At 69.5% G+C, this 56,504-nt stretch carries 56 protein-coding genes and 1 riboswitch (1 of these 57 running past the window's edge); of the genes, 34 read left to right on the top strand and 22 right to left on the bottom strand.

Features of this window, described 5'->3' with window-relative positions:
- On the bottom strand, positions 1-493 hold the 5' portion of the coding sequence (gene coaA, locus AB0O93_RS10540; protein WP_310890270.1) for a type I pantothenate kinase. It extends 479 nt beyond the left edge of the window; 493 of the gene's 972 nt are visible here — the first part of the coding sequence; it begins with the start codon at positions 491-493; the stop codon falls past the left edge of the window.
- Positions 494-604: 111 nt separating this feature from the next.
- On the opposite strand from coaA, the gene AB0O93_RS10535 reads away from it, so the two are divergent.
- From AB0O93_RS10535 to AB0O93_RS10520, 4 genes are all read left to right on the top strand, one after another.
- Positions 605-1,546 carry a Ppx/GppA phosphatase family protein gene (locus tag AB0O93_RS10535; RefSeq protein ID WP_363343086.1) on the top strand — a complete coding sequence of 314 codons (942 nt, stop codon included), beginning with the start codon at positions 605-607 and terminating at the stop codon, positions 1,544-1,546.
- A 196-nt stretch (positions 1,547-1,742) separates the two neighbouring features.
- Positions 1,743-2,516: a hypothetical protein gene (locus tag AB0O93_RS10530; RefSeq protein ID WP_363343084.1), complete on the top strand. Its 774-nt coding sequence runs from the start codon at positions 1,743-1,745 to the stop codon at positions 2,514-2,516.
- 328 nt (positions 2,517-2,844) lie between these two features.
- Positions 2,845-3,369 carry a hypothetical protein gene (locus tag AB0O93_RS10525; protein WP_363343082.1) on the top strand — a complete coding sequence of 175 codons (525 nt, stop codon included), beginning with the start codon at positions 2,845-2,847 and terminating at the stop codon, positions 3,367-3,369.
- Between the two features lie 310 nt (positions 3,370-3,679).
- Positions 3,680-4,558, top strand: a complete 879-nt coding sequence (locus AB0O93_RS10520) for a hypothetical protein (RefSeq protein ID WP_363343080.1) — start codon at positions 3,680-3,682, stop codon at positions 4,556-4,558.
- 105 nt (positions 4,559-4,663) lie between these two features.
- Here AB0O93_RS10520 and glmM read toward each other — a convergent pair whose 3' ends face one another.
- The 4 genes from glmM to AB0O93_RS10500 all read right to left on the bottom strand — a co-directional run bounded on the left by glmM (position 4,664) and on the right by AB0O93_RS10500 (position 11,502).
- Positions 4,664-6,025 carry a phosphoglucosamine mutase gene (gene glmM, locus AB0O93_RS10515; protein WP_363343078.1) on the bottom strand — a complete coding sequence of 454 codons (1,362 nt, stop codon included), beginning with the start codon at positions 6,023-6,025 and terminating at the stop codon, positions 4,664-4,666.
- A 14-nt stretch (positions 6,026-6,039) separates the two neighbouring features.
- Positions 6,040-6,513 (bottom strand): 30S ribosomal protein S9, encoded by a 474-nt coding sequence (gene rpsI, locus AB0O93_RS10510; RefSeq protein WP_363343076.1) that lies wholly within the window; start codon positions 6,511-6,513, stop codon positions 6,040-6,042.
- A gap of 25 nt (positions 6,514-6,538) precedes the next feature.
- Positions 6,539-6,985 carry a 50S ribosomal protein L13 gene (gene rplM, locus AB0O93_RS10505; protein ID WP_353999512.1) on the bottom strand — a complete coding sequence of 149 codons (447 nt, stop codon included), beginning with the start codon at positions 6,983-6,985 and terminating at the stop codon, positions 6,539-6,541.
- Positions 6,986-7,293: 308 nt separating this feature from the next.
- Positions 7,294-11,502, bottom strand: coding sequence for a DUF5979 domain-containing protein (locus AB0O93_RS10500; RefSeq protein WP_363343073.1), 4,209 nt, complete (start codon positions 11,500-11,502; stop codon positions 7,294-7,296).
- Positions 11,503-12,130: 628 nt separating this feature from the next.
- On the opposite strand from AB0O93_RS10500, the gene AB0O93_RS10495 reads away from it, so the two are divergent.
- A complete protein-coding gene (locus tag AB0O93_RS10495; protein ID WP_363343071.1) occupies positions 12,131-13,150 on the top strand; it encodes a serine hydrolase domain-containing protein in 1,020 nt (339 codons plus the stop codon).
- On the opposite strand, the gene AB0O93_RS10490 is transcribed toward AB0O93_RS10495, so the two are convergent.
- From AB0O93_RS10490 to thiM, 7 genes are all read right to left on the bottom strand, one after another.
- Positions 13,129-14,319: a hypothetical protein gene (locus AB0O93_RS10490; RefSeq protein WP_363343069.1), complete on the bottom strand. Its 1,191-nt coding sequence runs from the start codon at positions 14,317-14,319 to the stop codon at positions 13,129-13,131. The genes AB0O93_RS10495 and AB0O93_RS10490 overlap by 22 nt on opposite strands.
- 359 nt (positions 14,320-14,678) lie before the next feature.
- Positions 14,679-16,070 carry a DUF2254 domain-containing protein gene (locus AB0O93_RS10485; protein WP_363343067.1) on the bottom strand — a complete coding sequence of 464 codons (1,392 nt, stop codon included), beginning with the start codon at positions 16,068-16,070 and terminating at the stop codon, positions 14,679-14,681.
- Positions 16,071-16,957: 887 nt separating this feature from the next.
- Positions 16,958-17,662: a CPBP family glutamic-type intramembrane protease gene (locus AB0O93_RS10480; protein WP_363343065.1), complete on the bottom strand. Its 705-nt coding sequence runs from the start codon at positions 17,660-17,662 to the stop codon at positions 16,958-16,960.
- Positions 17,663-17,714: 52 nt separating this feature from the next.
- Entirely contained in the window at positions 17,715-18,269 is a 555-nt protein-coding gene (locus AB0O93_RS10475) for a hypothetical protein (RefSeq protein ID WP_363343063.1), read from the bottom strand.
- Positions 18,270-18,373: 104 nt separating this feature from the next.
- Positions 18,374-19,924 carry a bifunctional hydroxymethylpyrimidine kinase/phosphomethylpyrimidine kinase gene (locus tag AB0O93_RS10470; protein WP_363343061.1) on the bottom strand — a complete coding sequence of 517 codons (1,551 nt, stop codon included), beginning with the start codon at positions 19,922-19,924 and terminating at the stop codon, positions 18,374-18,376.
- Complete coding sequence (thiE, locus tag AB0O93_RS10465; protein ID WP_363343059.1) at positions 19,921-20,592, bottom strand: thiamine phosphate synthase; 672 nt, start codon at positions 20,590-20,592, stop codon at positions 19,921-19,923. Before thiE ends, AB0O93_RS10470 begins: the two co-directional genes overlap by 4 nt.
- Entirely contained in the window at positions 20,589-21,425 is an 837-nt protein-coding gene (gene thiM, locus AB0O93_RS10460; RefSeq protein WP_363343057.1) for a hydroxyethylthiazole kinase, read from the bottom strand. Before thiM ends, thiE begins: the two co-directional genes overlap by 4 nt.
- Positions 21,417-21,508, bottom strand: a riboswitch (TPP riboswitch). It overlaps the preceding gene by 9 nt.
- 368 nt (positions 21,509-21,876) lie before the next feature.
- Here thiM and AB0O93_RS10455 point away from each other — a divergent pair.
- Positions 21,877-22,047: a hypothetical protein gene (locus AB0O93_RS10455; protein WP_363343055.1), complete on the top strand. Its 171-nt coding sequence runs from the start codon at positions 21,877-21,879 to the stop codon at positions 22,045-22,047.
- A 127-nt stretch (positions 22,048-22,174) separates the two neighbouring features.
- On the opposite strand, the gene AB0O93_RS10450 is transcribed toward AB0O93_RS10455, so the two are convergent.
- The 6 genes from AB0O93_RS10450 to AB0O93_RS10425 form a co-directional block, all read right to left on the bottom strand.
- Complete coding sequence (locus AB0O93_RS10450) at positions 22,175-22,984, bottom strand: FAD:protein FMN transferase (RefSeq protein WP_363343053.1); 810 nt, start codon at positions 22,982-22,984, stop codon at positions 22,175-22,177.
- Positions 22,981-23,529: an FMN-binding protein gene (locus AB0O93_RS10445; protein WP_363343051.1), complete on the bottom strand. Its 549-nt coding sequence runs from the start codon at positions 23,527-23,529 to the stop codon at positions 22,981-22,983. Before AB0O93_RS10445 ends, AB0O93_RS10450 begins: the two co-directional genes overlap by 4 nt.
- 32 nt (positions 23,530-23,561) lie before the next feature.
- Positions 23,562-25,013, bottom strand: a complete 1,452-nt coding sequence (locus AB0O93_RS10440; RefSeq protein ID WP_363343049.1) for a ferredoxin reductase family protein — start codon at positions 25,011-25,013, stop codon at positions 23,562-23,564.
- Positions 25,014-25,029: 16 nt separating this feature from the next.
- Positions 25,030-25,443, bottom strand: a complete 414-nt coding sequence (locus tag AB0O93_RS10435; RefSeq protein ID WP_363343047.1) for a hypothetical protein — start codon at positions 25,441-25,443, stop codon at positions 25,030-25,032.
- A 148-nt stretch (positions 25,444-25,591) separates the two neighbouring features.
- Entirely contained in the window at positions 25,592-26,599 is a 1,008-nt protein-coding gene (locus AB0O93_RS10430) for a HAMP domain-containing sensor histidine kinase (protein WP_363343045.1), read from the bottom strand.
- On the bottom strand, positions 26,596-27,276 hold the full coding sequence (locus AB0O93_RS10425) for a response regulator transcription factor (RefSeq protein ID WP_363343043.1): 681 nt from the start codon (positions 27,274-27,276) through the stop codon (positions 26,596-26,598). The genes AB0O93_RS10430 and AB0O93_RS10425 overlap by 4 nt, the downstream gene beginning before the upstream one ends.
- 219 nt (positions 27,277-27,495) lie before the next feature.
- Here AB0O93_RS10425 and AB0O93_RS10420 point away from each other — a divergent pair, with 219 nt between their 5' ends.
- Entirely contained in the window at positions 27,496-28,203 is a 708-nt protein-coding gene (locus tag AB0O93_RS10420; RefSeq protein WP_363343041.1) for a VIT family protein, read from the top strand.
- Between the two features lie 97 nt (positions 28,204-28,300).
- Here AB0O93_RS10420 and AB0O93_RS10415 read toward each other — a convergent pair whose 3' ends face one another.
- From AB0O93_RS10415 to AB0O93_RS10405, 3 genes are all read right to left on the bottom strand, one after another.
- Positions 28,301-28,807, bottom strand: coding sequence for a DUF6328 family protein (locus AB0O93_RS10415; RefSeq protein WP_363343039.1), 507 nt, complete (start codon positions 28,805-28,807; stop codon positions 28,301-28,303).
- A gap of 313 nt (positions 28,808-29,120) precedes the next feature.
- On the bottom strand, positions 29,121-29,672 hold the full coding sequence (locus AB0O93_RS10410; protein ID WP_363343037.1) for a hypothetical protein: 552 nt from the start codon (positions 29,670-29,672) through the stop codon (positions 29,121-29,123).
- A 175-nt stretch (positions 29,673-29,847) separates the two neighbouring features.
- Entirely contained in the window at positions 29,848-30,681 is an 834-nt protein-coding gene (locus AB0O93_RS10405) for a CPBP family intramembrane glutamic endopeptidase (RefSeq protein ID WP_363343035.1), read from the bottom strand.
- 33 nt (positions 30,682-30,714) lie between these two features.
- Here AB0O93_RS10405 and AB0O93_RS10400 point away from each other — a divergent pair, with 33 nt between their 5' ends.
- From AB0O93_RS10400 to AB0O93_RS10340, 13 genes are all read left to right on the top strand, one after another.
- Positions 30,715-31,314, top strand: coding sequence for a low molecular weight phosphatase family protein (locus AB0O93_RS10400; protein WP_363343033.1), 600 nt, complete (start codon positions 30,715-30,717; stop codon positions 31,312-31,314).
- 194 nt (positions 31,315-31,508) lie between these two features.
- A complete protein-coding gene (locus AB0O93_RS10395; protein WP_363343031.1) occupies positions 31,509-32,009 on the top strand; it encodes an Asp23/Gls24 family envelope stress response protein in 501 nt (166 codons plus the stop codon).
- Positions 32,006-32,194: a DUF2273 domain-containing protein gene (locus AB0O93_RS10390; RefSeq protein ID WP_363343029.1), complete on the top strand. Its 189-nt coding sequence runs from the start codon at positions 32,006-32,008 to the stop codon at positions 32,192-32,194. The genes AB0O93_RS10395 and AB0O93_RS10390 overlap by 4 nt, the downstream gene beginning before the upstream one ends.
- Complete coding sequence (locus tag AB0O93_RS10385; RefSeq protein ID WP_363343027.1) at positions 32,191-32,532, top strand: hypothetical protein; 342 nt, start codon at positions 32,191-32,193, stop codon at positions 32,530-32,532. The genes AB0O93_RS10390 and AB0O93_RS10385 overlap by 4 nt, the downstream gene beginning before the upstream one ends.
- A complete protein-coding gene (locus AB0O93_RS10380) occupies positions 32,529-33,125 on the top strand; it encodes a DUF6286 domain-containing protein (RefSeq protein WP_363343025.1) in 597 nt (198 codons plus the stop codon). The genes AB0O93_RS10385 and AB0O93_RS10380 overlap by 4 nt, the downstream gene beginning before the upstream one ends.
- A complete protein-coding gene (locus AB0O93_RS10375) occupies positions 33,122-33,736 on the top strand; it encodes a hypothetical protein (protein ID WP_363343023.1) in 615 nt (204 codons plus the stop codon). Before AB0O93_RS10380 ends, AB0O93_RS10375 begins: the two co-directional genes overlap by 4 nt.
- Before the next feature lie 34 nt (positions 33,737-33,770).
- The gene (locus AB0O93_RS10370) at positions 33,771-33,953 is read left to right on the top strand and encodes a hypothetical protein (protein WP_363343021.1); all 183 of its coding nucleotides are present in this window, start codon (positions 33,771-33,773) and stop codon (positions 33,951-33,953) included.
- An 8-nt stretch (positions 33,954-33,961) separates the two neighbouring features.
- A complete protein-coding gene (locus tag AB0O93_RS10365) occupies positions 33,962-34,255 on the top strand; it encodes a hypothetical protein (protein WP_363343019.1) in 294 nt (97 codons plus the stop codon).
- Positions 34,256-34,313: 58 nt separating this feature from the next.
- The gene (locus tag AB0O93_RS10360; RefSeq protein WP_301134916.1) at positions 34,314-34,577 is read left to right on the top strand and encodes a GlsB/YeaQ/YmgE family stress response membrane protein; all 264 of its coding nucleotides are present in this window, start codon (positions 34,314-34,316) and stop codon (positions 34,575-34,577) included.
- A gap of 224 nt (positions 34,578-34,801) precedes the next feature.
- Positions 34,802-35,551, top strand: a complete 750-nt coding sequence (locus AB0O93_RS10355; RefSeq protein WP_363343017.1) for an EAL domain-containing protein — start codon at positions 34,802-34,804, stop codon at positions 35,549-35,551.
- Between the two features lie 95 nt (positions 35,552-35,646).
- Positions 35,647-36,483 (top strand): alpha/beta hydrolase, encoded by an 837-nt coding sequence (locus AB0O93_RS10350; RefSeq protein WP_363343015.1) that lies wholly within the window; start codon positions 35,647-35,649, stop codon positions 36,481-36,483.
- Complete coding sequence (locus AB0O93_RS10345) at positions 36,480-37,844, top strand: diguanylate cyclase (protein WP_363343013.1); 1,365 nt, start codon at positions 36,480-36,482, stop codon at positions 37,842-37,844. The genes AB0O93_RS10350 and AB0O93_RS10345 overlap by 4 nt, the downstream gene beginning before the upstream one ends.
- A 65-nt stretch (positions 37,845-37,909) precedes the next feature.
- Entirely contained in the window at positions 37,910-39,124 is a 1,215-nt protein-coding gene (locus AB0O93_RS10340; RefSeq protein WP_363343011.1) for a Fic family protein, read from the top strand.
- A gap of 31 nt (positions 39,125-39,155) precedes the next feature.
- Here the strand turns inward: AB0O93_RS10340 and AB0O93_RS10335 are convergent, their stop codons facing one another.
- Entirely contained in the window at positions 39,156-39,458 is a 303-nt protein-coding gene (locus tag AB0O93_RS10335; RefSeq protein ID WP_363343009.1) for a winged helix-turn-helix domain-containing protein, read from the bottom strand.
- 106 nt (positions 39,459-39,564) lie between these two features.
- Between AB0O93_RS10335 and AB0O93_RS10330 the strand changes: the two genes are divergently transcribed.
- From AB0O93_RS10330 to rfbA, 14 genes are all read left to right on the top strand, one after another.
- Entirely contained in the window at positions 39,565-41,088 is a 1,524-nt protein-coding gene (locus AB0O93_RS10330) for a proton-conducting transporter membrane subunit (protein WP_363343007.1), read from the top strand.
- The gene (locus AB0O93_RS10325; RefSeq protein ID WP_363343005.1) at positions 41,085-43,583 is read left to right on the top strand and encodes a DUF2309 domain-containing protein; all 2,499 of its coding nucleotides are present in this window, start codon (positions 41,085-41,087) and stop codon (positions 43,581-43,583) included. Before AB0O93_RS10330 ends, AB0O93_RS10325 begins: the two co-directional genes overlap by 4 nt.
- The gene (locus AB0O93_RS10320; protein WP_053548601.1) at positions 43,583-43,900 is read left to right on the top strand and encodes a hypothetical protein; all 318 of its coding nucleotides are present in this window, start codon (positions 43,583-43,585) and stop codon (positions 43,898-43,900) included. The genes AB0O93_RS10325 and AB0O93_RS10320 overlap by 1 nt, the downstream gene beginning before the upstream one ends.
- A gap of 143 nt (positions 43,901-44,043) precedes the next feature.
- Entirely contained in the window at positions 44,044-45,603 is a 1,560-nt protein-coding gene (locus AB0O93_RS10315) for a polysaccharide biosynthesis tyrosine autokinase (protein ID WP_363343415.1), read from the top strand.
- 9 nt (positions 45,604-45,612) lie between these two features.
- Positions 45,613-46,512: a hypothetical protein gene (locus tag AB0O93_RS10310; RefSeq protein ID WP_363343003.1), complete on the top strand. Its 900-nt coding sequence runs from the start codon at positions 45,613-45,615 to the stop codon at positions 46,510-46,512.
- A gap of 23 nt (positions 46,513-46,535) precedes the next feature.
- Positions 46,536-48,218 carry a sugar transferase gene (locus AB0O93_RS10305; RefSeq protein ID WP_363343001.1) on the top strand — a complete coding sequence of 561 codons (1,683 nt, stop codon included), beginning with the start codon at positions 46,536-46,538 and terminating at the stop codon, positions 48,216-48,218.
- Positions 48,219-48,239: 21 nt separating this feature from the next.
- Positions 48,240-49,373, top strand: coding sequence for a glycosyltransferase (locus tag AB0O93_RS10300; protein ID WP_363342999.1), 1,134 nt, complete (start codon positions 48,240-48,242; stop codon positions 49,371-49,373).
- 7 nt (positions 49,374-49,380) lie between these two features.
- Complete coding sequence (locus AB0O93_RS10295; RefSeq protein WP_363342997.1) at positions 49,381-50,496, top strand: glycosyltransferase family 4 protein; 1,116 nt, start codon at positions 49,381-49,383, stop codon at positions 50,494-50,496.
- Positions 50,493-51,389: a glycosyltransferase gene (locus tag AB0O93_RS10290; protein ID WP_363342995.1), complete on the top strand. Its 897-nt coding sequence runs from the start codon at positions 50,493-50,495 to the stop codon at positions 51,387-51,389. Before AB0O93_RS10295 ends, AB0O93_RS10290 begins: the two co-directional genes overlap by 4 nt.
- Entirely contained in the window at positions 51,382-52,089 is a 708-nt protein-coding gene (locus tag AB0O93_RS10285; protein WP_363342993.1) for a hypothetical protein, read from the top strand. Before AB0O93_RS10290 ends, AB0O93_RS10285 begins: the two co-directional genes overlap by 8 nt.
- On the top strand, positions 52,086-53,276 hold the full coding sequence (locus AB0O93_RS10280) for an oligosaccharide flippase family protein (RefSeq protein ID WP_363342991.1): 1,191 nt from the start codon (positions 52,086-52,088) through the stop codon (positions 53,274-53,276). Before AB0O93_RS10285 ends, AB0O93_RS10280 begins: the two co-directional genes overlap by 4 nt.
- Positions 53,273-54,571, top strand: coding sequence for an O-antigen ligase family protein (locus tag AB0O93_RS10275; protein WP_363342988.1), 1,299 nt, complete (start codon positions 53,273-53,275; stop codon positions 54,569-54,571). The genes AB0O93_RS10280 and AB0O93_RS10275 overlap by 4 nt, the downstream gene beginning before the upstream one ends.
- A gap of 38 nt (positions 54,572-54,609) precedes the next feature.
- Positions 54,610-55,596, top strand: coding sequence for an acyltransferase family protein (locus AB0O93_RS10270; protein ID WP_363342986.1), 987 nt, complete (start codon positions 54,610-54,612; stop codon positions 55,594-55,596).
- 42 nt (positions 55,597-55,638) lie between these two features.
- Positions 55,639-56,504 (top strand): glucose-1-phosphate thymidylyltransferase RfbA (gene rfbA, locus AB0O93_RS10265; protein WP_363342984.1); only part of this gene is annotated, 866 nt, incomplete at its 3' end.

Here is a 56,504-nt window from a genome sequence, read left to right as displayed (position 1 = left end):
CGCGCCGGTCGTACGACTCGGGGAAGCCCTTGCGCGACATCAGCCCGCGGCGCTCGAGCTCTTCGTTCGGATAGAGGAACCCGTCGGTGGTGACGAGGGCCACCCGCGGCGTTCCCGGCCACCGGCTCATGAGCTCGCGCAGCAGGCGCGCGATCGTGGACTTCCCGACGGCCACCGACCCGGCGACGCCCACGACGAACGGCGTGGTGGTGTCGGGCTCGCGCAGGAACTCGGACGTGTCGGCCCCGAGACGTTTCGTCGTCTCGGCGTAGAGCGAGAGCAGGCGACTGAGCGGCAGGTAGACGTGCTTGACCTCGTCGAGGTCGAGGCGGTCGCCGAGGCCCCGGATCTGGAGGAGCTCGGTCTCGGACAGCGGCTGCGCCATCCCCGCCGCCAGCCGCGCCCAGTCGTCCCGGGCGATTTCGCGGTACAGCGACAGCGCCGTGGGCGCGGGGGCGCTCGCGAGCGCGTCTTCGGTCGACATCGCGCCCATCGTAGTCGCGCGGCGGGCGCGCTCCCGTCCGGGCCCGAGGCGCGCCGCGCGGCATCCGTCTCCACTCCTTCGCCACCGGCGACGGATGCCGCGCCCACTACGCTGAAGCGCGTGCGCCTGGGAGTCCTCGACATCGGCTCGAACACCGTCCATCTGCTCGTCGCCGACGTCCGGCCGGGCGGGCGGCCGCTCGCCACGACCAGTCAGCGGACGGTCCTGCGCCTGATGCGGTACCTCGGTCCGGACGGCGAGATCGTCGAGGAGGGTGTCGTCGCCCTCGAGCGCGCGGTCGCCGAGGCCCGCGCCACCGCGACGAAAGAGGGGGTGGACGAGCTCCTCGCCACCGCCACGAGCGCGGTGCGGGAAGCGGCGAACGGCGTCGAGGTCATCGCGCGCATCGAGGCCGCCCTGGACCAGCCTCTCCAGGTGCTCGGCGGCGAGACCGAGGCGCGGTACACGTTCCTCGCCGTCCGCCGCTGGTTCGGCTGGTCGGCGGGGCAGATCCTCCTGTTCGACATCGGCGGCGGGTCGCTGGAGATCGCCGCGGGGGCGGATGAACTCCCGGATGCCGCCGTGTCGGTCCCTCTCGGGGCGGGGCGCATGACCGTGCAGTTCCTGCCGTCCGACCCGCCCGGCATGGACGACATCCAGCGCTTGCGCGAGCACGCTGCGGCCACGCTCGCGCCGGTGGTCGACGAGCTCGGCGACCACCCGCGTCCGGATCACGTCGTGGGGTCGTCGAAGGCGATCCGCTCGCTCGCGAAGCTCGCCGGATTCCCCATGCCCGGTTGGTCGGGTATCGAGCGCATGGTGCTGCCGCGTAAAGAACTGAAGGCATGGATTCCACGCCTCGCGCGCATCCCCGCCGAGGCGCGGCAGGAACTCCCCGGAATCACGGCGGACCGCACCTTCCAGATCGTCGCGGGCGCCGTGGTGCTGCATCAGGCCATGAAGGCACTCGACATCGACGAGCTCGAGACCTCGCCGTGGGCCCTGCGCGAAGGGGTGCTGCTGCGGTACATCGAGTCGCTGTCGTGGCATCCGACATCCTGATGCGCGACCTCAACACCTGAACGCACGGCTGTCCGGACCTCCCGCCCTGACAGGCCACCGCTTCAGGAGTCCTCTGCCGCCCACCGACGGATCGGCCTAGGATGGGTCATCCGCGTGACGACTCCGCCCACGGTTCCACCGCCAGACTTTCCGCCAGAGGACCGCATGCCCACTTCTTCTTCGTCCCGCCCCGCCCATGGCTGACTCGACGCCGGCCGCGGCCGGCCGTCCCCGCGCGCCGCGCATCTCGCAGGAGGAGCTGCGCGAGCGGCTCCTCGCCGAAGCCGAGCGGATGCTCGACGGCCGCGGTCTCGGCGTCAACGCCTACCCGTTGAACATGGAGGACCTCATCCGCCAGGTGGGGGTGCCGCGCAGCTCCGCGTTCCACGCGTTCGGCAGCAAGGAGAACCTGTTCTTCCAGCTCGCCCTGCGCCTCCTCTCCCCCTCGAGCCCTCTGGCCATGCGGTTCGCGACCCTGCTGACCGAGAGCGCCGACGCCGTCGTCGCCGAGCACGAGACGCTGGTGACGGATGCCGCCGGCCGACGTGCCCTGCTGCAGGAGAGTGTGCGACGCGCGCTCCCGCAGATGCACGAGACCCTCGTGCGCGCTCCGCGGTGGCGGACCTTCCGCGCGCTGTCGATGTCGCTGGACAGCTTCCCCGATCACGAGCGGGACGAGCTCCGGTCGCGCCTCGGGACGATCCAGGAGATCTTCCTCGACACGATGTCGCGCGCCTACGAGGCGACCTTCGAGCGCTTCGGCGTGCGGATGCGCACCGGCCTGTCGATCGCGCACTTCGTCACCGCGGCATCCTCCACTCTGGAGGGTGTGGCGACGGGTCCGGCGTTCGGGCAGCCGCTCGCCGCGGAGTGGGTCGCCCTGCCGGGTGTCGACGGCGTCGATGTGCAGTGGCACCTCTCGGCGATCGCGCTGATGGCGTTGGTCGACGGGATGACCGAAGCGGTCTGAGCGAAGCGGCACGTGCCGGGACGGGGGCTGGTCCGATGTCCACTCCCCAGAGAACACCGGACCAGCCGCACATGAGCCTTACTCCCCAGCAACGGCTCGACGCTCGAAGGCGTCGGGCGCGACTCACGGCTTGTCGAGAGTAGGTGACACGAACCGCCACGGGCAATGGTGCGGTGCCGACCTGAGGGAAATCCTGGGGTGGCATTCAGGTTCCGCGTGCCGAAGGGCCTCCCGCGAGGTATCAGGCCGGTGCCACAATGCTCCTCAACGGCAGGTGCCCCCTTCGCGGGGACACTCGCCGACCACCTCGCCGACATCAGGAGCCCCCATGCGATCACCCACCCCGCGCACCCGTTCCCGCATCCTCTCCCACCCCCGCCCGCGCCTGATCGTCGCCGCGACGGCGGTGGCGGCATCCGCTCTCGTACTCGCCGGATGCACCAACCCCATCGACCAGCTCGTGCAGGGCGGGGTCCAGGAGGGTGTGGAGCGCATCATCGAGGAGCAGACCGGGTCCGACATCGAGATCAACACCGGCGGGGGCGCGTCGCTCCCCGAGGGGTGGCCCGCCGAGATTCCGGTTCCGGGCGGCAGTCCGATGTTCTCGATGGCCGCCGAGGGCGGGTACCAAGCGACCTTCGAGGTGGCCGATGCCGCGGAGGGGGAGCGGATCAAGGATCAGCTCGTCGCCGACGGTTACGTCGTGGAGGGCGAGACCGACATGGGACAGATGAAGATCTGGATCCTCGCGGGGTCCGAGTGGCGCGTGTCGCTGTCGGCGATCCTGCCCGACGAGGGCGACACGAGCACGCCGCCGAGCCTGACCTACCTGGTCTCCCCGGTCACGAGCTGACCCGCCGGCCTGCAGCCCGGTCGCGTTCGCACAGAGAAGAGCTGACCCGGCGCGATGGCCCCCCGGTCATCACGCCGGGTCAGCAACGCGGCCGAATACTCACCCCCAGGCCTACGCGTCGAATTCGACCGCGTAGACAGCAAACATCGGCAGAGACGAGACTAGACGAAGAACCACCCCGATTCAAGACTTTGGATTCACAGTCCATAGATTCGTGACGTCGGGTTACGGTTCTCGTACCTCGGGCGACCCGAAACGCCTGCGGTACGCCCTCGCCCGCACGTTCCACGCACCCGAATCGAAGACCCGAATGGACACTTCCGCGTCCCCCCGCGCGCCCCGTACCCCCACCCCCGATCGCCCCGCGCGTCCCGACCGGCCCGCGCGCATGAGCCGCGAGGAGCTGCGCACCCGCGTCCTCGCGGCCGCCCACGACATGCTCGGCGACGACGGCCTCACCGTGGGGCTGCACCACCTCAACATGGAGGAGCTCATCCGCCGCGTGGGGGTACCGCGCAGTTCCGCGTTCGCCGCGTTCGGCGGCAAGGAGCAGCTGATGACCGACCTGATGGTCGACAGTCTTCGCCCCCGCCTCGTCGACGGCGGAGCGCTGTCGATCGTGTCGGACGGGTCCGTCGCCGAAGTGCGGCGCGTCATCACCGAGAACGCCCATCGGGTGACGGATGCCGAGGGCCGGCCCGATCCCGCCGGCGGCACCGTCGTGCTCCGCGAGGCGGTGCGGGTGGCTCTCGTACGGAACTTCCACGACACGATGGCGTCGCCCGAGTGGAAGAGCTACATGGCCCTGTCGGTCTCGGTGAACAGTCTCCCCGAGGAGCGGCGGCAAGTGGTCCGCGAAACGCTGCAGCAGACCGACACCGTCTTCCTCGAGCGGATGGCGCGGTTCTACGAGCAGACCTTCGCCGTCGTGCACCGTCGCCCGCGCCCGGGCGTGACGTATCGGCAACTGGTCACGGCCGGGGCATCCGTCGTCGAAGGGCTCGTCAGCCGCGCCCTGATCGGCTCGGAGTCGTTCTCGGACGACCTGCGCGGCCCGGGCCTCGACGGCGAGGAGGTGCCGTGGTCGCTCGTCGCGACGGCGTTCTGGGCGCTCGTCGAGGGCCTCAGCGAGGAGATCCCGGGTCCCGTCGGCGGCGCCCCCGAGCACGAGGGTGTGCTGAGCCGCTGACCCGGGTTCTCCGCGCCGGTCGGTGGCGCCGGTCGGTGGCGCCTTCGTGCGGGTTGCATGGCGCGACATCCGCACGAAGGCGCCACCGAAGAGCCGGTTCGCTCGTCAGAGGGCGAGGCGCTCGCGCACGACGGCGGCGAGGGTCTCCGCGTGCCGTTTCGCGTCGTCCTCCGACGCCGCCTCGACCATCACCCGCACGAGCGGTTCGGTTCCGGACGGACGCAGCAGCACGCGCCCCGCATCGCCGAGCTCGGCGGTGGCGGCGGCGACGGCATCCGTCACTCCCGGGTCGTCCGCGACGCGCGTCCGATCGACGCCGGAGACGTTGATGAGCACCTGCGGGTACACCGTCATGACCGAGGCGAGCTCGGCGAGGGTCTTCCCCTGCCGCACCATCTCGGCCGCCAGGTGGAGCCCCGTGAGCAGCCCGTCGCCGGTCGTCGCGAAGTCGCTCATGATGACGTGACCCGACTGCTCGCCGCCGAGGGAGAATCCGCCCTCGTTCATGCGCTCGAGGACGTACCTGTCACCGACGGCCGTCGTCTCGACACGGATGCCGTGCTCGGCCATCGCGCGATGGAGACCCAGGTTGCTCATGACCGTGGTCACCAGCGTGTCGTCGAGGAGACGTCCGCGGTCTTTCAGGGCCACCGCGAGGATCGCCATGATCTGGTCGCCGTCGACGATGCGCCCCTGGGCGTCCACCGCGAGGCAGCGGTCGGCGTCGCCGTCGTGGGCGATGCCGAGGTCGGCACCGGCCTCGACGACCGCGCGGGCGATCTGGTCGAGGTGGGTGGACCCGACGCCGTCGTTGATGTTCAGACCGTCGGGGTCGGCGCCGATGACGGTGACCTCGGCGCCGGCGTCGCGGAACGTCTCCGGCGATACCCCGGATGCCGCGCCGTGCGCGCAGTCGAGCACGACGCGCAGTCCGTCGAGGGTGTTCGGGAGCGAGCCGAGCAGGTGCACGACGTAGCGGTCCTCGGCATCCGCGAAACGACGGATGCGGCCGACGGCGGCACCCGTCGGCTGCAGCTTCGGCTGCGTCAGCGCCTCTTCGATGCGCTTCTCCACGACATCCGGGAGCTTCACTCCCCCGCTCGCGAAGATCTTGATGCCGTTGTCGGCGGCGGGATTGTGGGAGGCGGAGATCATCACGCCGAAATCGGCGTCGACGTCACCGACGAGGAACGCCGCGGCCGGGGTCGGGAGGGTCCCCGCGTCGAGGACGTCCACCCCGGACGAGGCGAGGCCCGCTTCGACGGCGGCGCTCAGGAAGTGCCCCGAGATGCGCGGGTCGCGCGCGACCACGGCCGTGAGGCGCTTGCCGGCGGCCCGACGCGCCTCGGCCGTGCGGCCCTGGCCCAGGACGACAGCGGTCGCCTGGGCCAGGGTGAGTGCGAGTTCGGCGGTGAGGACCTCGCCGTTGGCGAGGCCGCGCACACCGTCCGTGCCGAAAAGAGGCATCGGAACCCGCGTGATCAGCGCTTCGAGTACTGAGGCGCCTTACGGGCCTTCTTGAGACCGGCCTTCTTGCGCTCCTTGACGCGCGCGTCGCGCGAAAGGAAGCCGGCCTTCTTCAGCGTCGGGCGGTTGTTCTCGACGTCGATCTCGTTGAGCGCACGGGCGATGCCGAGGCGCAGCGCGCCGGCCTGGCCGGAGGGGCCGCCGCCGTGGATGCGCGCGATGACGTCGTACGCGCCCGTGAGGTTCAGGACCGTGAAGGGGTCGGTCACGAGCTGCTGGTGGAGCTTGTTCGGGAAGTAGTCCTCGAACGAGCGGCCGTTGATGGTGATGGTTCCGGTGCCGGGGACCAGGCGCACGCGCGCGATGGCCTGCTTACGGCGACCGACGGCCGCACCGGGGACCGAGAGCACGGGGCGCTCGGTCGCGACGGCGGTCTCATCGGCCGGGGTCTCGGTCGAGAAGTTGGTGGATTCTTCGATGTTCGCCACGAGTATGTCCTTGTCTGTGCGGCGCTTACTGGGCGACCTGGTCGAGGGTGTACGTCTTGGGCTGCTGAGCCGCGTGCGGGTGCTCGGCACCGACGTAGACCTTGAGCTTCGACAGCTGCTGGCGACCCAGGCTGTTCTTGGGGAGCATGCCGCGGACGGCCTTCTCCACGGCGCGGACGGGGTTCTTCTCGAGGAGCTCGGAGTAGGTGACCGACTTCAGGCCGCCCGGGTAGCCCGAGTGGCGGTAGGCCTTCTTCTGCTCGAGCTTCTGGCCGGTCAGGGCCACCTTGTCGGCGTTGATGATGACGACGAAGTCGCCGGTGTCGACGTGGGGCGCGAAGGTCGGCTTGTGCTTCCCGCGGAGGAGGGCGGCCGCGTGCGAGGCGAGGCGTCCGAGGACGACGTCGTTCGCGTCGATGACCAGCCACTCGCGCTGGATTTCACCAGTCTTCGGGGTGTAGGTGCGCGTCACAATAGTGCTGCTTTCTTGATCGAACGGAGAGGTTCGTGAATCCCACTCCGGGGTCCTTCCGGTGAGGGAAGAAAACCAGTGGAGGGCTCACGTTCGTGGAGCCGGGTCAGCTGAGCCGGACGCCAAAGGTCAACCTTACGGCATCCCGGGGTGCGGGCCAAAACGGCCGGGGTGGCCGCGCGCCCGGCCGGGCGGGGGCGGGCGGCCGTGTGCGGGTCGGGCGGCGTACCTAACTCCTCACATATGCGGCGATCCGGGCCGGGAGGGCACCCTGCGGCACCTCCCGACCCGGATCTGAGGAGTTACGTTCAGCCTTCGCCGGTGACGCGCGGGCGACGCACCCGGAGGATCACCAGCGCGGCACCCGCGGCGAGCAGCAGCGCACCGAGGACGGCGATCGTGCTCCACACGAAGGGCGCACCGGTCACGGCGAGCGCCGGAGCCTCGTCGATCGTGTTCGTCAGCGTGACCGCCGCGGCAACGCCCACCACTCCGGCCTCGCGCGCGGCGAGTACGGCGGTCGCCGTCGCCCCGTCGGACGCGAGGGTCACGGCCTCATCAGCGGTGGCCCACGACGCCCCGTCCCAGCGGACGGAGTCCGGCAGGGTCGCCGCCCCCTCCACGAGGGTCAGCTCGACGCCGATCGGCAGGTCGGAGACCACCGTCTCCGCTCCGGCGCGCACCTCGACGGCGCGCTCCTGCGCCTCACCGGAGAGGTCCACCCACGACACGGTCACCGGGAACACCGTGCCCGTGAGCACCTCCCCCGCGCCCGCGCCGTCGAGTTCCTTCACCAGTGCGAGCTCGCCGAGCACCGGCTCGGCGGTGTTGACGAGGCCGATCTCGGCATCCGTCGCCGCCTGGATCGTCACCAGAGCCGAGCCGTCCTCGAGCACACGGATGCCCTCGCCCGACCACTCCGGCACACCCCAGGTGAAGCTCGCGCCGTGCCCGGGGTCGAGCTCGGTGAGGGTCACCTCCGTGAGGTGCGGCAGGTCCTGACCGAGCGCCACGGGAGTACCGTCGGTGGGGACGGTCAGTTCGACCGACCGCGGGGTCTCGCCGGCATCCGTCCACTCCGTCCAGGACGCCACGACCGTGACGGTCTCGGGCAGGTCGGGGTGGTCGGCGCGGATCCCCTCGACGGTCTTCGCGACCGTCAGGGTGCCCGGGGCCCAGTTCGCCTCGTTGAGCACGGTGACCAGCGTCGAGTCGGACTGCAGGTCCGACACGATGACCGTCGCGCTGCCGTCGCCGTTGTCGCCGACGTTCGCGCCGCTGATGACGATGTCGCCCCACGTCACGGTCGGGAAGCCGGGACGCTCGCCCTCGGTGAGGGTGACGACCGTGCCCGCGGGCAGCTCCTCGCCGAGCGAGATCGGCTCGACGGCGTTGATCTCGAGCTCGCGGGTCTGGGTCTGGCCCTCGGCATCCGTCCACGTCGCGGTGACGGGGAAGGTGACGTCGGGGTCGACCTCGCCCGCGGCGGCTCCGGCGATCCCCTTCAGGATGCGGATGCCGGCGGTCGACGTCGCGGCGTGGTTCTCCAGCGACACGAGGGCCTCGGCGTTCCGACCGATGACGACGTCGGCGCTCTCGCCGTCGACGGTGACACCGGCGCCGGACCACACCGGGGCGCCCCACGCGATGCTCGAGCCGTCGACGAGCGGCATCTCGGTGAGCGTCACGACGGTGCCGATGAGGAGGTTCTCGCCGAAGGGCACCGGGGTGCCGTCGACGGGGACGGTCAGGGTCTTCTGTCCGTCGACGCCGTCCTGGGTCCAGGTGGCGGTGACGGTGACGTCCTCGGGGACGGCGGGGTTCTCGGCCTGCGCGCCGGTGACGGTCTTCTCGAGGAGGAACGTGCCGACCGTGCGCTCGACGGTGTTCACCACCGAGATCGCGCCGGGCTCGGCGGCGAAGCCGGGCTCGACCACGATGCTCTCGGGCGTGATGGTCGCGGGCGACCAGGTCAGGATGTCGTCGTCCTCCGGCAGTGTCTCGCTGAAGGTGACGGTCGCCCCGATCGGCAGGTCGGTCAGGACGTACGGCTCACCCGCGGTGACGGTGAAGGTCCGGTCCTCCTGCGCGGGGAACCCCTCGCCGAGGCCCGAGACGTCGATCGCCGCGGTCAGGCTGTACCGCTGCTCGGGGTCGACCCGGTCGGCCGCGCCGCCCTCGACCGACTTCGTCACCTCGAGCGATCCGAGCTGCGCGGTGTTGGTGAGGGACACGTCGATGTTCGCGCCCGGGGTGAGGGATGCCGTGGCCACCGACCCGTCCTCACTGACCGTCACGTTCTCACCCGCAGTGAAGCGGGGCGTGCCGAAGGTGACGCCCGGAACGTTCGGGAAGGTCGGCTCGCTGAGCTCGGCGGTCCAGCCGGTTCCGCGGGAGTTCGGCCCACTGACGGGGTCGCCGTTCAGCGGAACGCGCAGGTCGTACTCGATCTGGACGGCGCCCTGCGGGTCGATCTCCTTCACATGGACGGTGAAGAAGGTGCCGTCGGCGACGAACGCGGCACCGGGGGTGTCGGCGAGGCTCTTGGCGATCGAGACCGAGCCGCGCGTCACGCCCTCGCCGGTTCCGCTGCCGCGGTTGTTCTGCACGACCGACTGCGTGTAGGTCAGGCCGTTCAGCTCTGCGGTGTTGCCGTAGCGCGTGCCCGGGGCATCCATTCCACCGCTGGTGGTGCAGGTGGTGTAGGTGACGAGGTACTGGTACTCACGGCTGAAGCCGGTCTCGGTGCCGCCGCCCGGAAGCGGCAGGGTCGGGCGCGGCACGACGACGGTGAACTGCGGCTCGCCCGTCTCCGGGTCGACGCCGAGGGTCGCCGTCGCGCTCTCGGTCAGATCGACGGTCGGCAGACCCCCGCCCGAGATCTGGTCGACCGCCTGGACGCGGAGCCCCAGTCGCGCGGCGATGTCGCCACCCGTGCCGCACACCTCGTGCGCGCCGGTGAGGGTGTCGACGATCGTCAGGTCGCTGTCGAGGGCGGCGAGCTTCTGCCCCGGAACGCGGACGCTCCAGTTCATCGTCGTCTGCGGGAAGTAGCGGATGCCGTCGAGGGTGACCGCGGAGGTGTTCACCGATCCGCCCTTGCCCTCCGAACGCCCGGGGACCTTCGTCTCGGTACCGGCCGTGGCGAGGTCGACCGACGCGGAGTTGCCGAAAGCCGTCCCCGCTTCGGGGAGGCCGTCGGTCGTGGCGTAGGTCTCGTAGGTGATGAGATACAGGTGCTGGAGCGGCTGGAAGGCGAACTCCGCACCCTCCTTGATCGCGAGCGAGGCGGTGAAGGACCCGGCGGTCGTGGCGACCGGCGTGATGTCGAGCTGGTTCGTGATCTCGCGCTGACGGACGGTGCTCGGGCCGTAGCGCTCGTAGACGCGGATGCCGGACACCGTGGTGTCGCGCACCTCGTGGGGTCCGCTGAGGGTGTCGGCGAGGGTGAACGCGTCCTTGCCGGCGAGGTGGTCGCCGGCGACGGTGACGGTCCAACGGATGGTGCCGTTGCGCTGCGCGCCGCCCAGGACGGAACCGGACTTGGTGACGGTGCCGGAGAACGCCCAGTCCTGGGTCACGCCGATGACGCCGGACTTCTGTCCGCGGTCGCCGAAGGCGGCGATGAACGCCTCGTTCTCGTAGACCGTGCCCTTCGGGTCGATCTCCCCGCCCGGCGTGCAGGTGGTGTACGTGATCCGGTACGTGACGGTGCGGTCGAAGCCGCCCTCGGGGGCGGTGAGGTCGATGGCGAAGTCGTACGGGGCGTCGACGTCCGTCGCGATCGCGGCGAGGGAGGTGACGTCGGTGGTGGCGGATCCGCGGACGGTCTGCACGCGGAGCTTCGACGGCTCGCACAGCACGTGGTTGTCGCCGAGATCGTCGAGGATGCGGACGGTGTCGTTGCCGGCGAGGCTCGCGCCGGGGACGTTGATCGTCCAGGTCATCGACCACTTGTCGCCGTTGAGCGAGCCGGACTTGTCCCAGTCGGTGGGGAGGACGATGCCGTCCGAGATCCCGCCGTCGCCGGGAAGGTCGACGAGGACGAGCTCGCCGTTGAGGTCGAACGTCAGCGCCTCCTCCGTCGTGGCGAGGACCGCCTCGATCTCGAGCTCGAAGGTGCCCTTGACCTGCTCGGGGCGATCGATGACGGCATCCGACAGGGTGCATTCCGCGGTGCCGGTGGTCGGGTCGGTGAGGCACGAGCCCCACACCGTGCCGTCGGCGCCGAGCAGCTGGAACGGGATCGCCTCCGGGAACGCGAGCTCCGGCGGCAGACCCACGGTGAACGTGTCGCCCGGCTTCGGGTCGGCGTTCGTGGCGTCCCATGCGCCCTTCAGGGTCAGGATGTCGCCGATCGTGGCCTGTCCGCCGTCGATGCTCTCGACGGTGACGGGAGAGACGACGATCTCCGTGTTCGGCGCGGCGATCGCGGCGGGTGCGCCGACGATCACCCCCGAGAAGACGACGGCAGCGGCAGCGAGGGCGCCGATCCATCTCGACAAATGCGTACGCACGTTTTTCACCTTTGTTCCGGGTCGTATTCCGTACCGCGGGCGCGACGAACAGCGCCTCGGAAAAGGCGCATTTCCCCACAATCCCGAACGGCATTGCGCGCGAAAAACGCACGACGAAGGGACCCTTCGCGGTGCGTCATCGCTGCGGCGCGGCAGGCCGAGCGGTGTTGTGTCGCACCCCCAGGTGTGTCACAACGAGAATTCCCCCGGCGCAGATCGCGCACTGCCTTTGAACCTATCGGTGCTCATGCACACATGCGCAATTCACGGCGTGTCTCAGTTTTTGCTCAAGAAGAGCATTCTCCCGCGCAAGAATTCGCGGCGAGATCTCCGATGCCCCGTCACGAGGCGGGTGGATTCACGTCTGGTTCCCCGGGGGAAATGACCCCCATGCGGGGGTCACGGTCGGCCGGGCGTGCGAGGCGGAGGGCGACGCACGGCGGGCGGGGGCGGGCGGCGGGCGGCGGGCGGGGGCGGGCGGGCGGCGGCGTACGTAACTCCTCAAAAGCGACGCCGTCCGGGCCCGGACGGCATCCGGTGCACCTTTTCGGAACCGGATCGGAGGAGTTCGGTACGGCTCGGGCGGCGCACCCCGTACCGGAAAGCCCTTTCTGGATAGGGTCGGATGATGGCGACCCCCGACTTCCCCGCCCTGTTCGCGGCCCTGGACACCGTCGCGCGCAACTCCGGCTTCGACGGCGTCGTATCGGTCGACGTCGACGGCGACCTCGTCGGAGCGTGCGCCTACGGCTTCGCCGATCGCGCCCACGGCGTCGTCAACACGGTGGACACGCGATTCGGCGTCGCCAGCATCGCCAAGGGGTTCACCGCCGTCGCGGTGCGCGCCCTGATCCGCGACGGCGTGCTCGCCGCCGACACCGCGGTGCGCGGCATCCTTCGCGATGATCTGCCTCTCATCGACGACGCCGTCACCGTCGGTCAGCTGCTCACCCACACCTCGGGGATCGGCGACTACCTCGACGAATCAGGCGACGGCGAGATCACGGACTACGTCCTGGACGTCCCGACGCACCGCCTCGACACCACCGAGGCATTCCTTCCGGTGCTCGACGGTCGTCCGCAGGTCACCTCCCCCGGCACGACGTTCGCGTACAACAACAGTGGCTACGTCGTGCTCGCCCTCATCGCCGAGCGCGCGAGCGGCATCCCGTTCCACGACGTGGTCGCGGACCGCGTGTTCACCCCCGCCGGGATGACGCGCACCGGATATCTCCGCATGGACACTCTCCCCGGTGACGCCGCGCGCGGCTACCTGTTCGACGCCGAGGACGACCGCACCAACGTGCTGCACCTCCCCGTGCGCGGCAGCGGCGACGGCGGCGTCTTCACGACCGCGGCCGACCTGAGCCGGTTCTGGCGGGCGCTGACGGACGGCACGTTGCTGCCGACGGATGCCGTGCACGACCTCGTCCGTCCGCGCGCGACCGTCGACGACGAAGAGCTGCGGTACGGCGCGGGGTTCTGGCTCGACCTCGACGGGTCCGGCATCCTGCTCGAGGGATACGACGCCGGAGTCTCGGGCCGGTCCCGATTCGACCCCGGAACGCGCGCGACGGTGTCGATCCTCGCGAACACGTCCGAAGGCGCCTGGCCCGTGATCGGGCGCTACGTCGAGCTGATCGGCTGACGCCGAACCCGGTCGGCGAGCCGATCGCGCTCCCAGGTCGCCACGCGCAGGAAATAGTCGTGCGAGAAGAGGTCGATGGGCGCCTCGACCTCGGACTGCGTGGGGTCGATGAGCTCGTGCGGCAGGTCGGCCTGCGCGAACGTCGTCCGCGAGCGCGGCGGACGGATGCGGCTCGCGAGCGTGTCGGCCAGCACGACGAGGTCGAAGCGGGTGCGCAGCACGATGACCCGATCGACGGCACGACGGATCGCCGCCCACTCCTCGGGGGTCCGTTCGACCGCCGGCGCGTGCATCAAGACCAGAACCCGGATGCGTTGCCCGACGGATGCCGCGTTCAGCGCGACCGTGCCGCCGTGACTGTGGGCGTAGACGACGTCGAGGGTGCCGGCATCCGTTGCGGCGGACGTCCACGCGACGAGCGCGTCGCCGGCGGCGCGGCGCGCGGGTTCGGAATACTGCCCTGACCAGGTGAAGAAGCCCGGGCCGTCGTAGAGGTTGCGGCCGACGCGGGCCTCGAGGTGGTCGTGGAGCGGTGCACCCGGGATGTACCAGCGGGAGCCGGTGTCGCCGAGCATCGCGAACGTGCCGTGCACGGTGGTGCTGACCGCGGTGCGCGAGCGGGTGGGCGGGGTCGGTGAGGTGGTGGCGGTGGGCGGGGTGGTTGCGGTGGTCGCGGTGGTCTGGGCGGTCGCGGTGGTCTGGGCGATCGCTCGGGCGAGCGGGTCCGACGATCGGGTCAGCCGCGCCAGCGCAGCCACCGCCCCGGGGTGATCGGGCATCATCGCCTGCAGTGCGGCGGCCGCGGCCGCGGCTTCGACGGGGGCGGTGTCGCGGAGGCGACCGGCGAGCAGGCGGGCGAGGGCGGTCGGGTCGCCGGTGGCGGCGACCGTCGCGTAGAGAGCCGCGGCGGCCGGGAGGTCGAGAGGCTCACTCGGGGGTCGCGTGGCGCGCGGGCCGACCGGGGCGACGACGGGCGCATCGAGCACGTCGCCCTCCGGCGTCGTCCCGCTCAGCGACGACATCGCCATGAGGAGGTACTGCGCGGCGCGCGATGAGGCGGCCGTCTCCGCGACCGTCTCAGCCGGCGCGAGCGCCGGCGCGGCGGCCTGCGCATCGGCGGTCGTGGTTGAGGCGAACGCGGCCGTGCCGCGCGGAATCTGCTCTCTCATTCCGGTCCTTCCCGCTGCTCCGCCTCGTTCGTCGCGCCGGTCTCCGCGAGAGGCCGTACCGAACTCCTCCGATCCGTGCCAGCATCCCCCGAAACCCGGTCTCCCGGCCCGCGGGCCGCTGGAAAAGAGGAGTTCGGTTCGCCGCGATACTCTGACCGACCGGCGCCGGCGCGGAGACGGACGCCACGCCAGGCACCCGCGTAACGCTCACCCTGCACCGACCGCCGTGCACCTAACTCCTCCGATCCGGCTTCGAAAGCGCCGAAACCGGCCTCATCCGGCCCGTGCGCCGCCGGAATGACGGAGTTCGGTCCGCCTCGACCCTGTGACCGACCGGCTCACGCCCGCCGTGCCCCCGTTCACAGCCCGTGCCGCGCCCGGACCGCGGCGACGGCGGACAGCCCCCGCTCCGTCGCCGCCGGATCTGTTCCCGATCCCGGTCCGATCTGCGCGGCGAGCGCGTCGAGTTGGCGGGTCAGCGCGGCGCGCACCGCGGCATCCGTGCTGAGCGTGGCGATCTCGTCGACCGCCTGCACGAACCGCGCGACCACCGCCGGGTGCTCCCCGCCGTAGTGACGCATCGGGCTCAGGGCGGTGTCGACCTGCTCATCGGCGGCGGGTGCGATGGTGATCACGCGCGGCGACCCGTCGTCGCCGGCGAGCACCCGCGGGAGCACCGGCATGTCGACGATGCGCGTGACGACCGCGCTCAGGTGCCCGAGCGCGTGGACAGCCGTGGTCGGATCGTTCACTCCGGGCGACAGCGCCCGCAGTCCGATGTCGAGGATCTGCTCGACTCCGTACTCGATGTCTTCGGAGGCGGTCCGCTCGTACCCGATTCCGTACGCGCCGCGGACCGCGTCGTCGATCTCAGCTTGACGCTCCCCCGCGCGGCGTTCGGAGCCGGGATTCGGATGCGGCTGCACATCCCACCACGCCACGAGCGGCATCCCCGCCACGATGTTCGCGCCGACCCGCACGCGTTCCTCGATCACCAGGTCGTGTTCCGACGCGATGTCGACGAGGCGCGCGTGGTCGTGGGCGGTGACGAAGCCGCTCGATGTCGTCTTCGTGACGTGCGGCTCGTCGGGACGGATGCCGGGCTCTCGCGCCCCCTGAGCCGCCCGGTTGCGCGCCGACACCCGGTCGATCGTCCGGTCGGTCTCGGCATGGATGTCTTTGAGCATCGTCTCGACGCGCAGCTGCGCGGCCAGATGTGCGAGGAAGAAGACGAGGGTGCCGACGCTCACAAGCGTGAGGAGGAAGCCGAGTGTGACCGCGATACGCGGGACGAACTCGGGGATCTGCTCGGTGTCGGAGCGCACCGAGCGGAGGACCGTGAGCGAGTACGCGAAGGTTCCGAGGAAGGCGGCGAGCGTCCAGTGCACCTGGCGGTCGCGGGCGAACAACCGAAGGACCCGCGGAGACGCCTGGCTGCTGGCGAGCTGCAGCGCCACGACGGTGAGCGAGAACGTCAGCGAGGTCACGGTGATGAGCGACCCTGCGATCGAGGAGAGGACGGTGCGCGCGGTCTCCGCGCCGCCGTTGAAGACGAGCGAGTCGACGGTGTCGGGGAGGGACTCGTCGACGGCGATGTCGAGCTGCGGCATCACGATGCCCACGAGCACGGCGAGCACGACGACGGTGAACGGCACCGGCCACAGTCGCGACTCGATCGACTCGTTCACCCGCGCCCACCACCCCCGGCGCCGCGCGTCGGTTCCGGACGTGGCGCGGGTGGAGGAACTCATGGGTCGATCATCTCGCGCACCGTCGACGGATGCCGGGCCCTTGCGGTCCGGGAACGCGAGCGGTAGCGGGGGCACCGGACCCGGGTCGTCGGAAAATCGCGTACCGAACTCCTCAGCATCGGGGCCCCGGTGCCCGAGGCGGCTCACTTGGGCGGTGTTCGTCTCGGACAAGAGGAGTTCGGTACGCGGGCGAAGCGATACCGGATCGTTTCGCGGCCGCAAGCCCACGCGCCGGCATCCGGGCGTACAGTTCTCGCACGGAGGGTGCCCGATCCTCCCGCTGGATACCCCTGGGGAGGGGGATCTGTGATGGACGACGTCGTCTCCGCAGTCATCTTCATCGCCGCCGCGATCGCGCTCTGGATCGCGGCGGCGGTCATCGTCGGCATCCTGATCGGAGGGATGATCCGTCGCCGAGATCGGTGACTCGCCGGGCAGTCCTCCGTTCACTCGTCGCGTCCTGCGGGTGGGAAGCGGCAGCACCCGCACGAGGCGACACGTGAACCGGGGAGGTGGGGCCTCCGGATCCGGCTTTCGGCCGGTGGGGCGGGCCCAACTCCTCAAGAACGGCGGCGGTGCGCGCGAACACTCCGCTGAGAGGCCGACCGGCGCGCGAAACGGAGGAGTTCGGTACAGCACGGAGCCGCTTCCGGCAGACCGGCCGCACCCGCGACACCGCCCCCGGGCAAAAATGAAGCGGCCCGCGGTGGGGGGCCGCGGGCCGCTGCCCGTCCGGATGATACGAGTCGCACCCGAAGCGACGATCTAGGACGGACATGAAGAGCAGGCTGGGGTCCGTACTCTCGAGCTCCAGCCTACGCAGGCGCCACAGCCGACGTCTGTAGGCCTTTCGGGGGACAAAACAGCCGAAAAGCACCCGAAAACGGTTAGAGAACGATGAGAAGGATGCCGAGGGCGTTGAAAACGACGTGTGCGACGAGGGCGCCGCCGATCCGTCCGGTCACCACCGCGAGCACCCCGCATCCGACTCCGATCCCGATCGTCCCGACCAGGAGGCCCACCGGCGCCAGCGGTCCGAGCGTGACCAGGTGGAGCACCACGAACGCCACCGTCGACACGGCCACCGCGATGACGGCGGCAACCACGCGAACCCACCCCGCAAGGGCATCGACGATCGCGCGCAGCATCAACCCGCGGAAGAACACCTCCTCCACGACGGGCGCCACTACGACCGCCCCCAGCACGCCGACCGTGACGACGCCGACCGGGGCGCCGAACGGTCCGCCGAGGGTCCCGGTCGTCGGCTGGACCACCTCGACGGCGGCGCGCACCACGAGCGCGATCGCCACACCCACGAGGGCGTCATTCCATCGCCACGGACGGATTCCGAGCACCCGCCCGACCGCACCGCGCCCCGCCCACCGCGCGGCGACCAGAGCACCCGCCGTGAGCGGGAGCGCGACGAAGGCGAGCGCCAGCAAGGGGCGTTCGAGCTCGCCGAGCATCCAGAACCACCCGGGTCCGGTCCCGTCCGCACCGGCGCCCTCGTCGGTCCACAGCAACAGCCCCGCGGTCACGAGCCATGCCGCCGCTGCCACGGCGAGCGCGAAAGACGGCCGGGTGTAGGCCACCCGACCGTCTTTCGTGAGCGTTGTCACCGCGGAGTGCGCGGATTCAGCGAGGTCAGACGCGCGATGCGCGGCGACGTGCCGCCGCGGCCGCAACCGCGATGCCGCCGACGCCGAGCGCGCCGACGCCGAGCCACAGAGCTGCGCCGGGGACGTCGCCACCGGTGGCGGGCAGGCCGCCCTCCGCGCCGGAGCCGCCGGTGCCGCCGGAGGCCGAGCCCTCGATGACGGTGATCGCGAGCGAGTCGGCGAAGGAACCGAACTCGCCGCCGTCCTGCGTGACGGTGATCTCGTACTCGGCCGCGGTCGGCGGGGTGAAGGTCGCCGAGGTCTCACCGTTCACGACATCCTTCGTGACGGATGCCGAGCTCACCGCGGACGCGGAGACCGAGGTGAGGGTCACGCCCTGGACGACGCCGGGGCCGGTGACGGTGAAGGTGGCGGGGAAGTCGTCGTTGAACGCGACGCAGCTGATCGTGGCCGACTGGCCGACGGCGACGGTTCCGGGGCTGACGGTGCAGCCGATGTCGACGGGATAGGCGTGGGCCGCGGAAGCGCCGGTCAAGACGATGGCACCGGCAACTGCGACAGCCGCGAGGGATTTCTTCATGGGGAGTTCCGTATCTTTTGGGGAGTGGTTGTGTAGCGACCCTCGGGCAGGTCTATGTCCGAGCAACCATAGCGACTCTCAGGAAAAACGCAGAATTGCCACAGTTACAACCCGGTAACGATCGCGTGCCGCTGCCGCGCTGCGGGAGCGAGCGTCTTCCCGGCCTCGGCGAAGAACGCGACTTCGTGGCGCGACGACCGGAGGAACGCCCCGAGCATCGCCGCACGCGTTCCCTCGTCCGCCGCCGCGGCGGCCGTCGTCACGATCTCGATCGCCCGGGCGGTGGATGCCGCGAACGCCGCGTCTCCGTAGGTGTCGAGCCAGGAGCGGTAGGGGTGATCGGCATGGGACAGAGCATGCAGGCGGGTTCCGACATCCTGATACAGCCAGAAGCAGGGCAGCAGCCCCGCGATGAGCACCGCGTAGTCTCCCCGCGCGGCGACGGCGAGCAGATGGTCGAGGTACGCGACCGTGACGGGCGCCGGGGTGACGGCATCCGTTCCCGCGGACTCCCCCAGCCAGCTCTCGTGCAGCTGCATCTCGGCGGCCAGCGCCCCGTGCGCGCCGAGGGCCCAGAACGCCTGCGCCTCCTGGTCGGGGGCTCGTCGGCTGGCCTCCGCGAGCACCCGCGCGTAGTCGCGGAGGTACAGCGCATCCTGGGCGAGGTAGGCCGTGAACTCGTCTCGGGCGAGTGTGCCGTCACCCAGCCCGCGGACGAACGGCAGCGCATCGATCGCGGCACGCTCCGTCGCGATCTCCTCCCACCAGTCGTTCCGCACAGCCTCGGGCGTCGGGCGCGTCGACAGCCCGCCGCGCGCCCAGAGCCCCGCGAAGTGGCTGACCGGGCCGTTCCCGTGCCCGACCTCGAGCTCCGCGCCGTGCCGGATGCTCTCGGCCAGCCATCGCTTGGTCTCCGCCGTCGCCGTCGCCCAGTCCCCCGTTCGCGCGACGCGGGTCGCGAGCGCCGCCGACAGCGAGCACCCGGTGCCGTGCGTGTTCGACGTGTCGATCCGGATGCCGGAGAACTCGACCACGTCGCCGTCGGGAGACACGAGTGCGTCCGGCATCCGCTGTCCGCCGTCCTCACGCCCGAGGTGCCCGCCCTTGGCGAGCACGCACACGCCGTGCCGGTCGGCGACGCGCGCCGCCTGCGCGAGCACCTCGTCCCAGCCCGTCGCCACCGGCTCCCCCGCAAGGATCGCGAGCTCCGGAATGTTCGGCGTCACCAGGTCGACCCGCGCGACGAGCGCCCGCAGCGCCTCCTCGGCTTCGCGGTCGAGCAGGCGATCGCCGCTCGTGGCGATCATGACCGGGTCCAGCACGACCACCGGCGGACGCACCCGCACGAGCCACTCCTCGACCGCGTGGATCACCTCGACCGTGCCGAGCATCCCGATCTTCACGGCGTCGATCGCGACGTCGTCCGAGACGGCATCCAGCTGCTGGGCGAGGAATTCCACGGGCGGCATATGGACCGCGCGCACCCCACGCGTGTTCTGCGCGACGAGCGCGGTGACCACCGCCATGCCGTATCCGCCGTTCGCGGCGATGCTCTTGAGATCGGCCTGGACGCCCGCCCCGCCGGTCGGGTCCGTCCCCGCGACGCTCAGCACCCGCGGCACGGCCCGCGGCACGACCCGCAGCCGCCCGCTCATTCGCCGACCTCCCACGCACGCCGAAGTTCTCGGGCAGCGGATGCCGGATCCGCCGCCGCGCACACCGCCGACACCACCGCGGCACCGGCTGCCCCGGCGGCTCGCAGCCGCGGCAGATCGGCGGCGGTCACGCCCCCGATCGCGACGGACGGCATGGCGACGGATGCCGCGAGCTCGGCGAACCGCGCATGCCCGAGCGGTGCGGGCGCATCCTTCTTCGTCTGCGTGACGTGGAGCGCGCCGATCCCGACGTAGTCGATGCGCGCCGGGCTCGACGCGGCCTCGGCAAGCTGTGCCGGAGTCGCGGCGCTGAGTCCGAGCACGGTGTCGTCGCCGATGAGTTCCCGCACGACCGGCGCCGGCAGATCGGACTGGCCGACGTGCACGCCGTGGGCGCGGCCGGCGAACCCGCGCGGGAACGCCCGGCGCGCGGCGAGGTAGACGTCGACGCGGTCGTTGACGAGCAGCGCGACCTCGTCGGGCAGCGCCTCGGCGAGGCGGACGACGGTGTCGAGGAACGCCGCCGCGGCGGCATCCTTCTCCCGCACCTGCACCGCGGTGACTCCGCCGCGCGCGGCGGCGACGGCGACGTCGACGAGGTCGTGCCCGGCACCCGTCGCCTGACGTGTGTCGGTGACGAGGTAGACCGAGAGGTCGAGGCGGGTCATGCGGGCGACTCCCCGGTCGCGTCGATCGAGATGACCGCCGCGCGGCGGAGCGCATCGCCGTCGACCTCGGCGAGCGCGTCGAGGAACCCCACCGCGAAGCTGCCGGGACCGCTCGCCCGCGCCGCGGCGCGCTGCGCGGCGACCGTGTACACCGTGATCGCAGCGACGGTGGTGGCGAGACGGTCGTCATTGACGGCCGCGAAGGCCGCCATGACCGCGCCGAGCGCGCAGCCGCCGCCCGTGACCTGCGTCAGGAGCGGAGTGCCGTTGGAGATCCGAACGCTCTCGCGTCCGTCGGTCACGAGGTCGACCGGGCCAGAGACCGCGACGATGCCGCCGGTCCGGAGGGCGAGGGCGCGGGCGTGCGGCTCGGCGGCGGCGAGGTCGTCGGCGGCGTCGACGCCGCGCCCGCCCACCCCGGCACCGCCGACCGCGATGATCTCGGAGGCGTTCCCCCGGACGATCGTCGGACCGGCATCCCGCAGCTCGAAGCCGAGCGGCGTCCGCACCGGAAGCGCGCCGACGGCGACCGGGTCGAGGACCCACGGGGTCCCGGCATCCGTCGCCGATGTCACCGCCTCCCGCATCGCGGTGCGTTGCTCGGCGGTCGGCGTCCCGAGGTTGACGAGGAGCCCCGAGGCGATGGCCGCGAAGGGCCCCGCCTCGTCGGGGATGTCGACCATCGCGGCCGACGCCCCGAGGGCGAGCAGCGCGTTCGCGGTGAAATTCACCACGACGCTGTTGGTGATGCAGTGCACAAGGGGCGCGGATCTCCGCACCTCCTGCAGCGCATCGACGGAGAACTCGAGCAGGTGCTGTGGCGTGCGCGTCATGCGCGACATCCCTTCGCTAGTACGAACTAGATCAGGTTCGACGGGTGTCATCTCAGCCCCGTGGGGCACCCCGTGTCACGTGTGCGCTCCACCCTACCGAGGCCCGGATGCCGGGGGTCGGCCGGCCGGTCCGGCCGGTCCGGAGCCGCAGCGCGGTGAAAGCGCGGGGAGATTCGGTCGTGTCGGCGGCGTGTCGCGGCCGGAGACGTCGATTTCTCCCCGGGGTTTCACGAGGTGCGGCCGAGACCGCCTCGACCGGCGTCCTCTGCGGCGCGCCGAGGCGGCCTCTACTGCCGCGTCGTTCTCGGCCGTTTCCGGTCAAGAACGCGGCATATCCGGGGCCCGGCACCCGGCCGCACGGCCCGAAACGGCCGCTCACCCCGCGTTCTTCACCGCGTGGACCGGCGCACGGCCCCTGGCCCCGCGGGCCACACCGGGTTACTCTCGCGGCATGTCCTCCAACCCGCGCCGGCCGTCGCTGTTCGCCCGCATCCGGCAGTTCTTCCGGCCGGCGACCGAGACCTACGACTCGCGCCGCTCGGGCGGCGCCGAGGCGGGCACGCCCCAGCCGCACCACGACCCCGCCACCGACCAGCGCCGCGGATACGGCGTCTGGGGCTGACACCGGGGCGCCGCCAGAGACCCCGCGGTGAAACCCCGGGGCGAATCAGGCCCGCACCCCGGTCTCAGACGCTGAATCCGCCGATTTCTCCCCACGGTTTCACGCGCAGCCGCGCGCACGCCGCCCCTCACGCGGCGGCGGGTGAGGTCTGCACCTCGATCCCGCCGAGGAAGCGCCGCACCCTTCCGTCCGGACTCACCACGACCCCCGACGCTTCCGGGATCCGCCCCGCCCAGGACAGGTCCTCGATCCCCGCGACCACCGCGGCGGTGGCGAACACGTCGGCGCGGGTGAGACTGTCGGCGATCACCGTCGCCGACGCCGCCCCCGTCGCGGGCGCTCCCGTGCGCGGGTCGACGATGTGCGCGCCCCGCTCCGCGGTTCCGGATGTCGCGACGGCACCGTTGCGCACCGGAACCGTCGCGATCACCCGGCCGGCATCCGCGGGATCGACGATGCCGACGTTCCACGTCCAGTCCGCGCCGTCCGCCGCGAAGAGCTGCATGTCGCCGCCGACGGTGAGACCCGCAGCCTGCACCCGCCCCGGCTCGTCGAGCAGCGGAGCGAGCCACATCCTCGCCGCGCGTTCGACGGCCCATCCCTTCACGAGACCGGTCGGATCGAACTCCCCCGCGAACTCGGCGCGGAAGAGGCCGCCCGTGTCGCGCTCGGCCGCGGCGCACGCCGCGACGACCTTGGCGTAGAGGGGGTCGGCGTCCCAGACCGCGAGCTCGCCCCGCGCGATGCGACGGAGGTCGGAGTCGTCGCGGTACGTCGAGAAGACCCGATCCGCCCGCCGCAGCTCGGTCATGCATCCGCGAACGACGTCTGCGAAGGCGACCGGCGCGAGGTCGCCGATGACGTGGATGCTCGCAGTGCTTCCCATGACCGGAGCGGCATGCACGTGGCGCGGCGGCCGCCGCCGGGCGGCGGTCATGCCCGCGCCTCATCGAGCGCGCTCTGCAGCGACCGCGTGTAGCCGTCGCTCGTGTACGTCGCGCCGGACACCATGTGGATCTCGGCGGACTGCGCGTCGATCGTCTCGGACACGAGCACCGGCAGCGCGCGCTCGTTGATCTGGCGGTCGCGCGAATTCCCCGACGGATACTGCGGCACCTGCACATCGGTGATCTGCCCGCCCGCCACCGTGATCTGCACCTGGACCGGGCCGTAGCGTGTGCCCGCCGTGGTGCCGGTGTAGGTGCCGTCCGTGAACCCGCTGCTCGTCGACGCGGATGCCGCGTCCGACGCTCCCGCCCCCGTATCGGTCGCGGCCCCCGACCCTGTCGCGGCCGCCGACCCCGACGCCGTCGCGGACGCCGAACCGGTCCCGCCCGACCCCGCGGCGGCCGCGGCATCCGTTCCGGCCGTGCTCGCGGAATCGAGCGCGGCCGCCGGAGCCTCGACGTGCGACGTGCGGTACCCGAAGAGCAGCACCAGGCCGCTCAGGGTGACCAGGATGCTGTAGACGATCTTCTTCATGATGCGCTCCTCGAAGGACGATCGGATGCCGATCAGATGCTGAACGATTCGGTGTGGATGCGCGCCCGCGGGACCCCGGCGGCGCGGAGGTCGGCGACGACGGAGTCCATCCATCCCGCCGGTCCGCAGACGTAGGCGTCGTACTCCTGCAGGTCGGGTGCGAGGTGGCGCAGCGCCTCGCGTCCGCTCCACCGCGCGTGCGTGGCGGGGAGCCAGGTCGATTCGGATGCCGCGCGCCGGCCGATCAGCGGCACGTGGCGCAAGCCCCGCTCTCGCACCAGCCGCGTGATCGCGTCGGAACGCAACGCCGCGCCCGCCGTGGAATCCCGGGTGATCAGCGTCGCGGCGCCGGGGGCGTACGCCTCTCCCTTGAGAAGCGACACGAGCGGCGCGACTCCCGCGCCGGCTCCGATCATCAGCAGCTTCGGGGTGGTGCGCGCCTCGCCGGTGAGGTGTCCGTACGGGCCCTCGATGAGCACCCGCGTCCCGGGCCGCAGCCGCGCGAGGCGCGCGGTGCCGTCGCCGACGACGTGGGCCGAGATCGACAGACGGTCCGCGGTCGGCGCGGCCGAGAGCGAGAACGGGTGCCCGCGCGTCCAGCCGGGGCCGTCCAGGAACCGCCACACGAAGAACTGCCCGGCGCGCGCCCGCAGCCGCCCCAGCGCCCGCCCCTGCATGTGGACCGTGATGCCGGCATCCCCGTCCCGCTCGACATCCGTCACACGGATGCCGTGACGCAGTGATCGTGCCAGCGGCAGACCGATCCGGAAGATGAGCACCGCCGCCGCGGCCGCGGCCCACAGCGTCCACCAGTAGACGGCGGCTGCGGGAAGGGCGGTGAAGTCGGCGCCGGTCCACAGCTGGTGCGGCAGGGCGAGGCCGACGCCGATGTAGGCGTACAGGTGCAGGAGGTGCCACGACTCGTAGCGGAGTCGACGACGCGCGCGACGGATCGAGGTGACGGTCACCCCGACGATGAGGAGGGTGCCGATGGTCGCGAGGAGCATGCCCGGGTAGTCCCAGACGAACTCCCACAGCTGCGCGAGCGGGTCGATCCCCGCCGCGGCGGCGTAACCGGCCACGAGGAGTCCGATGTGGGCGAGCATCAGCCAGAACGACCAGAAGCCCGTCGTGCGGTGTGCGCGGGTGAGGGCGTCGCGGCCGAATCCGCGCTCGAACAGTGGCACGCGGGCCATGAGGAGCACCTGGTACAGCAGGAGATTCGACGCAACGAGGCCGGTGAGACGCCCGAGGCTGTTCAATGCCTCGGCGCCGCCGCCGCCCACCGCGTCGACGCCGCCGCCGACGACCCAGAGCAGGGCGACGAACAGGCTCGTGGCCCAGAGGAACAGCACCGCGCCGAGGTTCCAGGCGGCGACGGTCCGTCGCCGCGCGGCCAGGGGAACGGATGCCGGCAGCGCCGGCGACGCGGGCGACGCGGTCGGGGCGGTCGGGGCGGTCGGGGCGAGGGTCGTCGCGGTCATGGTGTCTCCCCGATCTCTACGACGCGTCGCCGTCGTCATCGATGTCGCCGTCGTCATCGGGGCCGCCGGCACGGTCTCCGTCGTGGTCACCGAACGGACGGGCGTCGTCGTCGTGCGGTCGCTGCCCCGGACCCCCGATGCCGTCGTCACCCGGTCGATCGAATCCCTCACCGATCGACCCCGCGGATCCGCTCGCAACGGAGACACCCCACCCGCCGGCGAATCCGATCCCGAGGAGGAGCGCCCCCGCGACGGACGCGGCGGTGATCAGCTGCCACCGAGGTCGCGTCGAGCGCGACGGGACGGGGCCCGCGGGGGTCGTGGACGTTGCGGGGGCCGCGGCGGTCACCGCATCGCCGGGGTCCGCGGGCAGCGGATCGTGCGGCGGCGACGCCGGAGCGGTCGGGGTGTCATCGGGTGTGTGTGCCATGACGTCCACGGTGTCCGGCAGCTCCCAAGATCACTCAAAGAAAGCCGGGCTCACAGCGAACGCAGGGGTTCACCTGGCGAATCGCTCAGCCGCGAGCCGCGAAACGCGAGCCGCGGCGAGACGCGGCGCGGCGGGGCGGGCGCGAGGATCAGCGCGCCGCGGGGAGCGTCAGCAGGAACGTGCTGCCGGCGGGCGAGGTCGATTCCAGCGCGATCGATCCGCCGAACCGGCCGGCGATGTCGCGGACGAGCGCGAGACCCAGCCCGTGCCCGCCCGACTGCACCGCCCCGGCATCCGCTCGGGCGAAGCGATCGAAGATGCGGTCGGGATCGATCCCGGTGATCCCCGGTCCGCTGTCGGCGACGCGGATCTCCACCGCGGCGCCCGTCCCGGTAGCGCGGACATCGACCGCCGATCCCGCGGGAGCGTACTTGAGCGCGTTGTCGATGAGGGCCGACAGAGCGCGGATCACGGCGACCCGATCCGCGGCGACGGCGAGACCGTCCGCGACCTCCGCCGCGAGCGTCACCCCGCGCTCCTCGGCGCGCGGGGCGAGCAACGACAGCGCATCCTGGATCGCCGGCCCCACGTCGGTGCGCACCGCGCCCACCCCCACCCGGGCTCCGGCCGACTCGGCCGACAGCAGCAGATCCGAGAGGACGGCATCCATCGCCTCGGTGTCTTTGCGGAGATCGGCGAGCACCGCGGCGACATCGCCCCCGCGCTCGGCACGGTGCTGCGCGAGCTGCACGCGACTGGACAGGGTCGTCAGCGGCGTGCGGAGCTCGTGACTCGCATCGGCGACGAACGTCCGCTGCACCTCGAGCGCCTCCGCGAGGGGCTGGGCGGCGCGGCGGGCGACGTACCAGCCGATGACGGCGAGAACGACCACGCCGATCACCCCGAGCAGGATCGACAGGGGGATCGCATCGTCGAGATCGATCACGCGGCCGCCACGCTCGCTGTGCTCCTCGAACTCCCCGCCCGGCAGGCGCGGCTCCTCGCGGGAGGTCGCGAACAGGCCGGCAACGGTCACCGTGGTGAGGATCGCAACCACCGCCGCCGACGCGAGCCCCACCCACAGCCCCGCGCGCAGCGCCGCGCGCTGCACCCGCCGCCGATCGGCCTCGATCGCGGCATCCGTTCGCCCGGTCATCGCGGATCCCCGGCCCGGTACCCGCGAGCTCGGACGGTCTCGATGATCTCCGGCGTGCTCTTGCGGCGGAGGTAGTGCACATAGGTGTCCACGGTCGCCACGGAACCGCCGGGGAACACCGCGTCGAGGATCTCCTGCCGCGAGAACACATGGTCAGGGCTCGAGGTGAGCAGCTCGAGCACGGCGGTCTCGGCCGAGGTCAACGCGACGCGCAGCTCGGTCGGGGAGTACAGCGCCTGGCTCGCGGGGGTGAAGAGCCAGTCACCGATCTGGCGGCGGTCGCCGGCGCCGCGGGCACGGCGCAGGGCCCTCAGCCGCGCGCGGAGTTCGGCGAAATCGAACGGCTTGACGAGATAGTCATCGGCCCCGGCATCCAGCCCCGACACACGGTCGTCGATGGACCCGAGGGCGGTGAGCATGAGCAGCGGTGTGGTGATCCGTGCGGTGCGGACGGCGGCGATCAGGTCTGTGCCCGACATCGCCGGGAGCCGCCGGTCGACCACCATCGCGTCGTAGCGGTGCCGGAGGGCGAGGGCGAGAGCCGACTCTCCGTCGGCGGCATGGTCGACGTCGTATTCGTCGCCGAGCACCTCGACCGCGATCCGGGCGATCTCGGGCTCGTCCTCGACGTAGAGAAGGCGGGGACGCTCCGCCGTGCGGCCGGACAGGGTGGACACGTTCTCAGTATCCTCACCCGCCTGACGATCGGCTATGCGTCGGCGGAGGCGCGGCCGCGGTCGCTCTCCCCCGTTTGCGGTGAAGAACGCGGAAGATTTCGGCCCTGCGGGGTGCGTGCGGGCCCCGAAGAGTCGATTCGTCCCCGGTCTTTCACGCCCCACGGCCGCACCGGCGTCAGGGGGATGCCGCGCCGACCGACGCGGGTCTATCGTGAGCGCATGGCAGGGCATGCGGACGAGCCGCACGGGGCGGGCATCGCGGGGCGGTTGAACTGGCTGCGGGCCGCCGTTCTCGGCGCGAACGACCGCATCGTCTCGGTCGCGGCGATCGCCGTCGGTGTCGCCGCGGCAACCCCCGACCTCGCCGCGATCGTGCCGGCCTCCTCCGCAGCCCTCGTCGGCGGTGCGATCTCGATGGCGCTCGGAGAATACGTGTCGGTCAGCAGTCAGAGCGACAGCGAGAAGGCCTTGATCGCCAAGGAACGCGAAGAGCTGCGGACGATGCCCGAACAGGAGCTCGAGGAGCTCGCCGAGCTCTACCGCGCCCAGGGGCTGACGGATGCGACCGCGCGCCAGGTCGCGGTGGAACTCACCGCCCACGACGCCCTGCGCGCGCACCTCGCCGCCGAGTTGCACATCGATCCCGATGACCTGGTGAGCCCGTGGCGAGCGGCGATGGCGTCGGCGCTCGCGTTCGTCAGCGGCGGCATCCTGCCGTTCCTGACGATCCTCTTGCCGGAGCCGTATCGGATCCCGATCACGTTCGTCCTCGTCATGCTCGCCCTGGCGGCCACGGGTGCGCTCGGGGCCAAGCTCGGGGGCGCGCGGCCGCTGCGCGGCACGCTGCGCGTCGTGGTCGGCGGGGCGATCGCCCTCGCGGCGACCTTCGCGATCGGGGCGCTCCTGAACACGGCCGGCATCGTCTAACGGCGCGCGCCCGCGCCCGCGCCCGGTGAAACCGTGGGGTGATTCGGTCACTCCAGCGCTGTTTCGTGCCCCGAAGTGTCGATTTCACCCCGGGCTTTCACACCGAGCGGTCGACACCCGTCGCCGAGGCCACCGGGCCGGGCCGGGTCGCGGCCCAGACGGCGACACCCGCCCCGACCCCGAGTCCCAGCGCGATGAATCCGGCGACCCGCGACAGGGTGAAGTCGAAGATGAGGCTGCAGACACCGGCGACCAGGATGCTCACCACGACCGTGTTGGCTATGAGGTAGCGGTTGGCGATCCGGACGACGTCGCCCTTCTGGTGCCGCCGGAACCGCGACCGGTGCAGCACCACCGGCACCAGCCCCAGGAAGGTCGCCGCAGCGGCGAGCGCCACGAGCGTCAGGTACAGGCCGAGCTGGTAGGCATCGAGGTCTTCGAACCTCGACTGGAACGCCACGGCGAGGAGGAACCCGCTGATCAGCTGGGTTCCGGTCTGGGTGACCCGCAGTTCTTGCAGGATCTCGTTCCAGTTGCGGTCGGCCCGCTCGTTCGCCGATTCGTCGCGCCCATCGGGCGACACGTCGTCGCTCCGGTCACTCATGGCCGCGATCATAGCCACGCGCCCCCACCGGCGCCGCCCGTTCACGTGAAACCCCGGGGCGATTCGGGCACGTCGGCGGTGTTTCGCGCCCGGAAGTGTCGATTTCACCCCGGGGTTTCACAGGATGGATGGCGCACGACCCGCGTCGGGCGGCCCCGCGTCGAAAACGCGGGCTCAGCCGACGCCCCGCCGGCGCGCCGCACCCCGCGGGGCCGTCTCGTCACGCGTTTTCGACACCGAAACTCCGGTACCGTGCCGGGCACGACGGAGCCCCCGGGGTTTCCCGGGGGCTTCGTCGGAAACGCCAGAGGCGTCAGCTGGTGACGGATGCCGCGCGGCGACGTGCCACGGCGGCGGCGACGGCGATGCCACCGAGGCCGAGAGCCCCGACGCCGAGCCAGACGACCTCACCGGCGACCGAGCCACCGGTGACGGCCAGGCCGCCGCCCGAGGCCGAGCCACCCGTACCGGAGCCGGAGGCGGCCGGGACGGTCACGTCGGAGACCGTGTTGCCCTCGGCGTCCACGACCGTGACCGAGTACGACGCGGTCTGCGGCGGGGTGAAGCTGGCCGAGACGGAGCCGTCCTCGCCCGCGGTCTTGGTGACCGAAGCGGAGCCGGATGCCGCAGCGGAGGCGACCGAGGCGATGACACCGGGGGTGATCCCGGGGCCGACGACGGTGAAGGTGGTGGGTCCGACGGGAAGGCCGACACACGCGATGGTCGAGGGGACGCCCGCGGTGAACGAAGCGGGCGAGACCGTGCAGCCCGCAACGGGCGTCGGGACGTAGGCGAGTGCCGGGGTCGCGGAGCCGAGCGCGATGACGCCGGCAACCGCAAGAGCGGCGGCTGTCTTCTTGAGCATGGGACTCCTCTGAGTCTCGAGAGTGCTGATTGCTGGGGAGGTGTACTTCTGATAATCAGTACGGTCGGGACTACGGCGGCCCACGCCCAACCTTAGCGGGAGCTGAATGCCGCCTGTGTTACATGACGGTAAACATCGCCTGAGGCCGACCGAGCGGATGCCGCGCCCCGCGCGCTCAGCCGAAGAGCGTGCCGACGAGGGCCAGCGCGACGTAGACCGCGTTGTAGGTGACGTGCAGGAGAACCGCCGCCCAGATGCGACCGGTGAGGAGCACGAGGGCGCCGCCGACGCCGGCGACGAGCACGAGTCCGATGATCGCGTCGACGCCGAGGGTGCCCGCGAGGCCGTGGACCAAGACGAACGCACCGGTGGTCACCAGCAGCGCGCCGATGCCGGCGGCGAGCTTCCCGACGGGGCGGCGAAGCACCGTGAAGAGGGCGACGAGCACGACGCCGTGGAAGAAGAACTCCTCGAGCACCGGGGCGATGAGCACCGCGCCGAACCCGTCGACGACCAGCCACGTCGAGGGCAGCTGCCCGTCGAACACCGCATAGGAGGGGAACGCGGTGTCTCCCCCACTCGCGGCGACGCCGCCCTGCACGAACCGGATCAGCACACCGAGGACGACACCGAACAGGAGGTCGACCGCGCGGAAGCGCAGCAACCCCGCCGGGCGCGACCGCGCGAAGCCCCACACGATCGGGACGGCGAGCGCGATCCACAGCACCACGGCGGCGAGGACGGTCGCTCCCGGGAGCGCCACGCCGACGGCGGCCGAGCCGAGGAGGCCCGCGCCCAGCGAGAACAGCGCGATCGCGAGGAGCCCCTCGCGCCAGCGAGCGACGCTCGACCCGCCCAGGCGCCAGTCGTTCCGACGGACGCGACGGCGGCGATGACGCGGGGCCGCGGCATCCGTCTCCGCGTCGATGCCCGCCTCCCCCGCATCCACGCCCGCGGGCACGACCGCGGCGGTGTCGGTCTCGGTCGCCTCGCTAGTCTGGTCCGGCACGCGCCCACGCTACCCTGCCCCGGAGACCCCGCCATGTTCGAGATCCTCACGGTGTGCACCGGCAACATCTGCCGCTCGCCGCTCGCGCAGCTGCTGCTCGATGCGCAGCTCGCCCCGCTCGGTGCGCGCGTCACCAGCGCCGGCACCCGCGGCGCCGCCGGCGCGACCATGACCCCCGAGGCCGTGCAGCTGGCGACGGATGCCGGAATCCCCCTCGAATCCGCGACCGCCCACCGCGCCCGCTACCTGACGGAGACGATGACGGACGGTCCCGATCTGCTCCTCGCCATGACCCGCGAGCACCGCCGCACGCTCGCGGAGTACGCGCCGGGACGCCTTCGCCACACGTTCACGGTGCGCGAGTTCGCGCGCCTGGCCGCACCCCTCGACGACGCCACGATCACACAGGCGGCGGATGCCGCAGGCCCCGACCCCCGCGTGCGGGTGCGGGCGATGGCCGCGGCCGTCGCGTCGTACCGCGGGATGGCCGAGCCGCTCGCCGACCCCGCCGACGACGACGTGATCGACCCGTACCGCCGGTCGTGGCAGACCTACCAGCTCTCATCGCAGCAGCTGACGCCCGCGGTCGCCGAGGTGGTCCGCGCCGTCCGCCTGGCCGTCACCCGCGCCTGACCCGCCGGGAAAAATCTCACCTCTTGAAAACCCGTTCTCACCGGGCATAAGTTCTCGCCGCCAGACGCGGCCGGGAACTTTTTTGTGACGTTTCCCTCCCTCGCCGACTCCTATTCCCGAAGCGAACAACAGCCGCTTCGAGGCGCCGGCGCCCGACGCCGCGCCCACAGACATCACACGAAAAGGAGAGATTCATGGCTGACACCACGAACGACACCCCCACGAACGACACCACCAAGAACGCCGCGACCCCCGCGACCCGCGTCGACCGCCCGGCCGGAACGAACGCCTCGGCCGACGCCGCGCAGACCACCAACGGCGGCTCGACCACCATCGCCGACCACGTCGTGGCGAAGGTCGCCGGAATCGCTGCCCGCGAGGTCCGCGGCGTGCACGCGCTCGGCGGTGGCGGAGCCCGCGCGTTCGGCGCGATCCGTGACGCCGTCAACGCCACCGACCTGACGCAGGGCGTCAAGGTCGAGGTCGGTCAGACGCAGGCCGCCGCCGATCTGACGATCGTCGTCGAGTACCCGATGCCGATCCACTCGGTCGCCGCCGAGGTTCGCTCCACGGTCGCCGGCGCGATCACCCGCCTCACCGGCCTCGAGGTCGTCGAGGTCAACATCGAGGTCAACGACATCCACGTTCCGGGTGAGGACGACGAGGACGACGACACCGAGGCGCGTGTCGCATGAACGCCACCATCGTCGGCGCCCTGATGGGCGCAGTCCTCGCGTTCGCCGCGCTCGTGTTCGGCTTCTGGGGCTTCCTTCTGGTCGCCCTGTTCATGGGAGTCGGCGCGCTGGTCGGCCGCTTCGCCTCCGGCAAGGTCGACGTTCGCGGACTGACCGACGCCCTGACCGGACGCCGGTCGTCATGAGCGGGGCCGCCCCGGGCCGGATCGTCGTCCGTGACCGGGTGACTCAGAAGGTCACCGAGGCGGTTGCCGCATCGATCATCGGCGTGGACCGGGATCAGGTCAGCGCCACCGTGAGCGGCTCCCGTGGAGCCCTCGGGGTGCAGCTGCGGTCCCCGTTCCCGGTCCCGCCGCTCGACGACACCGCTGCGATCGCCGCCGCCGGCCCGGTCCTCGACCGGGCGGCGGAGGTGCAGACGGATGTCGCGCACCGCCTTGCCGAGATCCTCGGCCGGAAAGTCCTCCGGGTCGACGTCACCATCACCGGTGCCGTCACCCCCACCAGAAGGAGAGTCCAGTGAGCAGTCCCGTCCTCCGACGGGTCGTGCGCCGCGAGACCCACTCGCCCCGCACGGTCGCGATGATCGTCGCGGTGATCGTGGTGATCCTCGCGCTCGTCTACGTCGGCACCGAGATCGTTTTGAGCGTCCTCGGCCAGCCCGCGCTCCTCCTGGGCCCGGCGGCCGCCTTCACGGGTGTCGTGGGTCTTCCCACCGACATCCCGGCGGGCATCAGCATCGCCGTGGGCGTCGTGATGGCCGTCATCGGCCTGATCCTCGTCGTCCTCGCGGTGAAGCCCGGCCGACTGTCGAAGCACGCGCTCACCCCCTCGGGTGACACGCGCGACGACCGCGTGATCGTGGCCGACAACGGCGTGATCGCGGCATCCGTCGCCCAGCGCATCAGCGAGAACACCGGACTCGCGCGCGACCAGGTGCGGGTGGGCGTCGCCCACCGCCGGGTCGACGTGACCATCACTCCCGGGTTCGGCGAGCAGATCGACCGCGACGAGATCCGTCGCGTGGCGGATGCCGAACTCCAGTCGTACGGGCTCGCCCCGGCCGTCCGCACCTCAGTGCGGGTGGAGCAGAAGAAGGAAGAGGTCGTGCGATGAACAGCACCAATCGAGCCCTCAACCGCATCGTCCTGCTGATCCTCGGGGTCGTGCTGGTGGGCATCGGCGGAATCGTCGCCACCGCGGCATCCGTTCCCGCCGTCGCCGACACGTGGTCGGTCTCAGCCGAGGCCGTGCAGCAGTGGGCGACAGGCGCATGGGAGTCCACGCAGATCGCCGGCACGCAGCTGACCTGGGTGGCCGTGGCCCTCCTCGCCGCCTTCGTGCTGCTGATCGCGCTGCTCATCACGCTCGTGGTCCGTGGCGTCCGCGGCCGTCGCCAGACCGCGTTCGGCGCCACCGGCGCGAACAGCGAGGCGGGCCGGGTCACCGTGACCGAGGGATTCGCCAGCGACCTGCTGAAGAACGCCCTCACCGAGCGCGACGAGATCCTCACCGCGAAGGTGACCGCCAGCGAGATCAAGAAGCAGCCGGTGCTGCACGTGAGCGTCACGCCGCGGCAGAACACCTCGCCGGTCGCCGTCGCCGAGACGGTCGACCAGCTGGTCGCGAACCTCGCCGCCCTCACCGGCCGGCAGCTGCCGACCTACATCTCGGTCCACACCGGACTCCGCGCCCGCCTGGCACACGACCAGCGCCGCCTGAGCTGACACACGACGCCTGAACCAACCGAAGGAGCATCACATGCGCAACACCATCATCATCGCCGGCGTCGTCGCGCTCGGCGCGTACGCGCTCGGCCGCTGGAAGGACCCCGAGGTCCGCAAGGAGCGTGAGCGCCAGGCGAAGCAGCTCGCCAAGAAGTACAAGCGCACCACGAAGGATCTCGAGAAGAAGTCCAAGAAGCTCAAGAAGAAGATCCGCTGAGGAGCATCATGACGAACGCAGAGAACACCGTCGACACCGCCAAGGACAACATCCGCAAGGCCGCCCGTGACGCCGCCGCGTCGACCGAGTCGTTCGGCGACGACATGGCGGATGCCGGAGCCAAGGTCGCCGACCGGGTCTCCGACGCCGCCGAGTCCCTCAAGGGCAAGAACGACACCCTCGACTCGGTCATCGACACCGCGACCGGCTTCGTGAAGGACCACCCGACGCTGACGAAGGTCATCGGCGCGGTCGCCATCGCGGTCGTCGCCTCGGGCATCGCCCGCCGCATGAGCCGCTGACCGCACAGCACTACTGCACTCCCCGCACCACCTACCAGGCACACACAAGGAGCACACCATGGGATTCATCGGATTCCTCATCCTCGGACTTCTCGCCGGCGCGATCGCCAAGCTGATCCTCCCGGGCAAGCAGGGCGGCGGCTGGTTCATCACGCTGATCCTGGGCGTCGTCGGCGCCCTCCTCGGCGGATGGCTCGGCGGACTCATCTTCGGCGTCAATCTGAACGAGTTCTTCTCGCTCTCCACCTGGGCGCTCGCGATCGGTGGATCGATCATCGTCCTCCTGATCTACGGCCTCATCTTCGGCCGGAAGAAGGCCTGACACACACCCGCAGTCACGCCGCGCCGCGCGCGGGCGATATCCGAACGGATGCCGCCTGCGCGCGGTTTTCTGCACCCGGCACGCCCCCGCTCCGAGGCACCCGCTACCTCTTCCGCACCCTCGCGTCAAGACGCAACACCGACCCTCTGGGACTGCGACTCTCCGTACACGCTTCCGCACCCGCACCTTGCGCGGCCGAGGCTGAGGCTGAGGTTGACACCACTATGACGCGAACCGCCGAAATGTCCGACGCCCTCCAGGGCGCCGTCGACCGTGGCGAGATGGTGCCGTGGTTCCAGCCGCAGTATGACCTCCGCACGTACCGACTGGTCGGCGCCGAGGTGCTGTGCCGATGGGATCACCCCGAGTGGGGGCTCGTTCGGCCGAACGACTTCATCCCGCTGGCGGAGGAGATCGGAGTCATCGACGAGATCGGTCAGTGCATGACCGAACACGCCCTCGAGGCGATCGGCGAGTGGAACATCGACATCTCGGTGAACGTCTCGCCGGTGCAGTTGCAGGATGCCGAGTTCACGTCGTGGCTCGAAGGCGCCCTGTCGCGCGCCCGGCACCCCGCGAAACGCCTGACCGTGGAGATCACGGAGGGCCGTGACCTGGGCGACGTCCCGCCCCTCGTGGCGCGCCTGGACCGCCTCCGCCGTCACGGCGTGGGCATCGCGATCGACGATTTCGGCGCGGGTCATGCGTCCCTCGCCCAAGCCCGCCGACTGCACGCCACCGAGTTGAAGATCGACCGGCATCTCACCGGCGACGACTCTCCCGCGACCACCGCGCAGATCGCCGCGGCGGTCGCTTTCGCGAGGGATGCCGAGCTCCGCACCGTCGCCGAGGGCGTGGAGACGACCGCGCAGCTGCACCGCGTGCGCCAGCTCGGCTGCGACCGCGGCCAGGGCTACCTGTGGAGCCGCCCGGTCCCCCGGGACGAGATGGCCCACATGATCGCGACCGCCTGAGCGGCGCTGACCAAGACTTACCCGTAAAGTGAACCCCACGTGACCCGTCGGACGCACCGTGCGTCTGTCCGAGTTGGGTAGAGAGACGGATCGTCATGACCATCACGGAAATCGACCTCTCACCCGTACCGAGCAGCGGCGATCCTCTGCGGCGCAACAACGTCACGGTGTCCGGCAGCACGATCGGTCGCACGATCATGTTCGCGCACGGTTTCGGGTGCAGCCAGGAGACCTGGAATCTCGTCGCCCCGCAGTTCGCGGCCGACCACCAGGTCGTGCTGTTCGACCAGGTGGGCGCCGGACTCTCCGACGGGACCGCGTTCGACCGGGAGAAGTACGACACCCTCGACGGGTACGCCGCCGACCTCGTCGAGATCGTCGAGGCGCTCGACGTCACCGAGGTGACCCTCGTCGGGCACTCCGTGGGCGCGATCATCAGCGTCCTCGCGGCCAATCGCGCCCCCGAGCGGTTCCGTGCGCTCGTCCTGGTGAGCCCCTCCCCCTGCTATCTCAACGACGGCGACTACCTGGGCGGTTTCGAGAACGCCGACCTCGAAGCGCTCATCGAGTCCCTCGAGGCGAACTACCTCGGGTGGGCGCAGCAGACCGCGCCGATCATCATGGGCCGCCCCGACCGACCCGAGCTCGGCGAGCGCCTCACCGACGGCTTCTGCCGCGTCGATCCCGCGATCGCCTCGCACTTCGCGCGCGTGACGTTCCTCTCCGACAATCGCGCCGATCTCGCGGGCGTGAGCATCCCGACCCTGGTGATCCAGACGCGCGAAGACGCGATCTCCCCGCCGCCCGTCGGCCGGTACGTCCACACGTCGATCCCCGGCAGCAGCTATGTCGAGCTCGACACGAGCGGGCACGTGCCGATCCTCTCGGCGCCCGACCAGGTCGTCCGCAGCATCCGCGAGTTCTTGACGTGACGACGACGGATGCCGCGTGGTACGACCGCGCCCCCTGCGGCCTGATCGCCACCGACCTCGAGGGGCGCATCGTCGACGTCAACCACACCCTGCTGGAGTGGACCGGGCACACCGTCGACACGCTCGTCGGCCGGCCGTTCACCGCCCTGCTCGATCGTGGCGGACAGATGTTCTTCGAGGCGCGCTACCGCCAGCTCCTGCACCTGCGGGGCACGGTGAGCGAGCAGTTCCTGGTGCTCCGCACCACGGACGGCGACGACCTGCCGGTGCTGGTGAACGCGGCACAGGATGAGGATGCCGGGCGCATCCGGTTCGCGATCCTCAACGCCACCGAGCGCGTGCAGTACGAGCGCGAGCTCGTCACCGCCCGCCGGATCGCGGAGGAGGCCGCGCAGCGCGTCCGGATCCTGCAGGAGGTCTCGACGGCGTTCGGTGTGAGCGCCACCGACGAGGACGTCGCGCAGACGTTCGCCGCCGTCGCGCGCGAGGCGTTCGCGGCCCGCGAGGCCGGGGTCTTCCTGCTCGACGACGACGGCACCCTCGCCCTGATCGCCGGGACCAATCCCCTCGAGGGCAAGGTGGGCCCGGTGCCCGCGCTCGAGGAGGCGGCGCTCGTCACGGTCGTGCACGATGACGACGCGATGTTCCCCGAAGTGGCGCAGGCCCTCCGCGGCGAGGAGCTCGCGAGCCTCAGCATCATGCCGCTGTCGGCCGAGGGCGAACGCCTCGGGGTGCTCGTGTGCTTCTTCAGCGACCGCACCGATTTCGACGCGCACTTCTTCGACCTGCAGCAGGCGCTCGGCCGCCAGGCGTCGCAGACGCTGCAGCGCGTGCGCCTTCAGCGTCGCCTCGCCCTCCTCGCCCTTCACGATCAGCTCACGGGCGTCGCGAACCGACAGCTGCTCCAGCTCACCCTCGATGAGTCGCTGGTGACGGCCGCGACGGCGGGCGAGTGCCTCGCGGTGCTGTTCCTCGACATCGACGACTTCAAGAGCATCAACGACTCGTTCGGGCATGCCACGGGCGACCTCGTCCTGGTGGAGCTCGCCGCGCGCCTGCGCGACGGCGTCCGCGCCGGAGACGTCGTCGGCCGCATCGGCGGTGACGAGTTCGTCGCGCTCTGCCCGAGCACCGACGCCCTCGCCGCCGAGGCGATCGCCGAGCGGATCCTGGCCGTCTGCCGGAAGCCCATCGCGGTGCCGAACGGCGTGATCTCGGCATCCGTCAGCGTCGGCCTGTCGCTGTACGACCCCGCCGTCGACACCCTCGAGACCGGTGCGCAGCTGCTCGTCCGAGCGGATGCCGCCATGTACGACGCCAAGCGCGCCGGCAAGGACCGCGTGACCGTCAGCGCCGCGTAGCAAATCAGAAATATCCGTTCCGCTATTTCCACTTGTAACATGTAAGGGAAACAGTGGAGGGCGAGATGACGGGTCATGGCGTCGAGACGGGCGAGTGGCCACCCCACGGCCGGGAGGTCATGCCCTGGCGCCAAGAGCGCCGTGGAGGAAGTCGTGAGGACCGCACCCTCGCCGAGGTCACGACCTCCGTCCCGCCGTTCATCGCCGAGCTCGACTACGCCGTCCCCGCGGATCTCACCGGGCTGAGCGAGCGCGCGCTCGTGGCTCTCGGCGCCATGGACGGCGAGGCGGCGCACCAGCCGGCGGCGATGGCGCGATTCATGATCCGCAGTGAGTCTGTCGCCTCCTCCCGGATCGAGCGCGTCTCGGCGTCTGTCGAGGACTTCGCGCGCGCCTTGGCCGGCCAGAAGTCGAATTCGTCGGCGGTCAGCATGGTCGCCGCCAGCTCCGCCCTCTCGACGATGATCGCGGCAGCGGGCACCAACGGCGCGATCACTCGCGACGACATCCTCCGCGCCCACGAGGCGCTGATGCGGGATGACCCGAGCGAAGGGCCCTACGCGGGAAAGTTGCGAGACAGCCAGAATTGGATCGGTGGGAGCGACTACAGCCCTCGCACCGCGCTCTACGCCCCTCCCGATCACGCGCGCGTTCCGGCGCTGCTCGACGACCTGATCGCGTTCGCGAACAGGGATGATGTGCCGACTCTCGTGCAGGCGACGATCGCGCACGCGCAGTTCGAGTCGATCCACCCCTTCGGGGATGGCAACGGCCGCACGGGTCGCGCTCTCATCGGGGCGATCCTCCGGCGACGCGCCGTCACCTCACGGACCGTGGCGCCGGTGGCCAGCGGCCTGCTCGCCCGACGCGACGAATACTTCGACGCACTCGGGAGCTACCGTCGGGGCGCCGTTCGCCCTCTCCTCGAGCTGATGCTCCGCTCCGCGGTCGTGGCCGCGGAGGAGGGGCGCGTGTCGGTGCAGAGGATCGCACGGTTCCCCGTGCAATGGGAAGCGCAGGCCCAGGTCCGTCAGGGCTCGATGGCGGCCCGACTGGTCCCCGCCTTCTTCGACAACCCGGTGATGGCCGTTGCCGAGATCGAACGCATCGCGGGCCCGGTATCGCCTCGGCTCTACTCCGCCGTCGATCGCCTGGAACAGGCGGGCGTCATCCAGGAGATCACCGGACGCAAGCGCGACCGCGTCTGGGCAGCCGTCGATCTCATGGCCGAGCTCGACGATCTCGACGCGCGCATCGCCGCGGCGATGCGACCCCGGTGAGGGCGGTGGGGATCACCCCTCGCGCCTGAGGTCAGGGCGCGGCGCCGTTCGGGTCGACCCGCTCGGCCCCGAAGGCCTCGAGGAGCTCGCCGATGTGGTGCCCCTTGTCGAGCGGATGCCGGAGCGGTCGGTCGGGATTCAACCGGTAGACGTTGCGCCGACCCACACGTTCACGGGAGAGGTAGCCCTCAGCCTCGAGCTCTCCGACGATGCGGAGCGCGGCGCGCTCGGTGACCCCGACGAGGGTCGCGATGTCTTTCAGCAGGATCTCCGGATTCGCCGCCACGCACAGCAGCACGTGCGCGTGGTTCGTCAGGAAGGTCCACTGCGCCATCCGTTCAGACTACCCGCGCACCTCCGAAGACTGGATGGTGAAAACACGACTATAAAAACCTGCTATGTTTTTCGTGTTTTGAATATCCGGTCATGAAAGGCGTCTGATGGAACTGCTGTTGATCGTCGTCGCGCTGGCCACCCCCTGGGTGGGCGCGGTCCTGGCCGCCGCTCTTCGACCCGCCGACCTCGGGGCGCGCGCCGGCGCGTGGGCCGCCGGCGTCGGAACGGTCGCCGCCGTCGCGGCCGGGATCGCCGCGGCCCTCGGCCTCGTCTCCCCCGGCGGGCCGGCGGACGCGCTCGCCCACGTGATGCTGATCCTCGTGCTGGGCCTGAGCGCCCTCATCCAGACGTACGCCCTGCGGTACCTCCGGGGCGATCTGCGGCAGCGGTGGTTCGCCGTGTGGGCCGGGGCACTCACCGGCAGCACCGCGGTGCTCGTCACGGCGCAGACGGTCGTGGTCTTCACCCTCGCCTGGGTGGCCGCGGGCGCCTCCCTCGTCCTGCTGCTCGCGACCTACCGCGCTCTGCCGCAGGCGCGGCAGGGCGTAAGACGCGCGGCGTGGAGCTTCGCGGTCGCCGACGCACCCCTGGTGATCGCGGCGGTGATCCTCGTGGTCACGGCGGGCGGCGACATCCGTCTCGACGACCTCGCAACCGTCACCGCCGTCCTCCCCGACGCCGCCGCGGTGACCCTCGCCCTCCTCGTGGTCATCGCCGCCCTCGGCCGGTCGGCACAGATGCCCTTCCACCGCTGGCTGCCGGCCACCCTGTCGGCGCCGACCCCCGTCTCGGCCCTGCTGCACGCCGGGGTGGTGAACGCCGGCGCGATCCTCCTCATCCGCTTCTCGCCTCTGGTCGCCCCGATCACCCTGGCGATGGCGGTGGTCTTCGCCGCCGGTGCCGCCACGCTCGTGTACGCCACGGTGGTCCGCCTGGTGAAGCCCGACGTGAAGGGGCGGCTGGTCTTCTCCACCGCGGGGCAGATGGGCTTCATGATGATGGCGGTCGGGCTCGGCGCGTTCGCCGCGGCGGTGTTCCACCTCGTCGCGCACGGGCTGTTCAAGTCGACCCTGTTCCTCTCCGCCGGCACCGGTGTCGCCGCGGGTGCCGAGAAGCGCGCGTGGCCGACCCCCTCCCCCGCCACCACCAGAACGACTACCGCCGCCGTCCTCATCGGCTCGACACTGACCATCGGTGTGCTGGTGGTGGGCAAGGCGGTGATCGCTCCCGCCGCGACGCCGGTGAGCCTCGCCCTGCTCGCCTTCCTCGCCTGCACCGCGATCGTCGCGGTCGCCGCGGGGCTCCGCCGGCGGATGTCGCTCCGCACGGTCGTCGCGTCGGCCGCCGTCGTCGCTATCCTCGGCCTGTCGTACATCGCCGCCGTCGGCTGGTTCGAGCAGCTGATCCCGACCCCGGCCGGCACGCAGGCGCCGTCGCCGTGGCTGCTCGTCATCCCCGCAACGCTCCTCATCGCCATCGAGCTGATGAGTCGGTCGCCGCGGTTCGCCCCGGCCTTCTCGTCCGCGGTGTACGCCCGCGCCCTGGCCGCATCCACCGTCCCGACGCCCGCTCCGGGCGCCGCACCCCGCCCCTACACCCCCGCACCCTCGAAGGAGGTCGCACGATGACCCTGCTCGTCCAGGCACAGGTGGCGCAGGCCGCCCGCGACACCGTCGCCGGTTGGCCCATCGCGTCGTTCATCGCCACGAATCCGCTCGCCCCGTACGAGGCGACGCGCTTCGATCACGCCGCGGCGCCCGGCACGCACCTCACCCTCCCCGTGGAGTCGTACCGCGCCGCGTTCGCCACCGGACGCATCACGCGGGACGACCTCGTCCTGGCCCTCCGGGCGCGCGGAGCGGAGCTGCGGGAGGTGCCCCCGTTCACCGGTGCCCTCGTCCATCTCTCACCTGAGGACGTCCTGATCGAGGACATGCTGCACACCGACACCCCCGCGGCGCCGGCGGCGCCCCCCGCCCTGACCGACCCGGTCGCCGACCTCGTCGTCCCGTGGCTCGCCGCCTTCCTCGACCCCGACCCGCAGTGGCAGCTCCCCGAGCGGGATCGCGGCTTCTATGCCGCGTGGCGCGCACTCGCGACCCACGACCCGCGGATGCCGCGGCCCGCGCGCCGGAAGCTCCGGGATGCCCCCGAGCAGCCCTCGGCGGCGATCGCCGCGTGCTTCACCGCGTGGGGCACGCGCGACGCCGACCGTGTCACGCTGCTGAAGGCCGAGCTCGCCGCGCTCCCCGGGTGGACCGGATACCTGAAGTGGCGCAGCGAGCACGACGGCGACATCGACCTCACCGAGTACCTCGCGGTGCGGCTCACCGTCCGCCTCCTCCTCGACCTGCCCCCGACCGCCGACCAGCCCGACCCCGAAGCCGAAGCCGCTCTCACCGCGCCCACGCCGACTCCCGGCGCCGAGCTCCTCACCCGCGCCGCGCGCCTCGCCGACACCCTCGCCCCCGGGGCATCACCCGCCGACGTCGCGACGCTCGCGCGACTGCTCGCCCTGCATCCGCTCGCCGATCACCCGTTTACGTGGCAGGCGGCGTACGAGGGCCACTACCGGCGCGAGCTCTTCGCATCGCTGACCCCCGGAACCCCCGCACCCGCCGCCCCGCGCACGCAGGTGGTGCTGTGCATCGACCCGCGGTCGGAGGGGCTCCGGCGACACCTCGAGACGGATGCCGGCATCGAGACCTTCGGGTTGGCCGGGTTCTTCGGCGTCCCGGTCCGCTTCGCGACGTACGAGGGCCGCGGCTCGATCGACTCACTCCCGGCGCTGCTGCAGCCGAAGCACGCCGTCACCGAGGCGCCCGCGGATGCCGACCGGGCGAGCGCCCGCACGCGCGGACTCCGGGCACTGGATGCGGCATCCCACTCCCTGCACGTCACCGAGAACGCCACGGCGACGCCGTTCGCCCTGGCGGAGGCGACAGGGTTCCTGTTCGGGGTGTCGTCGGTGGTCCGCACCCTCGCCCCGACGCTGCACCACACGCTGACCCGTCGGTGGCGCGACCGCATCGCCCCGCCGGTCGACTCGCGCGTCACGATCGCGTCGGCATTCACCCTCGAGGAGCGCGCGACGCTCGCCGAGGCGGGGCTCCGGATGATGGGACTCGGCCGGTTCGCGCCGCTGGTCGTCCTCGCCGGGCACGGCTCGGTGAGCACGAACAACCTGTACCAGGCGGCGCTCGACTGCGGCGCGTGCGGCGGCAACCCGGGTGCGGTCAACGCCCGGGCGGCGGCCGAGATCTTCAACGACCCCGACGTGCGCGAGATCCTCGCCGCGCGCGGCCTCGAGATCCCCGCCGGTACCCACTTCGTCGCCGCCCTCCACGACACCGTCGCCGATCGCGTCATGATCCTCGACCGGCACCTCATCCCCGACTCGCACGCGACCCTCGTCGACGACTTCACCACGCAGGCGGATGCCGCGGCCGACGGCCTCGTCCGCGAGCGCGCCGTCGACCTCCCCGGCGCCGACCCGACGGACTCGCTCGCGAAGCTCCGGGCGCGCGCGCACGACTGGGCCGAGGTGTATCCCGAGCTCGGTCTCGCCGGGAACGCGGCGATGATCATCGGCCCGCGCGAGATGACCCGGGGCGCGAACCTGCACCGGCGGGTGTTCCTGCACTCGTGCGACGCAGCCCTCGACCCGGAGGGCACGGGGCTCGAGACGATCCTCACCGCCCCGGTCGTCGTCGCCCAATGGATCAACCACCAGTACTACTTCTCCACGCTCAACCCCGAGACGCTCGGGGCGGGCACGAAGACGATCCACAACGCCATCGGCGGCATCGGTGTGCTCGCCGGGCACAGCGGCGACCTGCAGCGCGGGCTCCCCCGCCAGTCGGTCGCGGTCGGCGACGCGCTGCTCCACGAACCCCTCCGCCTGAGCGTCATCGTCCAGGCGCCGATCGACCGGATATCGGCGATCGTGTCGGGCAACCAGGTGCTCCGCGACCTCTTCGACAACGAGTGGATCAGCCTCACCGCCCGCTCCACCGCCGCCGACCCCTGGTGGACCTACACCGCCCTCGGCTGGGCCACGACGGAGACCCAGACCCCGACCCGCACGTCCACCGCCACCCTCACGAGAACGGAGACCCCGTGATGCACGGACTCACCAAGATGATCAAGGTCGAGATCGTCGTACCCGGAAAGGATGCCGCCCCCATCCGCTCGCTCATCACCGCCTCCGGCGCGACGGGGTACACGGCGGTGTCGGGGGTCTCGGGTCTCGGGCACCACGGCCCGCACTCCGGGGCGCTGCTCTTCAACGACTACGACACCCTGACGATGCTGATCACCGTCCTCCCGCCTGAGCGCGCGGACGATCTGATCGGCGCGGCGAAGGAGCTCCTCACCACCCGCAGCGGGGTGATGTTCGTCACCGAGACCTTCGTGAGCAGGCCCGAGTACTTCCAGTGACGGCGCCTGCCGGTCACAGCCCCCGCGCCGCAGCACATTCCCGTTTCCCCGGCCGCTACGTGCGCGACTCCTGAGCGAAACATGAGCTGTGAGAGGATGGCCCGACTGGGGCTGTGACCACAGACGCAACACGAGAGGTGGGCATGGAGCTCACGGATTACATCCGCATCCTGCGCAAGAACTGGCTGATCATCGTCCTGGCGACCGTTCTCGGCGTCGGCGCAGCAGCCGGCTATTCGCTCACCCGCACCCCGATGTACGAGGCGCAGAGCACCGTCTTCGTCTCGTCGCAGGCCGGCAACACGATCCAGGATCTGCAGCAGGGTTCGAGCTTCACGCAGGCGCGCGTGACGACGTACACAAACCTCGTCTCCACCCCGATCGTGATGAACCCGGTCATCGCCGAACTCGATCTCGGCGTCACCGCCGACCAGCTCGCCGGCATGGTCTCGGCCAACAGCCCGCTGAACACGACGCTCATCGCGATCACGGTCGAGAACTCCGACCCGATCCTCGCAGCGAACGTCGCGAATGCGCTGGCGGCGAGCCTCACCTCCGCGGTCGAGGCGATCGAGACGCCGAACGGCACCGACACGAGCCCCGTCCGCCTCACTCGGGTGAAGGACGCGATCCCGCCGCTCAGCCCCTCGAGCCCGAACGTTCCGCTGAACATCGCCCTCGGCGCCCTCGTAGGCCTCGCCCTCGGCGTCGGTGTCGCCGTGCTCCGCGCGGTGCTCGACACCAAGGTCCGCTCGCCGCGCGACGTCGAGCTCGTCACCGACCGCCCGATGATCGGCGCGATCGCGTACGACCCGAAGGCCAAGGAGCGTCCGCTCATCGTGCACGCCGACCCGCTCAGTCCCCGGGCCGAGTCGTTCCGCGCGCTTCGCACGAACCTGCAGTTCCTCGACATGGGCGGCCGCGCGTCGTTCGTGGTCACCTCCAGCCTCCCCAGCGAGGGCAAGTCGACGACCGCCATTAACCTGGCCATCGCCCTGGCGGATGCCGGCAAGAAGGTCGCCCTGCTCGACACCGACCTCCGCAAGCCCAAGGTCGCCGAGTATCTCGGTATCGAGGGCGGCGCGGGCCTCACCGACGTGCTGATCGGCCGCACCCGTGTGGGGGATGTCATGCTCCCGTGGGGTCAGCGAAGCCTCTTCGTGCTCCCCGCCGGCAAGATCCCGCCGAACCCGAGCGAACTGCTCGGTTCGCCGCAGATGCACACGCTGCTCGAGGTGCTCGAGCGCGACTTCGACGTCGTCATCTGCGATGCTCCCCCGCTTCTTCCGGTGACGGATGCCGCGATCCTCGCCAAGGCGACCAGCGGCGCGATCCTCGTCGTGTCGTCGGGCCGCCCGACCCGCCACCAGCTCGGCGGCGCGATCGACGCGCTCGAGACGGTGGACGCGAAGGTCGCCGGCATCGTCATGTCGATGGTCCCGACCCGCGGCCCCGACTCGTACGCCTACGGCTACGGGTATGGCTACGGATACGGCTACATGCAGGAGCCGGCGAAGAAGGCCAAGGCCGCCAAGGCGCCGAAGCCCGCGAAGGGCCCGAAGCAGTCCCGCCGCGGCCAGCAGACCGCCGCGCCCGTGCAGAACGACGACGCCATGGCCGCGCAGCTCGGCTTCGGCGACACTCCCCCGCAGATGACGGACGCCTCCCCGCCGACACCGGCGCTCCGCTCCGAACGCTCCTGACCCGACGGCGTGCACTCCCCAGCTACTCCCTCGTCAGCGCGATGGCTTGCCATCGCGCTGACCGGTGTCCTCGCAGTCGGTGTTGGCGTTCTGGCGGTCGCGGCGTACCAGCACGCGAATCCCGACCTCTCCGACCTCGCGGCCGAGCCCGCGCCGACGTTCGACCTCGGGGTCGAGACGGCCGAGCCGACGCCGGAGGTGACGCAGACCGCCGAGGCGATCGCGCGCTCCGAGGAGCGCTTCCTCGCGATCGGTGACGGCGCCTGGTGGCGCGCGACCGCCGGCGCCTGCGGCACCACCGAGCCGCTCCTCGAGCGCTCGACGGATGCCGGCGCCACCTGGACAGACGTCACTCCGCGCTACCGGACCATCGGCCAGATCGCGAGCCTCGATCCGCTCGCCGGCACTGAGGCCGAGATGGTCAGCTCGATGGGTGAGGCGTGCGAGACGCAAGCGCTCCGCACGTACACGCAGGGCACCTACTGGGACTCATACCCCGACGTCCTCCCCGCCATCCGCTACATCGACCCGCTCGACCCCGCCGTCGTCCACATCGGCGGCGGTCAGACGACCGACGCCCCGTGCGCGACCCCGACCGGTCTCCGCGCGAGCGGCGATGTCGTCGCGCTGATCTGCGACGGCACTCCGCACCGCTGGATCGACGGGTCCTGGCAGCCGGTCGAGGTCGCGGGGGCGACCGCGCTGGCTGCCACTCCCCCGTCACTCCTCATCGCCCACACGGATGCCGCGTGCCCCGGTCTCGCGGTCACCGAGATCACCGACACCACCGCTATCGTCGGCTGCCTCCCTGAGGCGGATCCGTCTACTCCGCTGGCACTTTCCTCCGCACCCACCGGGCAGATTTTCGCCTGGTCAGCGGATGGTCTCGCCGAGGTGGCAGCGCCATGAGCCGACCGGTGGGAGGCGACGACGTGAACGATCGGGAACGTCTTTCGACCGACGCTGTCATGCAACAAAGCGGAAATGCGTCGCGTAGTAACCTGCACGAAGGCTGGGAACCAGAAAGGCAGGTGCAGTTGACGTCTGACACACGCGTCGCCGAAGCAACGACCGCTTCGAGCAACACGAGCGAAGAATCGACTCCTGCCCCGGCAACCGCCTCCCAGGCAACCGCCGCACCGGCCACCCCCGTGCGCGGAGACGCCGGCGGCTGGCGCCGCACCTACAGCCGCATCCTCTGGTTCAGCGACCTGTTCGTTCTCGCGTGGGCCGTATACGGATCACAGCTTCTGTGGTTCGGCTTCGGCAACGTGGAGGTGGCGATTCGCGCGGACTCCCGCATCACCGAATTCTCATACTGGCTCTTCTCGGGCGGACTCGTCCTCGCCTGGATGTGGGTGCTTGCCCTTGTCGACTCGCGAAGCTTTCGCACCGTCGGCACGGGTAACGCCGAGTATGTCCGCGTCGTCGATTCGAGTCTCCGACTGTTCGGCGCTATTGCGATCATCGCGTTCCTGGCGCGAGTCGACGTCGCCCGCGGCTACCTGCTCATCGCTCTCCCGCTCGGCATCGTCGCTCTGCTGACGACGCGCTGGCTCTGGCGCCAATGGCTCATCGCGCAGCGAATGCGCGGCAACTATTCCGCGCGCATGATTCTGGTCGGGTCCGTCGAGTCGGTGACCCAGGTCGCGCGAGAGCTCCAGCGCGCCCCGCGCGCCGGCTACACCGTCGTCGGCGCCTGTACCCCGAGCGACGCCGTGGGAGATGTTGTCCCCGGGACGGGCATCCCCATGATGGGGAGTGTCAATGCAGTCGAGCGAGCGATGGAGCTCACCGGCGCCGACACCGTGGCGGTAACCAGCACCGACGAGCTTCCACCGGACAAGGTGAAGCAAATCTCGTGGGGCCTCCAGGCCGGGCGTCAACATCTCGTGCTCGCGCCGAGCATCATCGACATCGCCGGCCCGCGCCTCCACACGAGACCGGTCGCCGGCCTCCCTCTGATTCACGTCGAAACGCCGCGCTTCAGCAAGGGGCAGCTGTTCCTCAAGCGAATCCTGGACTGCTCGGCGACCTTGGTAGGCGTGATCCTCCTGAGCCCCCTCCTCGCCTTCCTCGCGATCAGCATCCGCCTGTCGTCCGAAGGCCCAATCCTCTTCCGTCAGACACGGATCGGCCGCGGCGGCAAAGAATTCACCATGCTCAAGTTTCGTTCCATGGTGACGAACGCCGAGGAGTTGCTCCAGAAGCTTCAGCGTGAACGCGAAGAACAGGGCATCGATTCAGGCAACGAGGTCATGTTCAAGATGAAGAACGACCCCCGCGTTACCCCTATCGGACGAATCATGCGGCGGTACAGCCTGGACGAACTTCCCCAACTGTTCAACGTTTTCGGGGGTTCAATGTCACTCGTCGGACCTCGCCCACCGTTGCCACAGGAAGTCGCGCAGTACGCATCACACGTGCACCGGCGTTTCCTGGTGAAGCCCGGCATCACGGGACTCTGGCAAGTCAGCGGGCGCTCAGCGCTCTCCTGGGAGGAGACCGTCCGGCTAGATCTTTCCTACGTCGAGAACTGGACGATGATCGGCGATCTCGCCATTCTCGCAAAGACCGCAAGAGCTGCCCTCGCCCCAGGCGAGACGGCATTCTGAATCGGACCAAGGACCAACAAAATGCCATCAGTAGCAATCATCGGCACGCGCGGCTACCCCAGCTACTACGGCGGTTTTGAAACTGCCGTGCGCAAGCTCGCCCCGTATCTGTGCGATGCGGGTTGGGATGTCGCGGTGTACGGCCGCGAGGGCGCCGTCATGCCCAAAGACCCAACCCTCGACCCTCGAGTGAGGTCCGTTCTGACTCGTGGTTTAGACAGCAAATCGCTGAGCACACTTTCTTTTGGATTTACCGCATCGCTGGACGCTCTCCGAACGAAGCCAGACGTGGCTCTTGTCATGAATGTTGCAAACGGCTATTACCTCCCGATGCTCCGCGCTCGCGGGATCAAGACCGTTGTAAACGTCGACGGCATCGAGTGGGACCGTGCGAAATGGGGGCGCGCTGCCAAATCGGTGTTCCGCGGCGGAGCGCGTTTAGCTGCGCGCTGCGCCGACTCACTCGTGTATGACTCTCGCGAGATCGAACGGAGGTGGCGGAGCGACTTTGGAAGAACCGGCCACTTCATACCCTACGGCGGCGAGCGCGTTGATCAACTGCCCATTGAGCCCGGCCTTCGTCACCGGGGCTACGCTCTTGTAGTCGCTCGGTTTGTCCCCGAGAATACGATCCCCGAATTCCTCGAGGCGGCCACGACGATCTCTAAGCAGATGCCAGTTGTGATTGTTGGGTCCTCCGGATACGGAGGCGATCTAGACAACCGAGTCGAGTCGCTGCAGCGAGACAACTCGAATATCCAATGGTTCGGACACATTAGCGATGACCGACGACTACTAGCCCTGTGGCAGCACGCGGGCGTCTACTTCCATGGACATAGCGTCGGCGGCACCAACCCGACGCTCGTGCAGGCCATGGCTCTCGGAGCTCCGACAGTCGCCAGGGATACCCCATACAACCGCGAGGTTCTCGGCGACACAGGGCTGTTCGTAGACCCGAACCCGGACGCGATTGCAGAGGCGGTCTTGGCCGCGGCGCTTGATGAGCCATCGCTTGAGCAGATGTCTCGCGCGGCGGCGAGACGCGCGAAAGAACTGTACACCTGGGAAAGTGTGTGCGGCGCATACGAAAGCGCCCTTAGAGAACAGATCGTCGCAGTCGGCGCTAGCGGGTCCCGCCAGCAAGGCTTGGTGTAGGTCATCAATGCACGTCCTAATCGAGCATTCCTCTTCTGAGCTCTACGGCTCAGACCGCTCTTTACTAACCATCGCCAGGACCCTTAGCTCGCTTGGGAACCGTGTGACGGTCTTGTTGCCCACCAGCGGTCCCCTCGCCGATCGGCTGGATCATGCCGGGGCAGAGGTCCACTTCGCTCCGCTCGCGGTACTGCGGAGAGAGGTACTGAGGAGTCCGCGCGCCGCGATCCGACTTGCCCGCGCCTATCTGAGAACCTCTGAGAGCGTCCGCGACGTCGGCCTCACGAAGCCGGACGTGGTTATGTCCAACACCACCGCAATGATTGCTGGTCGTCGACTAGCTCGCCATTTCGGTGTGCCGCACGTCCAGATGGTTCGCGAGATATTTGGGTCTGAATCCGAGCGTGCCCTCTTCTCTCGCCTCATCTCGAAGTCTCAGTACGCAATTTATGTCTCCGCGGCTGCACGTGATCAGTTCCGGAAACAGCCAGACGTCCCATGCGAGGTAATCACGTCGGGCGCGGATTTGTCCTTCTGTACCTACACCGAGCGTGCTCACTCAGGGCGCCCTGTCCGGTTGGTCTGCGTCGGCAGACTGAATTCGTGGAAGGGTCAAGACACGCTCATACGTGCAGCAGCAAAGCTGAAGGAAGCCGGCGTAGCGGTGAATATCCGGATCGTTGGAGGGGAGTACGGCGGAGGGTCAGAAGCCCAGAAGAGCCTTTCTGATTATGCCGATGAGCTAGGCGTGCGGTCGCTGATCGAGTTCGCTGGCGAGGTCGCAGACGCGACGCCCCACTATGTGTGGTCCGACGTGTCGATCACTCCGTCCAAGAAAGCCGAGCCCTTCGGCAAAGTCGTTATCGAAGCCATGAACGCATCTAGACCTGTGGTCGCGAGTGCTGCTGGGGGCCCGTCCGAGGTTCTCGCAGACGGACGGGGTGGGCGCCTTTTCGCGCCCGACGATGAGGAAGCCCTCGCCAATGCTGTCCTCGAGCTCAGCGACCCTGAAGTCTGGGATAGGACCTCCCGGGAAGCGTTCGAGAAGAGTCAGGGGTACTCAGCGGCAGCGAGCGCGACACGGATTGCACAGGCGCTTACACAACTTGGAGCCAGGTCGTGAGTCTGAGACTGCTAATTACCGTCTGCACGTACGGACGTCCTGATGGCCTTCGGCGACTCTTGACGTCGCTGGAGGGTGAGAGAAGCGACGAGGTCGACGTTCTAGTAGTCGACAACAACCCAGTCGGCGTTGACTACCTCGACTCGATCCGTCGCGACTTCCCGTGGGCGCTTATCGAGGTGGAACGCACGCCTGGAATCCCAGCGGCGCGCAATAAAGCGCTCGATCAGGCCACAGGCTACTGGGCCATCCTGTTTGTAGATGATGACGAGTTCGTCACCCCGGGCTGGCTGAAGGCACATACTCGGTATGCCGAAGAATCAGATGCCGACGTGTTTTTCGGCCCAGTGCTGTCGGAGTACAGCCCCGGGGCAGATCACCGTGTCGTCGATGGGGGCATCCTTCAGCGTGACCGCCACCCCACCGGACTCGAACTTCCATTCGGCGCCACAAACAACACTCTTGTCAAAGTGAAGGCCATACCCGCAGCAGTCAGATTTAGCGAAGGCTTCACGGAGTCGGGCGGTAGCGATGTGCACTTCTTCGCAAACCTTCGGGCTTACGGAGCGAAGTTGGTCTGGAACGACAACCCCGTCGTCTATGAAGCCATACCCGCTGACCGCGCAACGGTCCATTGGGTACGGCGCCGATACATGAGGATGGGCAGCAATCTCGTAAGCCTGCATCAGGACTCCACGCGAGCGCGCCTTTATGCTTCCGCTATGGCTCGGATACTCGTCGGGGCCGCGCTTCGACCCACCGAATGGACTCCCCGGCGGCTAAGGAAAGCCGCGAGCGGGAGGATCTGGATGGGCTTGGGGATGCTTCAAGCCCTTCGCGGGACGACACACGTTGAGTATGTGCGAAACGAGAGCGTGGGCAGCGATGCTTGACCTGGTGCGAAGCGCCGTTCGTCGCGTACTAGAGAAATCTGGTCGCGGCACCAACATCTCGCCCGAACTTACTACCGTCAACTTGGTCACGATCATGTCGGGTCGACTCCTTGAATTGATCCGCGGCCTGGCGCGTTTTCAGCGAATCGTGTTCCTGGGTTCAGGTGTGAAGATTAGAGGTAAACGGAATGTGACAATGGCGAAGTACTCGGCAATCGGCGACCGGAGCAAGGTCGACGGCATCTCGAGACACGGCGTCAATCTGGGTCATGGGGCCAAGCTTGGTCGGTACGTAACCGTGACCGGGACAAGTTCGATGTCGACCGTGGGTGCGGGTCTACAGATCGGCCGGAATAGCGCGATCGGGGACTTTGGGCATGTCGGCTGTGCGGGCGGTGTCTTTATCGGCGACGATGTCATCATCGGCCCGCTATCGTCATTTCACTCCCAGGAGCACGTGGCCGAGAGCTCCACCGTCCCGATCCGTTTACAAGGGACGCGGGAAGAGGCTATAAACATTGAGGAAGACGTCTGGGTTGGGGCAAGGGTAACGTTCCTAGCGGGATCGTACGTGGGCGCCCATTCTGTAGTGGCCGCGGGCGCTGTAGTTCGCGGGCGGTTTCCGCCGTACTCGGTCATTGGCGGCGTGCCTGCTCGACTTCTACGATCTCGAGAAGCGGCGAACGTCGACAGCCTGTGATTAACTCAATCGTTTCGCTATCCGCGGCACGTCTGATCGCGAGCCTGATGCAGGCGGCCGCGTTCGTGTCACTGGCACGCCAGGTACCGGTGAGCGAGTTCGGCATAACCAACACACTGCTTGCAATCGGCGCGCTCGCGATGGTTGTCGCTGATTTGGGACTCGGTACATTCCTCCTTCGTGCGCACTCTCTCAAGGATCCGAGAACTAGAGGGGCACTCCTACTCAACGCACATTCGACTTTGACTGTTGGGCTAGCCGGCACCGGAATTGTCTACGTGTTGTCGCGGAGCGGAGACTCCGCGCTAGCGGCGCTGTCCTTGCTCCCGATCGCAATCGCGATGGAGAAGAATTTCGACACGTCTTCGTCGGTGGCAATCGCCGACGGCCGCACCCGGCTCGTCGGGGCTGGTATTGTCCTAAGGCGCGCGCTCACCCTATCGGCGGTTCTCGCGGCCATGACTATTGGCTTCAATCCGCTATTGTCGTTCTGCGGCGGGTACCTCGCAGGGAGTATTGCCGCGCAGCTCGTGCTCCGCTTCTCGAGAGTGATCCCCGAATCATCACTTCGCCCGCAGTGGCGGCTGGAGTATGAAGCCTTACGGGCAAGCGGAAGCTATCTCGCGAGCAACGTTTCGGCGCAGGCACGCCAACTCGACATACCGATAGCCCAGCTAACCGTAGGGGGCTACGGTGCAGGTCTCTACGCAGGCGCCAGCCGGTTGGTGACGCCGTTCTCAATGATCGCCGTGTCGGCAGCCAACGTAATCCTGCCTCGACTCACAAAAGCCAAGGAAGTCCGCGCGCGGCGCTTAGCAGTCCAAATGGGCTTCGCACTCGCCGTCATGGTGGTGGCCTCCGTTCCAGCGTCCCTTCTCGCCCCATGGGTTGTCGTGATCCTGTTCGGCGACTCGTACGCCGATGCTGGCGCCGCCGCGATCCTCTTGGTCCTTGCCCTTCCTTTTGTATCGATGGCAACGCCCATGGGCGCTGCGCTGCAAGCGATCGGATTAGAACGCGCGGTCGCAGTCAACGGGATGTCGTTTGCCGCCGTCTTTGTCGCGGCGGCGATTCTCATGTCTCTCACTTGGGGCATCGCGGGCGTCGCCGCAGCGACTTTGGTCGCCTATATCGGCAAATGTGTTGCGCTCTTGGCCATGATGAAAAAAAGGGGCGGCAGCGCATGAAGGCAGCGGACCCGGAAGTGATGATCAGCCATCGCTCTCGTCAACCGATGCGCACGGGTTCCACGCGTCCACCTGCGGCATGGTGGATCGCGGCCCTCGTGGTCTTCAGCTACACCAGCGCGCTTGCTCCGTCCGTCGCGGAGTGGTCGAGCGATCAGCCGATCGCCGTCCCCGGGATGTCGTTAGCCCCGTGGATCACATCCGCGCTGGCGATCCTTGCCCTGTTCACGAAGCGCCAGCCAGCATCCGTGAGTGCCGCTGGCATGACTGCTGTGCTCACTCTGGTGGCAATCGCGTCCGTTTCCATGCTTTGGACTCTCAACATCGTTGTGTCAGCTAGGGAGCTCATCTCCCTAGTCGCCACGGCGCTCACCGCCTATGTTCTAGCGACCCGCCTCACCACCCGCCAGTTCCTGACCGCGACAAGCGCCGCGCTCCTAGTGGTCGCGATACTCTCGCTCGCCGCAGGCTGGCTCGCGCCCGCTGCTCAGAATCCCACGGCCGAAGGATTGCGCGGCGTGCTCCAAGCCAAGAACATGCTCGGTAGGTTTACAGCAACCGGCCTCCTCGTCGAGCTCTGTCTTCTCCTCTCTGGCTGGAGAACTCCGTTCCGAGCCATCTGGCGCGCCGCGGTCTTTGGCGGGACGCTCGCGCTCTCGCTTTCAGCTTCGTCCCTAATTGTGGCTGCGACGATGGGTGCCCTGTCGGTGTTGGTCTGGTGGGGTTATCGAAGCCAGCGATCCGCCGCAGCTCTGATCGGCGTTCTTGTCTGGATCCCGGTTGCCAGCCTTATTCTCGTCAGCGGGACTGCCACCGACTGGCTACTTTCTACAACAGGCCGAGATGCAACGCTTTCAAACCGAACTCTGGTCTGGGAGGCGTCACTCCAAGAGCTGGGGCGTACCGCGGTCTTTGGGTTTGGCTGGGAGAGCTTCTGGCAAACGCCGGGAGCCGGTCGTGAGCGAGTGTGGGCTAATGCGGGGGGCGCGATCGCCCATGCCCACAATGGCTTCATCGATGTGGCGCTCGGCATAGGGGTCCTGGGCTTGATCTCCGCAGGCGCTATCGCTGTTGTGAGTCTGGTCAACGCGCGCCGACGGTCTCGCCTCGAGCGTTCTCATGCGAGTGCGATATGGCTACTACCTTGCCTGCCAATTGCATTCTCTATCACGGAAAGCAACTTTGTTCACGGCTTCAACGTCTTTACCTTGATGCTTTTCGTTTCCGCGATTGTCGGCCCGATTCGCTGCACCACGACCAGTGGGCGTCGAACGAGAAAAAAGGCAGGGACTTGATGGCATCACAGACTGGCTCTGCGCCGCGACAAGATTGGATGGATGTCACACGGGGTTTCGCAATCTTCTTGGTGATCACTTACCATGGCGGAACGATCCTTACACGTTTCGTCGAGCCGATACCGGAAGCAATTGCATGGGCGGGCGACTTCTTCGCTCCGTTTAGGATGCCCCTCCTTATGTTTTTGTCCGGAATGCTTCTTTACAGGTCGCTAAGCAAGTCAACTCGCGTGTATTTCTTGGGCAAGCTGCGATCAATCGGGTGGCCGTATCTAGTTTGGACTGCCATTTCGCTCACGGTTACTGCGCAATGGAGCCTCTGGGCGTTATCTCGCATACCGATCGTCCCGCCCACTTACCTTTGGTATCTGTGGTTTCTGTTAGCGTTCTACGCGCTAGCCTGGGTGATCGCCAGAGTTGGGATAAACTTTGCCTATGTCGCTGCGGCGGCAGCAATAGCGGCGGCGTTTGCTCCTGAAGAGCACCGAATCTCACGCTTCCTCTTCCTCTTCGCCTTCTTCTGCCTGGGCCATTGGTACCAAAGCCAAGCCTGGCCGCACTCAATTGGCAGACAATGGCGAACATTAGTGGCAGTAGCGTGCGCGGCAGTGGTTATCGCTGCGGGGTTGCTCGCCGTGGCCTCCCCCGAGGCGCTCCGATACAAGGCCGCCTACATCTGGGCACCGCTCGCAGGAATCGCCCTTGTCCTCGCCGTTGCCCCCGGTATCCAGCCGAAGGGGATCGGCTTGCCGCTGAAGCTCGTAGGACTGAACTCGATCGTCTTCTACGTCAGCCACTTCGGAGCAATATGGATTTGCTATTGGTGGCTCGCCCACCTTGGCGCAAGCGCGCCCTTCTTCTTCTACGCAATAGGGGTTGCTTTCGCATTTGCGGTCGGCTGGCTACTCTCAAAAGCGCGCCAAAACCGGGCCATCGATGCCCTCTTTGTTTTCCCCGCGAGGAGCAAGTCGCGAGTCGACACCACCGTTTTGCCGACGGCGGACCCTCTACGGGGCAGCCCTTAAGGGACCAGTTTAGTAGCCGAATAAGTTCGTGTTGGAGGCCTCGTGAAGGGGATCATTTTGGCCGGCGGGTCTGGGACGCGTTTGCATCCGATCACGTTGGGTGTGTCGAAGCAGTTGATTCCGGTGTTCGACAAGCCGATGGTGTACTACCCCTTGTCGACGTTGATGTTGGCGGGTGTGCGGGAGATACTGGTGATCACGACTCCGCATGATGCGCCGTTCTTCGAGTGTCTTCTGGGGGATGGGTCGCAGTTCGGTATCGAGTTGTCGTTCGCGGTGCAGAAATCTCCGGACGGGTTGGCGCAGGCGTTCACGATCGGTGCGGACTTCATCGGGGATGACAAGGTCGCCCTAGTCCTGGGTGACAACCTCCTCTACGGCCCCGGCCTCGGAAGCCAGTTGAAGCGGTACGCGGATGTCGACGGTGGGGCGGTGTTCGCGTATTGGGTCGCGGAGCCGACCGCGTACGGGGTCGTGGAGTTCGATGGGGCCGGTCGGGCGGTGTCGTTGGAGGAGAAACCCGCGCACCCGAAGAGCAACTACGCGGTCCCGGGCCTGTACTTCTACGACAACGACGTCGTCGACATCGCCCGGAACCTTTCCCCGTCTGCGCGGGGTGAGTATGAGATCACGGATGTGAACGCGGAGTATCTGCGGCGCGGGAAGTTGCAGGTGGAGGTCCTCCCCCGTGGCACGGCGTGGTTGGACACGGGAACGTTTGATCAGATGACGGACGCGGCGGAGTATGTCCGCACGATCCAACGCCGCACCGGGCTCTCGATCGGGGTGCCCGAGGAAGTCGCGTGGCGGCAAGGGTTCCTCACGGACGCGCAGTTGCGGGAGCGGGCGGAGAAGCTGGTGAAATCCGGGTACGGCACGTACCTGTTGGAGACGTTGGAGAGAGGCCA

The organism is Microbacterium sp. NPDC077184 (assembly GCF_040687055.1).
GTDB lineage: Bacteria > Actinomycetota > Actinomycetes > Actinomycetales > Microbacteriaceae > Microbacterium.
The sequence above is the reverse complement of the archived record's forward strand: the minus strand, read 5'-3'. Positions and strand labels throughout refer to the sequence as shown.

Coding starts and splice junctions, on each gene's coding strand:
- thiM (WP_363343057.1), bottom strand. CDS start 21,425: ATGACGCGCACGCCACAGCACCTGCTCGAGTTCTCCGTCGATGCGCTG.
- AB0O93_RS10295 (WP_363342997.1), top strand. CDS start 49,381: ATGCACGTCCTAATCGAGCATTCCTCTTCTGAGCTCTACGGCTCAGAC.
- AB0O93_RS10415 (WP_363343039.1), bottom strand. CDS start 28,807: ATGAGTGACCGGAGCGACGACGTGTCGCCCGATGGGCGCGACGAATCG.
- AB0O93_RS10525 (WP_363343082.1), top strand. CDS start 2,845: ATGCGATCACCCACCCCGCGCACCCGTTCCCGCATCCTCTCCCACCCC.
- AB0O93_RS10490 (WP_363343069.1), bottom strand. CDS start 14,319: ATGAGAGAGCAGATTCCGCGCGGCACGGCCGCGTTCGCCTCAACCACG.
- AB0O93_RS10275 (WP_363342988.1), top strand. CDS start 53,273: ATGAAGGCAGCGGACCCGGAAGTGATGATCAGCCATCGCTCTCGTCAA.
- AB0O93_RS10455 (WP_363343055.1), top strand. CDS start 21,877: ATGTCCTCCAACCCGCGCCGGCCGTCGCTGTTCGCCCGCATCCGGCAG.
- AB0O93_RS10365 (WP_363343019.1), top strand. CDS start 33,962: ATGACGAACGCAGAGAACACCGTCGACACCGCCAAGGACAACATCCGC.
- AB0O93_RS10495 (WP_363343071.1), top strand. CDS start 12,131: ATGGCGACCCCCGACTTCCCCGCCCTGTTCGCGGCCCTGGACACCGTC.
- AB0O93_RS10400 (WP_363343033.1), top strand. CDS start 30,715: ATGTTCGAGATCCTCACGGTGTGCACCGGCAACATCTGCCGCTCGCCG.
- AB0O93_RS10270 (WP_363342986.1), top strand. CDS start 54,610: ATGGATGTCACACGGGGTTTCGCAATCTTCTTGGTGATCACTTACCAT.
- AB0O93_RS10395 (WP_363343031.1), top strand. CDS start 31,509: ATGGCTGACACCACGAACGACACCCCCACGAACGACACCACCAAGAAC.
- AB0O93_RS10430 (WP_363343045.1), bottom strand. CDS start 26,599: ATGACCGGGCGAACGGATGCCGCGATCGAGGCCGATCGGCGGCGGGTG.
- AB0O93_RS10300 (WP_363342999.1), top strand. CDS start 48,240: ATGCCATCAGTAGCAATCATCGGCACGCGCGGCTACCCCAGCTACTAC.
- AB0O93_RS10370 (WP_363343021.1), top strand. CDS start 33,771: ATGCGCAACACCATCATCATCGCCGGCGTCGTCGCGCTCGGCGCGTAC.
- glmM (WP_363343078.1), bottom strand. CDS start 6,025: ATGCCTCTTTTCGGCACGGACGGTGTGCGCGGCCTCGCCAACGGCGAG.
- AB0O93_RS10390 (WP_363343029.1), top strand. CDS start 32,006: ATGAACGCCACCATCGTCGGCGCCCTGATGGGCGCAGTCCTCGCGTTC.
- AB0O93_RS10330 (WP_363343007.1), top strand. CDS start 39,565: ATGGAACTGCTGTTGATCGTCGTCGCGCTGGCCACCCCCTGGGTGGGC.
- AB0O93_RS10285 (WP_363342993.1), top strand. CDS start 51,382: ATGCTTGACCTGGTGCGAAGCGCCGTTCGTCGCGTACTAGAGAAATCT.
- AB0O93_RS10520 (WP_363343080.1), top strand. CDS start 3,680: ATGGACACTTCCGCGTCCCCCCGCGCGCCCCGTACCCCCACCCCCGAT.
- AB0O93_RS10375 (WP_363343023.1), top strand. CDS start 33,122: ATGAACAGCACCAATCGAGCCCTCAACCGCATCGTCCTGCTGATCCTC.
- AB0O93_RS10470 (WP_363343061.1), bottom strand. CDS start 19,924: ATGAGCGGGCGGCTGCGGGTCGTGCCGCGGGCCGTGCCGCGGGTGCTG.
- AB0O93_RS10445 (WP_363343051.1), bottom strand. CDS start 23,529: ATGAAGAAGATCGTCTACAGCATCCTGGTCACCCTGAGCGGCCTGGTG.
- AB0O93_RS10335 (WP_363343009.1), bottom strand. CDS start 39,458: ATGGCGCAGTGGACCTTCCTGACGAACCACGCGCACGTGCTGCTGTGC.
- AB0O93_RS10315 (WP_363343415.1), top strand. CDS start 44,044: ATGGAGCTCACGGATTACATCCGCATCCTGCGCAAGAACTGGCTGATC.
- AB0O93_RS10475 (WP_363343063.1), bottom strand. CDS start 18,269: ATGAAGAAATCCCTCGCGGCTGTCGCAGTTGCCGGTGCCATCGTCTTG.
- AB0O93_RS10450 (WP_363343053.1), bottom strand. CDS start 22,984: ATGACCGCCGCCCGGCGGCGGCCGCCGCGCCACGTGCATGCCGCTCCG.
- AB0O93_RS10355 (WP_363343017.1), top strand. CDS start 34,802: ATGACGCGAACCGCCGAAATGTCCGACGCCCTCCAGGGCGCCGTCGAC.
- AB0O93_RS10385 (WP_363343027.1), top strand. CDS start 32,191: ATGAGCGGGGCCGCCCCGGGCCGGATCGTCGTCCGTGACCGGGTGACT.
- AB0O93_RS10435 (WP_363343047.1), bottom strand. CDS start 25,443: ATGGCACACACACCCGATGACACCCCGACCGCTCCGGCGTCGCCGCCG.
- AB0O93_RS10440 (WP_363343049.1), bottom strand. CDS start 25,013: ATGACCGCGACGACCCTCGCCCCGACCGCCCCGACCGCCCCGACCGCG.
- AB0O93_RS10530 (WP_363343084.1), top strand. CDS start 1,743: ATGGCTGACTCGACGCCGGCCGCGGCCGGCCGTCCCCGCGCGCCGCGC.
- AB0O93_RS10320 (WP_053548601.1), top strand. CDS start 43,583: ATGCACGGACTCACCAAGATGATCAAGGTCGAGATCGTCGTACCCGGA.
- AB0O93_RS10360 (WP_301134916.1), top strand. CDS start 34,314: ATGGGATTCATCGGATTCCTCATCCTCGGACTTCTCGCCGGCGCGATC.
- AB0O93_RS10350 (WP_363343015.1), top strand. CDS start 35,647: ATGACCATCACGGAAATCGACCTCTCACCCGTACCGAGCAGCGGCGAT.
- AB0O93_RS10410 (WP_363343037.1), bottom strand. CDS start 29,672: ATGCTCAAGAAGACAGCCGCCGCTCTTGCGGTTGCCGGCGTCATCGCG.
- AB0O93_RS10485 (WP_363343067.1), bottom strand. CDS start 16,070: ATGAGTTCCTCCACCCGCGCCACGTCCGGAACCGACGCGCGGCGCCGG.
- AB0O93_RS10340 (WP_363343011.1), top strand. CDS start 37,910: ATGACGGGTCATGGCGTCGAGACGGGCGAGTGGCCACCCCACGGCCGG.
- AB0O93_RS10420 (WP_363343041.1), top strand. CDS start 27,496: ATGGCAGGGCATGCGGACGAGCCGCACGGGGCGGGCATCGCGGGGCGG.
- AB0O93_RS10325 (WP_363343005.1), top strand. CDS start 41,085: ATGACCCTGCTCGTCCAGGCACAGGTGGCGCAGGCCGCCCGCGACACC.
- thiE (WP_363343059.1), bottom strand. CDS start 20,592: ATGACCCGCCTCGACCTCTCGGTCTACCTCGTCACCGACACACGTCAG.